At 57.9% G+C, this 56014-nt stretch carries 56 protein-coding genes and 1 tRNA gene (2 of these 57 only partly in view); 33 read left to right on the top strand and 24 right to left on the bottom strand.

Annotated elements, in window-relative coordinates:
- The 3 genes from coaBC to ABJD00_RS16900 all read right to left on the bottom strand — a co-directional run.
- Positions 1–1044 carry the 5' portion of a bifunctional phosphopantothenoylcysteine decarboxylase/phosphopantothenate--cysteine ligase CoaBC gene (gene coaBC, locus ABJD00_RS16910; RefSeq protein ID WP_413832796.1) on the bottom strand. It extends 150 nt beyond the left edge of the window, so the window shows 1044 of its 1194 coding nt (coding positions 1–1044); its start codon is at positions 1042–1044; its stop codon lies off the left edge, out of view.
- A 91-nt stretch (positions 1045–1135) separates the two neighbouring features.
- Positions 1136–1909, bottom strand: coding sequence for a ChaN family lipoprotein (locus tag ABJD00_RS16905; protein ID WP_413853642.1), 774 nt, complete (start codon positions 1907–1909; stop codon positions 1136–1138).
- A complete protein-coding gene (locus ABJD00_RS16900; RefSeq protein WP_413832792.1) occupies positions 1906–2784 on the bottom strand; it encodes an RNA polymerase factor sigma-32 in 879 nt (292 codons plus the stop codon). The genes ABJD00_RS16905 and ABJD00_RS16900 overlap by 4 nt, the downstream gene beginning before the upstream one ends.
- Positions 2785–2875: 91 nt before the next feature.
- Here ABJD00_RS16900 and cobU point away from each other — a divergent pair, with 91 nt between their 5' ends.
- Genes cobU through ABJD00_RS16885 form a run of 3 tightly spaced genes read left to right on the top strand, consistent with a single transcriptional unit; the run spans position 2876 to position 4707 of the window.
- Positions 2876–3397 (top strand): bifunctional adenosylcobinamide kinase/adenosylcobinamide-phosphate guanylyltransferase, encoded by a 522-nt coding sequence (cobU, locus tag ABJD00_RS16895; protein ID WP_413832790.1) that lies wholly within the window; start codon positions 2876–2878, stop codon positions 3395–3397.
- A complete protein-coding gene (locus ABJD00_RS16890; RefSeq protein ID WP_413832788.1) occupies positions 3394–3966 on the top strand; it encodes a histidine phosphatase family protein in 573 nt (190 codons plus the stop codon). The genes cobU and ABJD00_RS16890 overlap by 4 nt, the downstream gene beginning before the upstream one ends.
- A 60-nt stretch (positions 3967–4026) precedes the next feature.
- On the top strand, positions 4027–4707 hold the full coding sequence (locus ABJD00_RS16885) for a glutathione S-transferase (protein WP_413832786.1): 681 nt from the start codon (positions 4027–4029) through the stop codon (positions 4705–4707).
- On the opposite strand, the gene ABJD00_RS16880 is transcribed toward ABJD00_RS16885, so the two are convergent.
- Positions 4708–5040 carry a DUF1992 domain-containing protein gene (locus tag ABJD00_RS16880; protein ID WP_413832784.1) on the bottom strand — a complete coding sequence of 111 codons (333 nt, stop codon included), beginning with the start codon at positions 5038–5040 and terminating at the stop codon, positions 4708–4710. It abuts the gene before it with no gap.
- 104 nt (positions 5041–5144) lie between these two features.
- Between ABJD00_RS16880 and ABJD00_RS16875 the strand changes: the two genes are divergently transcribed.
- Entirely contained in the window at positions 5145–6656 is a 1512-nt protein-coding gene (locus ABJD00_RS16875; RefSeq protein WP_413832782.1) for a YifB family Mg chelatase-like AAA ATPase, read from the top strand.
- Here ABJD00_RS16875 and ABJD00_RS16870 read toward each other — a convergent pair.
- The 4 genes from ABJD00_RS16870 to rsmI form a co-directional block, all read right to left on the bottom strand.
- Positions 6626–7543 (bottom strand): alpha/beta hydrolase, encoded by a 918-nt coding sequence (locus ABJD00_RS16870; RefSeq protein WP_413832780.1) that lies wholly within the window; start codon positions 7541–7543, stop codon positions 6626–6628. The genes ABJD00_RS16875 and ABJD00_RS16870 overlap by 31 nt on opposite strands.
- Positions 7540–8475, bottom strand: a complete 936-nt coding sequence (gene gshB, locus ABJD00_RS16865; protein ID WP_108838168.1) for a glutathione synthase — start codon at positions 8473–8475, stop codon at positions 7540–7542. Before gshB ends, ABJD00_RS16870 begins: the two co-directional genes overlap by 4 nt.
- 109 nt (positions 8476–8584) lie before the next feature.
- The gene (locus tag ABJD00_RS16860) at positions 8585–9007 is read right to left on the bottom strand and encodes a YraN family protein (protein WP_413832778.1); all 423 of its coding nucleotides are present in this window, start codon (positions 9005–9007) and stop codon (positions 8585–8587) included.
- 24 nt (positions 9008–9031) lie between these two features.
- Positions 9032–9889: a 16S rRNA (cytidine(1402)-2'-O)-methyltransferase gene (rsmI, locus tag ABJD00_RS16855; RefSeq protein ID WP_413832776.1), complete on the bottom strand. Its 858-nt coding sequence runs from the start codon at positions 9887–9889 to the stop codon at positions 9032–9034.
- Positions 9890–9982: 93 nt separating this feature from the next.
- On the opposite strand from rsmI, the gene ABJD00_RS16850 reads away from it, so the two are divergent.
- The 8 genes from ABJD00_RS16850 to ABJD00_RS16815 all read left to right on the top strand — a co-directional run bounded on the left by ABJD00_RS16850 (position 9983) and on the right by ABJD00_RS16815 (position 17766).
- Positions 9983–11155 carry a penicillin-binding protein activator gene (locus ABJD00_RS16850; RefSeq protein WP_413832774.1) on the top strand — a complete coding sequence of 391 codons (1173 nt, stop codon included), beginning with the start codon at positions 9983–9985 and terminating at the stop codon, positions 11153–11155.
- Positions 11055–13934 (top strand): [protein-PII] uridylyltransferase, encoded by a 2880-nt coding sequence (locus ABJD00_RS16845; protein WP_413832772.1) that lies wholly within the window; start codon positions 11055–11057, stop codon positions 13932–13934. The genes ABJD00_RS16850 and ABJD00_RS16845 overlap by 101 nt, the downstream gene beginning before the upstream one ends.
- Positions 13935–14099: 165 nt before the next feature.
- Positions 14100–14354, top strand: coding sequence for a nitrate/nitrite transporter NrtS (gene nrtS, locus ABJD00_RS16840; RefSeq protein ID WP_413832770.1), 255 nt, complete (start codon positions 14100–14102; stop codon positions 14352–14354).
- A 100-nt stretch (positions 14355–14454) separates the two neighbouring features.
- The gene (pcaC, locus tag ABJD00_RS16835; protein WP_413832768.1) at positions 14455–14841 is read left to right on the top strand and encodes a 4-carboxymuconolactone decarboxylase; all 387 of its coding nucleotides are present in this window, start codon (positions 14455–14457) and stop codon (positions 14839–14841) included.
- Positions 14838–15560, top strand: a complete 723-nt coding sequence (gene pcaH / locus ABJD00_RS16830) for a protocatechuate 3,4-dioxygenase subunit beta (RefSeq protein WP_413832766.1) — start codon at positions 14838–14840, stop codon at positions 15558–15560. The genes pcaC and pcaH overlap by 4 nt, the downstream gene beginning before the upstream one ends.
- A 2-nt stretch (positions 15561–15562) precedes the next feature.
- Positions 15563–16162 carry a protocatechuate 3,4-dioxygenase subunit alpha gene (gene pcaG / locus ABJD00_RS16825; RefSeq protein ID WP_413832764.1) on the top strand — a complete coding sequence of 200 codons (600 nt, stop codon included), beginning with the start codon at positions 15563–15565 and terminating at the stop codon, positions 16160–16162.
- Positions 16163–16171: 9 nt separating this feature from the next.
- A complete protein-coding gene (locus tag ABJD00_RS16820) occupies positions 16172–17011 on the top strand; it encodes a 3-keto-5-aminohexanoate cleavage protein (RefSeq protein ID WP_413832762.1) in 840 nt (279 codons plus the stop codon).
- Between the two features lie 98 nt (positions 17012–17109).
- A complete protein-coding gene (locus tag ABJD00_RS16815; RefSeq protein ID WP_413832760.1) occupies positions 17110–17766 on the top strand; it encodes a class I SAM-dependent methyltransferase in 657 nt (218 codons plus the stop codon).
- Positions 17767–18006: 240 nt separating this feature from the next.
- Here ABJD00_RS16815 and ABJD00_RS16810 read toward each other — a convergent pair whose 3' ends face one another.
- Together ABJD00_RS16810 and clpB are read right to left on the bottom strand one after the other, a co-directional pair.
- Positions 18007–19128 carry a serine/threonine protein kinase gene (locus ABJD00_RS16810; RefSeq protein WP_413832758.1) on the bottom strand — a complete coding sequence of 374 codons (1122 nt, stop codon included), beginning with the start codon at positions 19126–19128 and terminating at the stop codon, positions 18007–18009.
- 307 nt (positions 19129–19435) lie between these two features.
- Positions 19436–22051 carry an ATP-dependent chaperone ClpB gene (gene clpB, locus ABJD00_RS16805; protein ID WP_413832756.1) on the bottom strand — a complete coding sequence of 872 codons (2616 nt, stop codon included), beginning with the start codon at positions 22049–22051 and terminating at the stop codon, positions 19436–19438.
- Between the two features lie 445 nt (positions 22052–22496).
- On the opposite strand from clpB, the gene ABJD00_RS16800 reads away from it, so the two are divergent.
- Together ABJD00_RS16800 and pyrF are read left to right on the top strand one after the other, a co-directional pair.
- Positions 22497–22787 (top strand): hypothetical protein, encoded by a 291-nt coding sequence (locus ABJD00_RS16800; protein ID WP_413832754.1) that lies wholly within the window; start codon positions 22497–22499, stop codon positions 22785–22787.
- 143 nt (positions 22788–22930) lie between these two features.
- Positions 22931–23647: an orotidine-5'-phosphate decarboxylase gene (pyrF, locus tag ABJD00_RS16795; RefSeq protein ID WP_413832752.1), complete on the top strand. Its 717-nt coding sequence runs from the start codon at positions 22931–22933 to the stop codon at positions 23645–23647.
- Positions 23648–23894: 247 nt separating this feature from the next.
- Here pyrF and ABJD00_RS16790 read toward each other — a convergent pair whose 3' ends face one another.
- The gene (locus tag ABJD00_RS16790) at positions 23895–24332 is read right to left on the bottom strand and encodes an NUDIX hydrolase (protein WP_413832750.1); all 438 of its coding nucleotides are present in this window, start codon (positions 24330–24332) and stop codon (positions 23895–23897) included.
- A gap of 55 nt (positions 24333–24387) precedes the next feature.
- Between ABJD00_RS16790 and ABJD00_RS16785 the strand changes: the two genes are divergently transcribed.
- The gene (locus ABJD00_RS16785; RefSeq protein WP_413832748.1) at positions 24388–25641 is read left to right on the top strand and encodes a DNA polymerase IV; all 1254 of its coding nucleotides are present in this window, start codon (positions 24388–24390) and stop codon (positions 25639–25641) included.
- Between the two features lie 3 nt (positions 25642–25644).
- Here ABJD00_RS16785 and ABJD00_RS16780 read toward each other — a convergent pair whose 3' ends face one another.
- Positions 25645–26505, bottom strand: a complete 861-nt coding sequence (locus ABJD00_RS16780) for an N-formylglutamate amidohydrolase (protein WP_413832746.1) — start codon at positions 26503–26505, stop codon at positions 25645–25647.
- Between the two features lie 150 nt (positions 26506–26655).
- Between ABJD00_RS16780 and ABJD00_RS16775 the strand changes: the two genes are divergently transcribed.
- From ABJD00_RS16775 to ABJD00_RS16755, 5 genes are all read left to right on the top strand, one after another.
- Positions 26656–26730: transfer RNA gene (locus ABJD00_RS16775), tRNA-Val, on the top strand.
- Between the two features lie 109 nt (positions 26731–26839).
- The gene (ykgO, locus tag ABJD00_RS16770) at positions 26840–26965 is read left to right on the top strand and encodes a type B 50S ribosomal protein L36 (protein WP_005850168.1); all 126 of its coding nucleotides are present in this window, start codon (positions 26840–26842) and stop codon (positions 26963–26965) included.
- Positions 26966–27255: 290 nt separating this feature from the next.
- Complete coding sequence (locus tag ABJD00_RS16765; protein ID WP_413832744.1) at positions 27256–27651, top strand: DUF805 domain-containing protein; 396 nt, start codon at positions 27256–27258, stop codon at positions 27649–27651.
- Positions 27652–28840: 1189 nt separating this feature from the next.
- Positions 28841–29719, top strand: coding sequence for a glutathione-dependent disulfide-bond oxidoreductase (yghU, locus tag ABJD00_RS16760; RefSeq protein WP_413832742.1), 879 nt, complete (start codon positions 28841–28843; stop codon positions 29717–29719).
- A gap of 100 nt (positions 29720–29819) precedes the next feature.
- Positions 29820–30302 (top strand): hypothetical protein, encoded by a 483-nt coding sequence (locus ABJD00_RS16755; RefSeq protein WP_413832740.1) that lies wholly within the window; start codon positions 29820–29822, stop codon positions 30300–30302.
- 18 nt (positions 30303–30320) lie between these two features.
- Here the strand turns inward: ABJD00_RS16755 and ABJD00_RS16750 are convergent, their stop codons facing one another.
- From ABJD00_RS16750 to ABJD00_RS16730, 5 genes are all read right to left on the bottom strand, one after another.
- Positions 30321–31952 (bottom strand): ABC transporter permease, encoded by a 1632-nt coding sequence (locus ABJD00_RS16750; RefSeq protein WP_413832991.1) that lies wholly within the window; start codon positions 31950–31952, stop codon positions 30321–30323.
- Positions 31953–32096: 144 nt separating this feature from the next.
- Positions 32097–33302 (bottom strand): phenylacetate--CoA ligase family protein, encoded by a 1206-nt coding sequence (locus tag ABJD00_RS16745; RefSeq protein WP_413832738.1) that lies wholly within the window; start codon positions 33300–33302, stop codon positions 32097–32099.
- A 55-nt stretch (positions 33303–33357) separates the two neighbouring features.
- The gene (locus ABJD00_RS16740; protein WP_413832736.1) at positions 33358–34182 is read right to left on the bottom strand and encodes an ABC transporter ATP-binding protein; all 825 of its coding nucleotides are present in this window, start codon (positions 34180–34182) and stop codon (positions 33358–33360) included.
- 69 nt (positions 34183–34251) lie between these two features.
- Positions 34252–35535, bottom strand: a complete 1284-nt coding sequence (locus ABJD00_RS16735; protein ID WP_413832734.1) for an ABC transporter substrate-binding protein — start codon at positions 35533–35535, stop codon at positions 34252–34254.
- A 95-nt stretch (positions 35536–35630) separates the two neighbouring features.
- Positions 35631–36707 (bottom strand): branched-chain amino acid ABC transporter permease, encoded by a 1077-nt coding sequence (locus ABJD00_RS16730; RefSeq protein WP_413832732.1) that lies wholly within the window; start codon positions 36705–36707, stop codon positions 35631–35633.
- Positions 36708–36832: 125 nt separating this feature from the next.
- Between ABJD00_RS16730 and ABJD00_RS16725 the strand changes: the two genes are divergently transcribed.
- Positions 36833–37156 carry a hypothetical protein gene (locus ABJD00_RS16725; RefSeq protein ID WP_413832730.1) on the top strand — a complete coding sequence of 108 codons (324 nt, stop codon included), beginning with the start codon at positions 36833–36835 and terminating at the stop codon, positions 37154–37156.
- Here the strand turns inward: ABJD00_RS16725 and ABJD00_RS16720 are convergent, their stop codons facing one another.
- The 3 genes from ABJD00_RS16720 to ABJD00_RS16710 form a co-directional block, all read right to left on the bottom strand.
- Entirely contained in the window at positions 37157–38188 is a 1032-nt protein-coding gene (locus ABJD00_RS16720) for a branched-chain amino acid ABC transporter permease (protein WP_413832728.1), read from the bottom strand. It abuts the gene before it with no gap.
- A 115-nt stretch (positions 38189–38303) separates the two neighbouring features.
- The gene (locus ABJD00_RS16715; protein WP_413853640.1) at positions 38304–38891 is read right to left on the bottom strand and encodes a hypothetical protein; all 588 of its coding nucleotides are present in this window, start codon (positions 38889–38891) and stop codon (positions 38304–38306) included.
- Positions 38892–38983: 92 nt separating this feature from the next.
- A complete protein-coding gene (locus ABJD00_RS16710; protein ID WP_413832724.1) occupies positions 38984–39802 on the bottom strand; it encodes an ABC transporter ATP-binding protein in 819 nt (272 codons plus the stop codon).
- Positions 39803–39899: 97 nt separating this feature from the next.
- Between ABJD00_RS16710 and ABJD00_RS16705 the strand changes: the two genes are divergently transcribed.
- Positions 39900–40055 carry a hypothetical protein gene (locus tag ABJD00_RS16705; protein WP_413832722.1) on the top strand — a complete coding sequence of 52 codons (156 nt, stop codon included), beginning with the start codon at positions 39900–39902 and terminating at the stop codon, positions 40053–40055.
- Between the two features lie 11 nt (positions 40056–40066).
- Here the strand turns inward: ABJD00_RS16705 and ABJD00_RS16700 are convergent, their stop codons facing one another.
- Entirely contained in the window at positions 40067–42025 is a 1959-nt protein-coding gene (locus ABJD00_RS16700; protein WP_413832989.1) for an AMP-binding protein, read from the bottom strand.
- Between the two features lie 164 nt (positions 42026–42189).
- Here ABJD00_RS16700 and ABJD00_RS16695 point away from each other — a divergent pair, with 164 nt between their 5' ends.
- Positions 42190–43407 (top strand): PAS-domain containing protein, encoded by a 1218-nt coding sequence (locus ABJD00_RS16695; protein ID WP_413832720.1) that lies wholly within the window; start codon positions 42190–42192, stop codon positions 43405–43407.
- 3 nt (positions 43408–43410) lie between these two features.
- Here ABJD00_RS16695 and fdhF read toward each other — a convergent pair whose 3' ends face one another.
- Positions 43411–46173 carry a formate dehydrogenase subunit alpha gene (gene fdhF / locus ABJD00_RS16690; protein WP_413832718.1) on the bottom strand — a complete coding sequence of 921 codons (2763 nt, stop codon included), beginning with the start codon at positions 46171–46173 and terminating at the stop codon, positions 43411–43413.
- A gap of 217 nt (positions 46174–46390) precedes the next feature.
- On the opposite strand from fdhF, the gene ABJD00_RS16685 reads away from it, so the two are divergent.
- Genes ABJD00_RS16685 through ABJD00_RS16675 form a run of 3 tightly spaced genes read left to right on the top strand, consistent with a single transcriptional unit; the run spans position 46391 to position 48718 of the window.
- Entirely contained in the window at positions 46391–47044 is a 654-nt protein-coding gene (locus tag ABJD00_RS16685) for a histidine phosphatase family protein (protein WP_413832716.1), read from the top strand.
- 10 nt (positions 47045–47054) lie between these two features.
- Positions 47055–47666, top strand: coding sequence for a glutathione S-transferase family protein (locus ABJD00_RS16680; RefSeq protein WP_413832714.1), 612 nt, complete (start codon positions 47055–47057; stop codon positions 47664–47666).
- Positions 47663–48718 carry a saccharopine dehydrogenase gene (locus ABJD00_RS16675; RefSeq protein ID WP_413832712.1) on the top strand — a complete coding sequence of 352 codons (1056 nt, stop codon included), beginning with the start codon at positions 47663–47665 and terminating at the stop codon, positions 48716–48718. The genes ABJD00_RS16680 and ABJD00_RS16675 overlap by 4 nt, the downstream gene beginning before the upstream one ends.
- Before the next feature lie 53 nt (positions 48719–48771).
- On the opposite strand, the gene ABJD00_RS16670 is transcribed toward ABJD00_RS16675, so the two are convergent.
- Positions 48772–49428, bottom strand: coding sequence for a ChrR family anti-sigma-E factor (locus ABJD00_RS16670; RefSeq protein WP_413832710.1), 657 nt, complete (start codon positions 49426–49428; stop codon positions 48772–48774).
- Between the two features lie 8 nt (positions 49429–49436).
- Positions 49437–49961 (bottom strand): sigma-70 family RNA polymerase sigma factor, encoded by a 525-nt coding sequence (locus tag ABJD00_RS16665; protein WP_413832987.1) that lies wholly within the window; start codon positions 49959–49961, stop codon positions 49437–49439.
- 232 nt (positions 49962–50193) lie between these two features.
- Between ABJD00_RS16665 and ABJD00_RS16660 the strand changes: the two genes are divergently transcribed.
- From ABJD00_RS16660 to ABJD00_RS16630, 7 genes are all read left to right on the top strand, one after another.
- Entirely contained in the window at positions 50194–51492 is a 1299-nt protein-coding gene (locus ABJD00_RS16660) for an NAD(P)/FAD-dependent oxidoreductase (RefSeq protein WP_413832708.1), read from the top strand.
- The gene (locus ABJD00_RS16655) at positions 51493–52251 is read left to right on the top strand and encodes a DUF1365 domain-containing protein (protein ID WP_413832706.1); all 759 of its coding nucleotides are present in this window, start codon (positions 51493–51495) and stop codon (positions 52249–52251) included.
- Positions 52248–53483: an MFS transporter gene (locus ABJD00_RS16650; RefSeq protein ID WP_413832704.1), complete on the top strand. Its 1236-nt coding sequence runs from the start codon at positions 52248–52250 to the stop codon at positions 53481–53483. The genes ABJD00_RS16655 and ABJD00_RS16650 overlap by 4 nt, the downstream gene beginning before the upstream one ends.
- Position 53484: 1 nt before the next feature.
- Positions 53485–54066: a DUF3833 domain-containing protein gene (locus tag ABJD00_RS16645; RefSeq protein ID WP_413832702.1), complete on the top strand. Its 582-nt coding sequence runs from the start codon at positions 53485–53487 to the stop codon at positions 54064–54066.
- Positions 54063–54800 carry an SDR family NAD(P)-dependent oxidoreductase gene (locus ABJD00_RS16640; RefSeq protein ID WP_413832700.1) on the top strand — a complete coding sequence of 246 codons (738 nt, stop codon included), beginning with the start codon at positions 54063–54065 and terminating at the stop codon, positions 54798–54800. Before ABJD00_RS16645 ends, ABJD00_RS16640 begins: the two co-directional genes overlap by 4 nt.
- 94 nt (positions 54801–54894) lie before the next feature.
- Positions 54895–55773 (top strand): phytanoyl-CoA dioxygenase family protein, encoded by an 879-nt coding sequence (locus tag ABJD00_RS16635; RefSeq protein WP_413832698.1) that lies wholly within the window; start codon positions 54895–54897, stop codon positions 55771–55773.
- On the top strand, positions 55773–56014 hold the beginning of the coding sequence (locus tag ABJD00_RS16630) for an HD domain-containing protein (protein ID WP_413832985.1). 373 nt of this gene lie beyond the right edge of the window; 242 of the gene's 615 nt are visible here — the first part of the coding sequence; the start codon lies at positions 55773–55775; its stop codon lies off the right edge, out of view. The genes ABJD00_RS16635 and ABJD00_RS16630 overlap by 1 nt, the downstream gene beginning before the upstream one ends.

Below are 56014 nucleotides of genomic sequence, written 5' to 3'. Positions count from 1 at the left end.
GGCTACGATCCAGTCGCACTCTTTTCTCGCCCGTTTTGCCGTGGCGTGAGCTACAACGTCATCAGTTTCAGCAGCAAAACCAACAACAAGGCCCGGTCGTCCTTGGTCCATTTGTGCGACCTCAGCCAGAATGTCGGGGTTCTCAGTGAACTGTAATTTGGGCATGTCGCCCGCGACCTTTTTGAGCTTCTGCGCGCTGGCACCCTCCACCCGCCAATCGGCAACAGCGGCGGCAAAGACAGCCGCATCAACAGGCAGGGCAGCGTTCACCGCGCCTTTCATTTCCTGCGCTGTTTGCACGGCCACTACTTCGACACCAATAGGCGGGGGCACGACAGCCGGACCTGTCACAAAGACCACATGCGCCCCCAAATCCGCCAGTGCCTGACCCAAAGCGGCTCCTTGAGCCCCTGAAGACCGGTTGGCAATGTAGCGGACTGGATCAATCGGCTCATGCGTTGGCCCCGACGTCACCAACACGCGCTTGCCCGAAAGCGGGCGGAGTCCAAAATACGCCTCGACAGCCGCTACAATTTCCATCGGTTCGGACATCCGCCCGGGCCCGTGTTCTCCACACGCCATGTCACCTTTATTCGGTCCCACGACACTTACGCCGTCGCTCTTTATCTGCGCCAGATTGCGTTGAGTGGCAGGGTGATCCCACATGCGCACATTCATCGCCGGGGCCACCATCACGGAGGTGTCCGTGGCTAAAAGCAGGGTCGAAGCCAAATCATCCGCCCGCCCGTGCGCCATCTTGGCCATGATGTCTGCAGTGGCCGGAGCCACAAGGATCAGATCGGCAGATCGAGACAGCTGAATGTGCCCCATCTCAGCCTCATCTGTCAGATTGAATAGATCGCGATACACCTTTTCACCGGCCAGAGCCGACACCGACAGCGGTGTCACAAACTGTTCCGCCGCGCGGGTCAGCACTGGGGTGACAGCGGCACCCCGTTCGCGCAGACGGCGGATGAGGTCGAGCCCTTTATAGGCCGCGATGCCTCCAGTCAGGATCAGCAATATGCGTTTGTCTTGCAGCATGGGCTGTCACTCCGGCGGGGTTTAAACGTGGGTGACCATAGGCCGAGGCTGCGCCAAGAGCCAGCCCGGGTATAAGCAGGTCAGTTCAGGTTTATGACTTGAAGGCTAAGCACGGATCCTCACGCTCGATGCTGTCCGTATATTCGACAACATCGAAGGTGCCAGTAGGGGCAACGCCAGCTTCGCCCTGACCAAGGGCGGTGATGGACACTTCCGGAGCGGAGCGTTTGAGGTAGACCGGCATTCCCCAATCAGTGCGTGCATGTCCGTTGCCTGTGATCACGATCACGGGCCCGCCCGTCAGCTCAAATACCTTGAGGGCAATCTTGGCCAATTGCGCGTCGCGCAGACGCTGGATGTCGACCATCGCGGGCAGGATGTCTTCGGGTAAAGCGTCGCAATGAGCAGTCATTTGCAGAGCTTCGCGCGCCTCTTGCTCTGTGGACTCCAACGGAGTGGTCAATCCGTAGGCCTCAGCGCCGCTCCCAAACGCGGACGCCAGCCCATCCGTCATCGCCTGACGCGCCGCTGTGCGAGGCACCGCTGCGCCAAACACCTGCGCATCAGGGGCTGCGGCAAAAATCGGGTGGTACATTTCGAAATCTGGCCAACCGGAAATATCCCACTCAAAGGCTGCCGCCAGAGTGGCCACGTCCGCACCCGGGATATAGGCCAGTGCCTGCGTTTCGGTCAGCATCTCGAACACGAGGGCTGCGGGCTCCACCTCGGCCACGATCTCAGCCTGTCTCGCGTGGTGATGCGGGTTGTCATGGGCCTCGCCCAAAACGACAATATCCGCAGAAAAAGGGCCCGCCAAAACCGGCAGGCCCCATGATATCAACAGGAGGGTAACAAGGCTTCTCATACGAGGAAGTGGTGGACCTCACGGCTTTGATTCTCAAGCGCTTTGCGCATCTTGCCAAATGCGGCGGCCTCGAGCTGACGCACCCGTTCCTTGGACAAGTTCAACTCATCACCAAGGCTTTCCAAAGTGCGGGGCTGATCGCGCAACTTGCGTTCGCGGACGATAAACCGCTCGCGTTCATTGAGCGAGTTGAGCGCTGACAAAAGCCACTCGCGCAGCTGTTCTGTGTCGTGGCGATGTTCCACAGTCTCTTCAGCTTGGGCGCTTTCATCGACGAGTGCATCAATCCACTCGCGCCCCTCATCTTCCACGGATTGGGTCGCGTTCAGAGAATAGTCGGACCCGGACAAGCGCCCTTCCATCATCTCAACGTCGTGCAGTGGCACCCCAATCTCGGTCGAGATCATCTGACGCATCTGATGCTTGTCGAGCACTTCACCCGCCGCCGCACTTTCACGCTCAAGGCGGGCTTGCACCCGACGCATGTTGAAGAACAGAGATTTTTGCGAAGATGTTGACCCAGTGCGCACCATCGACCAGTTGCGCATCACATAGTCTTGGATAGACGCCTTGATCCACCAGACAGCGTATGTGGAAAAACGAACCCCACGGTCAGGATCAAACTTGTCAGCCGCTTTCATCAGCCCCAGACCTGCTTCCTGAATCAGGTCGTTCATGGGCGCACCATAGCGTTTAAACTTGGACGCCATGGAAATGGCGAGGCGCATGTAGGCTGTAATCAGGCGATGCAGTGCGGCCTCGTCCCGGTCATCCCGCCAGGCGTATGCAAGGCGCAATTCGGTCTCGGCATCCAGTAATTCGGCTTTCATTGCCGTCCGCGACAGAGAAAACTCTCGGGCGTTATCCAATGGCATTCATTCATCCCCCTGTGGATGTTATGCTTGTTTTGCGCACTTGAGATGTTTACGGACGGAACCGCGCATTGGTTCACTCACGAGGTCAAAAATGTTGCCTTCCCTGACCTTCGTCCTTGGCGGTGCAGCCTCTGGAAAATCCCGAACGGCTGAAAACATATTGGTTAACAGCGGGTTAAAACTTGTGTACCTCGCCACAGCACGGATTTGGGATTCCGAGATTCAGGACAAAGTTGATCTGCATCGCGCCCGCCGTGGGCCGGAATGGACCACCATCAATGCGCCTGTTGATCTGGGAACACCTTTGGATCAGACCACTCCGGATCAGGCAATCCTATTGGATTGTGCGACCATGTGGCTGACAAACATCATGTTGGATGAACACGATCTGGAGGCGGAACAGGGTGCGCTGCTCGCAGCACTCGCCCGATGCCGCGCGCCGGTTGTGATCGTGTCAAACGAAGTGGGTCAGGGGATTGTGCCTGAAAACGTACTGGCCCGGCGATTCCGCGAGGCGCAAGGACGGCTTAACATCTCGCTGGCGCAACAGGCCGATCACGTCCTGCACGTGGTGGCGGGCCTGCCGCGCAGCCTCAAGGACACCCGTACATGACCACTTGGCACTGGGTGCGCCATGGCCCGACCCATCAAAAGACCTTTACCGGCTGGCGCGACGTGCCCGCCGACCTGTCTGATCATGCCGCACTGGACCGGCTCAATGCACACTTGCCCGATGACGCCCTCGTAATCTCTTCCGACCTGACCCGCTGTGTCGACACCGCCGACGCCATCCAAGGCCTCCGCACTCGCCTGCCCCACGATCCATCCTTACGTGAATTCCACTTTGGCACATGGGACGGGGTCGGCTTTGACACCGCGTCGGACTGGCACCCGGATCTGTCCCGCGCCTATTGGGAAGAGCCCGGACATCACACGCCCCCGGGAGGAGAAAGCTGGAACATCTCCGCCGCGCGCGTGGCTGCCGTCGTGAGCCGGATAAATGCTAAACACCCGGACTCACATATCATCGCAGTTGCTCATTTCGGGGTGATACTAACGCAGGTACAGGCCGTTTTGGGCGTTTCAGCGACCGCGGTACTCGCCCACAAGATCGATAACCTGTCGGTCACAACACTTCACCCGAGCTCAGGCCAAGCGACGCATATCAATCACCTTCCGTGATGGCAGGGGCCACAAATCTGCGTTGGCTTTTTGGCCGTCGCCTCGCCTAGCGTGCCTTTTATGACATATGACCTCTATATCGGCGATCGTACTTTCTCGAGCTGGTCCTTGCGCGGCTGGCTGATGATGGAAAAATTCAACCTCCCTTACCGTTCACATCTTGTCGGTCTCTATGGTGGAACCATGGCAGCGGAGATGGCACATCTGAGCCCCGTGCGGCTTGTTCCGGCGATGAAGCGTCCGGATGGGACGGTTGTCGGAGAAAGCCTCGCCATGGCTGAAACACTCGCCGAGGATAACCCAGATGCTGGCATGTGGCCGGCAGACAGTGCGGCACGGGCCACGGCGCGGATGCTGTGCGCCGAAATGGTCGGCGGTTTCAGCGCGCTGCGCGGCGAATGCGCGATGCAGTTGCAACACGTCAACGTTGGCTACGTCCCGTCCAAGGCAGTGCTGCGCGACATTGCCCGCGTCGAAACTCTGTGGGCGCATGCCCGAAAATTCAAAACGGAAGGTCCATGGCTGTTCGGTGCTTATAGCATCGCGGATGCGTTCTATGCGCCGGTCTGCGCCCGCATTGTTGGCTATGACCTCCCAGTCAGTGACGCCTCGCGTGCATATTGCGAAACGACTATCCAAGACCCTGCGTTCAAGGCATGGCGAACCGAAGGCCTCAAGGTCATCTATGACCCGTTCCCGTACGACATGGGCCTGCCAACAGCGGAATGGCCCGTCGCCTAGTCAGCCAAGGAATCTCTGACGGGATTCACGTGCGATGTTGTAGCGCAATTCGAGGCGGGCGAATTCGGCCATCGCTTTCTTTCGCTCTTCCGGATCAGTCAGTGAGGCCAAAAGCGCCTTGTGCGCATCCAACTCTTTCTTGATCTGGATTTCTTCGGGAACCACACCCGCCTGCGCCATCATACGAAACCCCACGGCTTCACCGACATCGACAAAGGTCTCCTCGGGACGTTCGGGCAGGGGCTGCCCCTCACCCTGCAATCCCTCCAGCTGGCCACGCAAACGGGCCTTCTGGATCTGACGTTCAATCAATTTCTGCAGGCTGGCGAGCATGCAATATGCTACCAGCTTGGTTGCAGAACGTCCAACTTCCCAGTGTTAACCAATCATAAACCACCCGCCGCTAGCCATTAACCATATCTGGTGAAGGTGAGATCATGGTGACACGGGCCTATACAGTGGCGTTTCAGGGGGTCGAAGCGCGCGAAGTCGAAGTGCAATGCGCTATGACACCCGGATTGCCGGGGTTCTCTATTGTCGGGCTACCGGACAAGGCCGTGTCAGAAGCACGCGAACGGGTGCGGGCCGCACTCACGGCGATGTCCATTGCCCTGCCCTCCAAGCGGATCACGATCAACCTGTCCCCTGCCGATCTGCCCAAGGAAGGGTCGCACTTTGATCTGCCCATCGCACTCGCCCTCCTTGCCGGCCTGGGCATCCTGCCTGCAGATGCGATCGAGGGGACCGTCGCCTTGGGCGAGTTATCCCTTGATGGCAACCTGATCCCGGTCTTGGGGGCACTGCCAGCAGCGATGGCAGCCGCCGAACAGGATCGCGGTCTGCTTTGTCCAGCCGGGTCCGGATCTGAGGCGGCGTGGGTCGATGCAACTCGCGTCACTGCGGCCAAGACGCTGGGCGACGTCGTGCGCCACTACACCGGCCAAGTCCCCCTTGAACCCGCCAAGGCCGGACAAATCGCCAGCGACGCGGGCCTGCCTGATCTGGCGGACGTGAAAGGACAGGAACGGGCCAAACGTGCGCTCGAAGTGGCTGCCGCCGGACGGCACCACCTGTTGATGGTCGGCACACCCGGCTCGGGGAAGTCGATGCTGGCAGCGCGGCTGCCCGGTATCTTGCCGCCACTGTCGGCGATGGAGGCTCTGGAAACGTCCATGATCCACTCGCTCGCCGGGCTGCTCGATGCAGGTGGAATTTCGATGGACCGTCCGTTCCGCGAACCCCACCACACCGCGTCGATGGCAGCGATCATCGGCGGCGGTCGCGGGGCCAAACCGGGCGAGGTTTCTCTGGCCCACAACGGCGTGCTGTTCATGGACGAATTCCCCGAGTTCCCACGCACCGTGCTGGAAACCCTGCGCCAACCGATTGAGACGGGCGAGGTCATGATCGCGCGGGCCAACAACCATGTGAAATATCCCTGCCGGTTCATGCTGGTGGCGGCCGCGAACCCTTGCAAATGCGGCTACCTTTCTGAACCGACGCGGGCCTGTGGTCGGGCGCCGCTGTGTGGGGACGATTACATGGGGCGCATCTCAGGCCCGCTGATGGACCGGTTCGATCTGTGCGTGGATGTGCCGCCGGTCAGCTTCAGCGATCTTGATCTGCCCAGCAACGGGGACAGCTCGGCAGCAGTGGCCGCACGGGTGGAAGAGGCGCGCGAGCTGCAACAGACCCGGTTTACGGATACGTCATATCGCTGCAACGCAGACCTCAGTGGCGCAGCACTGGACGAATTGGCGGCGCCAGATGCCGAAGGGCGTACGTTGTTAGCGCGCGTAGCTGACAGGTTTGGGCTTTCTGCACGCGGATATCACCGGGTATTGCGCGTGGCACGGACCATCGCCGACCTCGACAGCAGCGGTGACGTGCGCAAACCCCATGTGGCCGAAGCGGTCAGCTATCGCGTCGGAGCGCTCGTCTCAGTCTGAGTTGTGATCCAAGCGGCCAGCTGATCAAGCGTTGCATTGGCCTCAGGTATTAGGTTGTGAAATATGGGCCATACATGGGGCAAGTCCTGCTCAACGGTCAGGTCAACTTTGACGCGTTGGGCCTTTAACCGTTCGGCCAAACGCACGGAGTCATCCAACAGGATTTCCGTGTCGCCCACTGTCAACCACACCGGTGGCGCGCCCGTGAAATCTGCAAACAACGGGCTTGCGCGTGGATCTTCTGCGGCATGGCCATTTAGGTAATTCTGAGCAGCCTTTTTCAGACGCGAGGTGGGCAAAATCACGTCCCGCGCCGCGTTGGCCCGAATGCTGTCTCCGGAAGAAGACAGGTCAAGCAGCGGAGACAGGGCAAACACACCTGCAGGTAGCGGATCGCCTCCAGCGCAGAGATCAGCAAGCAACGCAAAGGCCAGATTGCCGCCCGCGCTGTCACCTCCGACAATCAGTTCAGCGGGATTAACCCCAGTGGCCAAAAGTGCGCGATAGGCGGCGAGGCAATGATCAGGTGCCGCGGGAAACGGTTGCTCGGGCGCCAAAGGGTAACGCGGCAACACAGCCCGCGCGCCCACTCGCTTGGCAAGACTCGACAGCATTGCCGCATGCGTCGACGGACTGCCAAACACATGCGCTCCGCCATGAATGTAAAACAGCGTGCGCCCGAAATTGGTCTCACGCGGCGTAATATGAAGCGCAGGTGCGCCTGCCAGATCGTGCCAAGCGCGGTTCACCCCAAGAGGGGAATGAAAGAAGAGCCGGGACTTGATTTCCAGAATGCGGCGCAGCGCCGCCGGGTTGCTGGCCCGTGTCAGAAACGGTTTTTCGGTCAGACGCAGATAGGGGTTGAGAATGCGCGAACGCAGACTCACACGAATTTGCTCTCAATGGCGACCCAAATCTTTTCGGCGATGTTCACACCGTCAAAACGCTCAAGTTCTTGAATGCCAGTGGGCGAGGTAACGTTGATTTCGGTCAGATAATCGCCAATCACATCAATACCGACAAAGACCTGACCCCGTTCCTTGAGCAACGGGCCGATACGCGCGCAGATTTCCAGATCCCGTTCACTCAAACCAATCTTCTCCGGACGGCCACCCACATGCATGTTCGACCGGGTTTCTCCTGCCGCAGGTACACGATTGATGGCTCCGACAGGCACTCCATCGACCAAAATCACCCGCTTGTCACCATTGCTAACATCGGGAAGGAACTTCTGAACGATCAGCGGTTCCCGGCTGAAACCGGTGAACAGCTCGTGCAGCGACGATAAATTGCGGTCATTGGCATCCAGACGGAACACACCAGCACCCCCATTGCCATAAAGAGGCTTGAGGATCACATCCCCGTGCTCCGCCTTAAACGCCTTTATGGTGTCGAGATCGCGGGCAATGGTGGTCGGCGGCGTGAGATCAGGAAAGTCGAGGACGAGCAGCTTTTCCGGGAAATTACGCACCCAGAAAGGATCGTTCACAACCAACGCATCCCCCTTCAAACGATCCAGCAGGTGGGTCGAGGTAATGTAGTGCATGTCAAAGGGCGGGTCCTGGCGCAGCCAGACAACATCAAAGTCGGCCAGATCAACCTCTCGCATCTCGGACAGTTGCGCATGATCACCCTGCACCCGCTGCACGGTGAAATCCTGACCACGAGCCGTTATCCGGCCAGTCTGGTACGCAAGTTGGTCCGGAGAATAGAAGAACAACTCATGCCCGCGGGCCTGAGCCTCTTCGGCCAGCCGAAAACTGCTGTCCGCATTGATATCCACGTCCCCAATCGGGTCCATTTGAAAGGCAATCTTCATGGCACATCTCCGGCATGTTGCGCGCCTTTGATGGCGCAGCCAGACGAGAGGCGCAATGAAAATGGACTGTGCGCAGACGCACGCAGATCACCCATCGGGTGCTATCAAATCAGACCCAACCGCAAAAAGCGTTCTCAAGCACGCAAACCTGTCCATGTTGATCCATCAAGGCAACATCAAACCGGATGTCTGTCAAACTGCCTTTCTGGCGCGTGCCAACATACTCTTCGGCGGTTGCGAACAGGCGGCGGACTTGCCGTCGTGTGATATGAGACATGGCTGTTTCAATGCTATCGCTCGCCTTAACCTCGACCATGACGACGCCGTCACCATCGGCAAAGATCAGATCAATCTCACCTCGCTTGCCGCGCCAGCGCTTCTCCAGCAGGACATAGGCTCGCGCACGGTATGCGGCAGCCACACGATCTTCTGCAGCCAGCCCCGCCAGATAGGAAATGCGTCCACGGCTTTCGCGTGCCGACACAACAGCATCGCTGGCCTCAAAGCCACTCGGTACAGGCAGGTATGCCATTGCGTCATCCTCTGATCGAGCACATCAGTCGCGCGAAATGGACAGGGCGCGCTGATAAACTTGCCGTTTGGGTACATCCAATGTCTCGGCCACAAACGCCGCCGCATCCTTAACGGACATATCCTTCAGTGCCGACTTTAACGCCGATTCGATGTCTATTTCCCTAACATCCACCCGATCCGCACGCCCCACTAGGACGACGATCTCGCCTTTCACACTGGCCGAGGCATAGTATTCCGCCAGTTCTGCCAACGTACCGTCCCGTTTTTCCTCGAATTTCTTGGTCAGTTCGCGACACACCACACATGCGCGGTCGGCGCCCAAAACGTCCGCTGCGTCAGCCAGCATAGCACCCAGACGTTTGGGTGATTCATACATCACCAGCGTGGCCTTAACCCCCGCCAATTCCGCGAATGCCGCCTTTCTCCCACTCCGACTAGCAGGCAAAAACCCTGCAAAATGAAAGGCATCTGTGGGCAGCCCCCCTACAACAAGTGCAGTGAGCACTGCCGACGGTCCCGGCGCGCAGGTGACCGATACCCCAGCAGCACGCGCCGCGCGCGCCAGTTCAAAACCCGGATCAGCAATCAACGGCATACCCGCTTCGGAGGCATAGGCCACGCTTTCACCGACCGCGGCCCGCGCCACCAGTCGTCCCACGACCCCCTCTTTGGAATGCTCATGCAGCGCTTCAACCCTGCGCCCGGCCAAAGGAACGCCGTGGATATCCATCAGTTTCCTCAAAGACCGCGTGTCTTCGGCAACCAGCACATCGGCACTCGCCAAGACATCCAGCGCCCTGAGCGTGATGTCGCGCGCCGTTCCGATGGGAACGCCGACAAACCACACTCCGCCGCTCAGAACGACCTTATTATGATTCAAAGCTGGACCCGCCTCTGTGTACGTTTATGATCTGCCTTAAACGGGACGGAGCAGGACGCGCACCGCCCGCGACAGCTGGGAGAGAGAGTTTTTATGTTTGCGTTTTTAAAGTCTTTGCGCAAGGCCGCACGCCGAGCCATCATTCCTGTGGCCGCTCTTGGTCTGGCGGCCTGTGACACTGCCCCAATCGGCAGCGGCCCGGCCATTGATACATCCAAGCCAGTGCCGGTCGCCCTGCTTGTGCCGCGCGGATCCGGACAGTCCAGCGATGATCTACTGGCACAGAACCTTGAAAACGCGGCCCGCCTTGCGATGCGCGACCTCAATGGCGTCGAAATCGATCTGCGAGTCTACAGTACTGCTGGAAACGCCCAAACCGCAGCTACCCAAGCGGCAGCGGCCATCAACGACGGTGCGCAAATCATCCTTGGCCCGCTCTATGCTGAAGCGGCTAATGCTGCTGGCGTAGCCGCAGCCGCCGAAGGGGTCAACGTACTGGCCTTTTCCAACAATACGACAATCGCTGGCGGCAACGTCTTTGTGTTGGGATCAACCTTTGGCAACACGGCAGACAGGCTGGTCAGCTACGCCACAAGCCAGGGACGCCGCAATATGGTGGTGGTGCACGCCGAAGACGTGGCCGGCCAACTTGGTCGTGACGCCATTACCCAGTCCATCGCGCGCAACGGCGCTTCGCTCGCCGGCACTGTAGGGTATCCGCTGTCCCAACAAGGCCTTATCGCCGCCGTACCGCAGATCAAAGCGACGGTGGACAATGCAGGGGCAGACTCAGTGTTCCTGACGGCGACACCTTCTGCTGGGCTCCCCCTTCTGACACAACTGCTGCCCGAAGCAGGTGTCGCTCCAACAACAACCCAGTTTATCGGCCTTTCCCGCTGGGACAGTCCATCGCAAACGCTGGACTTGCCCGGGGTACAGGGGGGCTGGTTTGCCCTGCCCGATCCAAACCGAAGTGCTGCGTTTAACAACCAGTACCTGACGGCTTATGGCAGCGCACCACACCCGCTGGCCGGCCTCGCGTTCGATGGCATTGCAGCGATCGGAGCACTGGCCAGTCGGGGCGACTCGAACGCCTTGTCGCGGTCATCGTTGACTCAAGGATCAGGCTTCCAGGGGGCTTCAGGCATCTTCCGGCTGCGTGGGGATGGCACCAGCGAACGTGGGCTCGCTATCGCCACTGTGCGAGAAAACCGGGTCGCTATCATCAGCCCGGCACCAACCAGCTTCGGCGGGGCTGGGTTCTGATCACACGGTGAGCGTTCCTGCCCTTAAAATTCAGCAAAAAGTCCTGCCAGAGCTGATCTGCGACCCATCAGACGTGTTTGATGTCGCCGCATTTGATGCACTGTTGGACAAGGCGATTGCGGACAACGACAGAACTGCCCGCACGGCGTTGCTTGAGCACCTGAAAGCTGCGCAAGTGGACGGTCGGGCCCGCATCGCAGAAGCTTTTCGCCAACATCCGTTCCGCTCTCGCCCCACCACACGGGCCTATTCTTACCTCACCGACTGCCTTGTCGGGGCGGCCTTTCGCACGGCGCAACACCTGTTGCATCCCAACCCCACTCCGACCAAGGGCGAACGGATTGCAGTGCTGGCGGTGGGGGGCTATGGGCGCGGTGAAATGGCACCGTTTTCTGACGTCGATCTGCTGTTCCTGACGCCCTACAAAATCACGCCATGGGCCGAAAGCGTGATCGAGGCTACACTCTACCTGCTCTGGGATCTCAAACTGAAAGTGGGGCATTCCAGCCGAACCGTGCGGGATTGCATCCGGCTGGGTGGCGAAGATTTCACCATCCGCACTGCCATGCTGGAAAACAGGTTCCTACTGGGTGATCCTGACCTTGCGACAGAACTGGACAACCGGCTACGAGCAGACCTTTTTGAAGGCACCGAGCGGGATTTCATCCGTGCCAAACTGGCCGAACGCGAAACGCGCCACCGCAAGCAAGGGCAACGTTATGTGGTCGAACCCAATGTTAAAGAGGGCAAGGGGGGCTTGCGCGATCTGCAATCACTGTTCTGGATCGGCAAGTATATCTACAAGGTTCAGGATGCCGCCGAACTTGTCCCTTTAGGATTGTTCACGCGAGACGAATTCCACGACTTCGTGAAGGCCGAAGACTTCTTGTGGGCCACACGGTGCCACATGCACTTGCTGACCGGACGGCCTACGGAACAATTGACCTTTGACATGCAGGCCGCTGTTGCGGAAGCCATGGGATACGAGGACAAGTCAGGGCGGCGCGGTGTTGAGATTTTTATGCAGGCCTTCTTTCGGCAGGCCACCGTGGTGGGCGACCTAACCCGGATCTTCCTGACTGAACTCGAGGCGATCCACCTCAAAGACGAACCGTTGCTCGACCGTCTGTTCAAACGGCGGCGGCGGGTTAAACCCGGCTACGAAGTGATCCACAACCGGTTAGCCATCGCAGACGACGCCGCCTTTCTGAAGGACAAACTGAACCTGCTGCGCCTCTTCGAGGAGGGGCTGCGTACGGGCATGCTGATACACCCGGATGCCATGCGGCTCATCAAATCCAACCTTGATCTGATTGACGAGGAAATGCGGCGCACACCCGAGGCGCAGCGGATTTTTCTCGATCTGATGCTGAAACACGGCAACCCGGAACGGGCCTTACGACGTATGAACGAACTGGGGGTGCTGGCCGCCTTCATCCCCGAATTCGAACATGTCGTGGCAATGATGCAGTTCAATATGTACCACTCCTACACGGTCGACGAACACATCATCCAGTGCATCGCGCAGCTGGCCATGATCGAAAAAGGGGAACTGGTCGAAGATCTGCCTGTCGCCTCCTCGATCCTGAAACGGGGCGTCAGCCGGCGAGTGCTGTACGTTGCGCTGCTGCTACATGACATCGCCAAGGGAAAACCGGAAGACCACGCCATTCTCGGGGCACAGATGGCGCGCAAGATTGGGCCACGGCTGGGGCTGAAACAGGATGAGGTGGACACGGTCGAATGGCTGATCCGATACCACCTCCTGATGTCGGACATGGCACAGAAACGCGACATCGCCGACCCTCGCACCGTGCGCGATTTTGCCAAAGCCGTGCAGACGGTTAAGCGGCTCGACCTGCTATGTGTGCTCACGGTTTGTGACATCCGCGGCGTCGGACCCGACGTCTGGAACAACTGGAAAGCCGTTCTGATCCGCGCGCTTTACCGGCAGACCAAGCGCGCGCTTGAAGATGGGATGGAGGCGCTCACTCGAGAGGGTCGGGGTGCAGAGGCTAAACGTGCCCTACGCGACGCGCTGTCAGACTGGCCACGCAAAGACCTGCAAATCGAAACCGCGCGCCACTACGAACCATACTGGCAGGGGCTGCACGTCACTGCCCACGTGGCTTTTGCAAACATGCTGCGCAAAGCGGACGGGTCCAAGGTTCTGATCGACCTGCATCCAGACGAAGACCGCGACGCGACACGCATCTGTTTTATCATGCCAGACCACCACGGCATTTTTGCCCGCCTCACCGGAGCGCTGGCACTGGTCGGCGCCAATATTGTCGACGCGCGCAGCTATACGACTAAGGACGGATTTGTGGCCGATGCGTTCTGGGTGCAGGACTCGGACGGCAATGCCTTTGACCCTTCCCGCCTGCCACGTCTGCGCAAAATGATCGAACGAACCCTTGCAGGTGAAGTGGTGACACGAGACGCCATCAAAGACCGCGACAAAATTAAAAAGCGGGAAAAAGCGTTCCGCGTACCCACTCACATCACCTTCGACAACGACGGGTCCGACATCTACACGATCATCGAGGTCGACACGCGCGACCGCCCCGGCCTGCTGCACGACCTGACGCGGACGCTGGCGGCGAGCAATGTCTATATCGCCAACGCGGTCATCGCGACCTACGGTGAACAGGTCGTGGACACCTTTTATGTCAAAGACATGTTTGGACTGAAATACTTCTCGGAAAACAAGCAGGCGAGCCTTGAGAAAAAGCTGCGCACCGCGATCAGCGAAGGCAGCGCACGGGCCGAAGGCTGACCGCCAACCTTTTGACGGTTTCACCGGCAAAGCGCTCATGCGCAACTATTGTCTGTTGTCTGCTGGCGAACTGGACAAGTAGCAGTAGCCCAAAAACTGCACCACAGGATTTAAAGCCCCAGAGGCAACTGGTAAGGATACAGCCACAGCCAAGGATCTCAATGCATGCCCGATCAGAACTCCAGCTTTTTTCACATTGCCACCCAACGCAGCGTGGTGTTGCGCGCAGCGCGTATTGCAACCGTTGTGGGGCTCATCCTAGCCGTTATCAATCATGGGGATACATTGGTTTCTGGAGAAGCGACCCTTTCAACGTGGTTCAAAATCGTGCTGACCTTTCTCGTCCCGTTCGGTGTATCGACGTTTTCGTCTGTGTTGGCCGTACGTGAGCGTATGCAAATGGTTGAACCGATGAAATGAGAGCGTTGGCTATAACCCCGGTTTACCAGAACATAAAAATACTCAAGGTAACGGCATTCTGATATCTCTGATGCCAATCATCTCCAGCAAGGCACCCGCCATGGACAACAGTAAATTCGACACCGGAATGAAAACGCGGCGCGCCGTTCTGGGAGACGCTCATGTGGATCGGGCCGAGGCGTCCAAAACCGACTTTGACACTCCGTTCCAAACTCTGATCACCGAAGGCGCATGGGGCACCGTGTGGTCCTCTGACGCGATCAGCCTGCGTGAACGTTCCATGATCACACTCGCCCTTCTGGCAGCCACCAAGAACTTTGACGAAATCCCAATGCATATCCGCGCCACAGCCCAGACCGGAGCAACCAAGCAGGACGTCATCGAAGCGTTTCAGCATGTCGCGATCTATGCCGGCGTTCCGGCGGCAAACCACGCCATCAAACTTGCCAAACAAACCTACGCAGAGATGGAGGCAAACCCGGAATGACGCGCAAGGACCTAATACAGCGTGACCGCGAATGGCATCCGCCGGCCTACGCCCACGATTACAAATCCAGTGTGACGCGCTCACCGCGCTATGCGCTCCTGTCCCTCGACAACTCCGAAAGCGAACTCAGCGGCCCCAGCTTTGGCCACTCCGACATTGACCCGCTCGATAACAATCTGATCCGCAACTACGCCAAGGACGGAGACGCCATTGGCGAACGCATCATCGTTCATGGCCGTGTACTGGACGAAAACGCGCGCCCTTTGCCCAACACGCTTGTTGAGATCTGGCAAGCCAATGCAGGCGGGCGTTATCGGCACAAGAAAGACACCTACCTTGCCCCAATTGACCCAAACTTCGGTGGATGCGGGCGGACCCTGACGGACGAAAACGGGCGCTATGCCTTTCATACGGTCAAGCCCGGCGCCTACCCGTGGCGCAACTGGGTCAACAACTGGCGGCCAGCGCATATCCACTTTTCGGTCTTCGGCACCGCCTTTGCGCAGCGCCTGATCACACAGATGTATTTTGAAGGCGACCCGCTGATCGCGAAATGTCCCATCGTCAAATCTATTCCGGACCAGCGCGCCATCGACCAATTGGTCGCGGCCCTTGATCTCAACGAAACGGTGCCGCTGGACAGCATCGCCTACAAGTTCGACATCGTGTTGCGCGGCCATCGCTCAACCTTTTTCGAAAACCGTCCTGAGGGGAACTGAGAATGGTCCAATCGTTGAATTACCTCAAAGAGACCGCCTCTCAAACCGCTGGGCCTTACGTCCATATTGGATTGGCCCCGGGTGCCGCAGGCTTTGACATCTACGCCAATGAACTGGGGCGCGACATTACCGGCCCCAACGCCAAGGGCGACCGGATCACAGTGACAGGCACGGTCAGCGATGGCACGGGCGCCCCAGTCAAGGATGTGCTGATCGAGGTCTGGCAAGCCAACGCTGACGGCGTTTACCCCGGCGAAGGCCACGTCGAAGACGGTTTTCGCGGCTTTGGCCGCGCGATCCCCGATTTCGACAGCGGCGTGTTTACGTTTGAGACGATCAAACCCGGCGCAGTGGCCGCGAGCAATGGCAAGCCCATGGCCCCACACATTAACCTCTGGCTTGTGGCGCGGGGGATCAATGTCGGGCTGAATACGCGGATGTATTTCGGGGATGAGACTGAGGCAAACGCCGCCGATCCAGTGCTGGGCCTGATCGAGCAGGTCCACCGCCGCGACACCCTGATCGCACGCCCGGATGGGTCCACCTATCACTTCGACATCTGCCTTCAGGGCGATGCCGAAACCGTCTTCTTCGATATATGAGCGTAACCTATGACCAAACCTTGCATTATCTGCGTCGCCATTACCGGATCCGTGCCGACCAAGAAAGACAACCCCGCCTTACCGGTCACGGTCACCGAACAGGTCGAGAGCACCCATGAGGCCTTTGAGGCAGGCGCAAGCATAGCCCACTGCCATGTGCGCGATGATGAAGGCAAACCAACTTCTGATCCTGACCGGTTTGTCCTGCTCAAAGAGGGCCTGGAAAAACACTGCCCGGGCATGATCATCCAACTCTCCACAGGCGGACGCTCGGGCGCAGGTCTTGAGCGGGGCGGCATGCTGCCCCTGCGCCCTGACATGGCCTCGATCTCTGTGGGGTCCACCAACTTTCCTACCCGCGTTTACGAAAACTCGCCGGACCTCGTGGACTGGCTGGCTGGCGAGATGCGCAAGTACGACGTCAAACCCGAGGTCGAAGCCTTTGACCTCAGCCACATCTTTCAGTCCAAAAAGATGGCCGATGCAGGCGACATCATCGGCACACCCTACGTCCAATTTGTGATGGGTGTGAAAAACTCCATGCCCGCCGACCGCGACGTGTTTAATTTTTACGTCAAGACCGTACACCGCCTGTTCGGGACTGACGCACCGTGGTGCGCAGCAGGCATCGGTCGGTCGCAGCTAGAGCTCAACGAGTGGGCGATCGCCGCAGGCGGGCACGCGCGCACCGGGCTCGAAGACAATGTGCGGATGGACCGGGAGACACTCGCACCGTCGAACGCAGCACTCGTAGCGCGGGCCGTCGAAATCTGTAAAAAACACGACCGCCCCGTCGCCACTTCCGCGCAAGCGCGCGAGATTTTGGGGTTAAGGCCAGTGGCAGCCTGACCCCAACCCGTCGCGACGCTTGCGGCGCCCGACAGGAAATTCTGGCAATAGGCTAGATACTCAATTAGCCACGAATACAGGATAAAAAGGTGGGTATTATGGAACGGTTCGCCGACAGTCACGACAGCTTATACATCACCGAAGTCGCCGAGCAGGCCAACGAACTGGCAGCATCCATCCCCCAACTCCTCGAAAAGATCACGCTGCTGCAAGCAGCTGTGAACGACTTTGCCAAACTCAATCTGGAAGAAGGAACGATACCCAAAGAGTCCTTCGGATACATTCCGCTCGACCTTGGCGAGTTCTTCGCAAAAATCTTCGCGCTTGAACAGGCACTGACACTCGACGTGGACTACCGGCACCCCGAACTGCGCCACCGTCCCTGTACGTTCCTCGAGGTCGGCTGCGGGGGAGGACGGCTGGTGCACTTGCTCAGTTGCACCGACCGGTTCAACTTCGACAAGATCCACGGGTTCGATATCTCAGAGCCAATGATTCAGTCCGGTACGGCTCGGTACGGGCTGGGAAACAACCTGTTCGTGGAAGACTGCCTGACCTTCGACTACTCTGGCTATGACGTGGTTTTTTTCTATCGGCCCCTTCAAGACGATGATGCCGAAACCGCGTTCGAGAACCGGCTGATTGAAACACTGAAACCCGGCGCATTCATTGTCGGGGCCGGGCAGGAATCGCTGGATGACAACCGCAAAGTAGTGGCCAAGGACGAACAACACTCGATCTTCAAGCGGCTGTGATGATGAGCGCATGGCGCTTAAGAAAAGCGGCCTTACAGAGATCGGTGGCCATGCGCCGCCTATTCCCAAACACGTGTTGCGTTCCCAACCCAAAGGCTAGGACAGCGATCGCACACAATGCTCTGCAGCAAGGTCCGCTCGTCGGGACGAAGCTACGGTTCGGCATTTGCAGTGCGGGATCTGCTATCGGCCGTATGTGTCTTGCGCACCATTGGCCCGGCGAAGGACCGGACAGATCGCTTATGCTGGCGTCGGCATTTTGGGGAAGTAGTCTTCGCAATCGCCTTCACGGTTCACGTCTGCAGTGCAGCAATGCAAACCACCGCCAAAAGCGTATGCGTCGCGCAATTCGACCTCGACGACTTCCATGCCTAGCTTATCCATCTGCTCAGCCTGATAGACCTCGGATTTTTCAACACAGACTGTTTTCGGGTCAAGAACCAACACGTTCATCGAAAGCCAAGTGGACGAATAGCAGAGCGGAGGTGGTGCATTGTGCGCAGGTTGGGCCGCATCGACGATTTCCCAATCGTTATCCGCGTACATTTTGCGCTGTGCCTCAGGCAAGCGGCGCTGAGGGTTGTTCAGGATCAAGCCGGGGCGCAAAGGTGTAAAGGTCGCATCAATGTGGATCGGGTAAGGATCACCTGGAAAGTTCACTGTATGCACACGGTGATCAGGGAAGTGACGACGCAACCATTCGATGCCTTTTTCATTGGTCGTAAAGCCATGCTGGACGACTAAGTCACGCCCAAATCGCAGCACGTCTGCCGCATCAAATAGCGGCTCTTCTTCAGTCGTGACAAAGAATTTCTCTTCGGCCCACTTAAGGCGTTGCTCAACGCCGATCTTATCGCTCAGGTAGTCAGGGTGGTAATCGGCATCCGTAAGGCGCGGTTTAGGTGCGCTTTCATGGCGGAAGTTGGGATCTTCGTCGAAATACCGCTGCATCAGCGGGCGATAGTTCAGATACTCAAACCAACGACAGCGATACGACATCGTCGCCTCAAGCATCTCGGACCCGACCGTCAACAATACGTCGCGGGGTGGCATGCACCCAAATTGACTGTCGGTTTTGAAATCTGGCGTCTCGGCGGGCAGCGCGTGGTTGATTGAGGTCGGACGATCAACACGAATGCCACGACCTTCCAGCATCGTGGCGAAATTGTCCAAAAGCTCGTTGGCGCGATCAATCGTCTCTTGTGGTCTGCGGCCCCATTGCCCACGCATGTCACTGTCTTCAGGAACTTTTGCCTCAAGTGCTGGTTCGTTTGGCGGGATATGGCAGTCATCCGCACGGCCCACGATCACGTGTTTCAGTGGGTCCCATTCGTTCCAACTATTGACGACAGTTTTCTGCATTTTACACCTCAGACATAATGCTGTCGTCGTAGTGCCAATGTTAAAGGTTCACAAGTCTCTGGATAGAGCTGGAACTCTCTAGGTTAGATCTGCACCTCACTGCGAGGTTCGAGCAACGTCGATTAAGAGCGCTTGTTCGCTAAGACTTGCAGAACGATCCGGTATAGTTCACCGCCAAGATATTCAGCACTCACAAAGAACCCCAAGCACTAACAGTTCCTAGTCCCGCCAGGGTAGCCAAGTGATTTCTATTAGTGTGGGGACATCCCGAACTGGGATGCCCCCACACCATCAGAGGTTCGTCACATCAATGGACGACGGCATCGTCAGGCCGGGGCCGATTCGTTCCCGAAACCCGGTCTCCGATGATCAGACCATCGGCTCCGGCAGACACTTCGATCGTCTCACCGTCCTTAATGTCCCCGGCCAGCAACATCTCTGCCAGCGGGTTTTGTAGGGCCGATTGGATTACCCGTTTCAAGGGCCGTGCCCCGAACACAGGATCATACCCTTCGTCCGCCAGCCATTTCCGCGCGCCATCGTCCAGTGACAGTTCGATCTTGCGCGCCGCCAGACGTTGGAGAAGGCGACCCATTTGGATGGTCACGATACCGTCCATATCCTCACGGGCCAGCCGATCAAAGATGATCGTCTCGTCCAGTCGGTTGAGGAACTCTGGCCGGAAGTGTGCACTCACCGCGTCCATCACATCCCGCCGCGCGTCCGAGGCGTCTGCCCCATCTGGCAGCTGGCTAAGGCTCTGCGCACCAAGGTTGGACGTCAGGATGATAAGCGTCTGCTTGAAATCCACGGTCCGCCCCTGTCCGTCGGTCAGCACCCCATCGTCGAGCACCTGCAATAGCACGTTGAACACGTCTGGATGCGCCTTCTCGACCTCGTCGAAAAGCACCACTTGATAAGGCCGCCGACGTACCGCTTCGGTCAATACACCGCCCTCATCATAGCCGACATATCCGGGAGGTGCCCCGATCAGCCGCGCAACCGCGTGCTTCTCCATGAACTCCGACATGTCGATGCGCACCATCGCGTTGTCATCGTCGAACAGGAACTCAGCCACCGCTTTGGTCAGCTCGGTTTTACCCACGCCAGTTGGGCCAAGGAACAGGAACGATCCCAAAGGACGATTCTCGTCGTTCAACCCCGCACGCGCCCGGCGAACCGCGTTGGCCACGGCACGCACGGCACTGTTTTGCCCGATGACGCGGGCGTGCAGTTGGTCTTCCATCCGCAGGAGCTTTTCGCGCTCACCTTCCAGCATTTTGGCAACCGGAATGCCGGTCCAGCGCTCGACGACAGAGGCGATTTGCTCAGGCCGTACAGCCTCAGCCACCATTGCGTCGCTCTCGGCGCCTTCGGCCTCGCCCAGCTTGCGCTCAAGCTCGGGGATCACACCGTAGGACAGCTCACCCGCCTTGCCGAGGTTGCCCTCGCGTTTGGCGATGTCGAGCGCAGCACGCGCCTGATCCAATTGCTCTTTCAGATCACGAGCACCGGCCAGCTTGTCCCGCTCACCCTGCCACTGCGCAGTCATCTCGGAACTGCGCTGGGACAGGTCAGCTAGATCTTTTTCGAGTGTCTCGAGCCGATCTTTGGACGCGGTATCATCCTCTAGGCGCAACGCCTCGACTTCGATCTGCATTTGCAGGATTTGACGGTCGAGCGCGTCCAGCTCTTCGGGTTTGCTGTCCACCTCCATCCGCAAACGGCTTGCCGCCTCGTCCATCAGATCGATGGCTTTGTCAGGCAAGAAGCGGTCGGTGATATAGCGGTGGCTCAGTGTCGCTGCAGTCACCAATGCGCTGTCCGAAATCCGCACACCGTGGTGCAGTTCGTACTTTTCCTTGATGCCGCGCAGAATGCTTACCGTGTCCTCTACTGTTGGTTCTTCCACCAGCACGGGCTGGAACCGACGGGCAAGGGCTGCGTCCTTTTCGACGTATTTGCGGTACTCGTTCAAGGTGGTCGCACCGACACAGTGCAATTCACCCCGCGCCAGCGCAGGTTTGATCAGGTTGGCCGCGTCCATCGCTCCCTCAGAGGCACCTGCCCCAACCAGAGTATGCATCTCGTCAATGAACAGGATCACTTCACCCGCAGCTTCGGTGACTTCTGTCAGAACAGCCTTGAGACGCTCTTCGAACTCGCCGCGATACTTTGCGCCCGCGATCAACGCGCCCATGTCGAGCGCCAGCAAGCGCTTGTTGCGCAAGGATTCAGGCACGTCGCCATTAACGATGCGCAGCGCGAGGCCTTCGGTAATCGCGGTTTTACCCACGCCCGGTTCACCGATCAGCACCGGGTTGTTCTTGGTCCTGCGGGACAGCACCTGCATGGCACGGCGAATTTCTTCGTCACGCCCGATGATCGGGTCAATCTTGCCCGCCTCGGCCCGTTCTGTCAGGTCCATCGCGTATTTTTTAAGGGCGTCATAGCCATCCTCGGCGCTCGCGGTATCCGCTGTTCGCCCCTTGCGGATGTCATTGATGGCAGAGTTCAGAGACTGCGGGTTTACCTTGCCGGCTTCCAACGCCTCTTTGGCGCCAGACTTCACCATGCCAAGCGCCATCAGCACCCGTTCGACGGGCACAAAACTGTCACCTGCCTTTTTGGCAAGCCCTTCGGCCTCGGCCAGCACTTTGCCCGTCGCCTGATCAAGATAGACCTGCGCCGCATCCCCACTAACTTTGGGCAGTTTTGCCAAAAGTTGATCAACGTGGGTCAGTACGCGGGCAGGATCACCTCCGGCGCGCGTGATCAGGTTGGCCGCGAGGCCCTGATCGTCATCCATCAGTGCTTTGAGTAGATGTTCGGGAGTCAGCCTCTGGTGGCTGTCTCGTGTCGCAATTGTCTGCGCAGCCTGCACGAACCCGCGCGACCGCTCCGTGAACTTGCTCAAGTCCATGGTCATTCTCCTTTTACAGCGCCCACTTTTTCGCGCCCTCAGATAGGCACGCGAAGGTGTAGGCCTTACGAGTAAAAGATGGGTGTGCAGGTACCAGTTCGCAAGACCCTCAGAACCTCAATCCAACCAAAAAAGGAGTAGTTATTGTCGCCATGTCCGGGGAATTGGGCAGCAGCCTCTTTCAACTAACCCACAGCCTTTTTTTACATCGGATCAAAGTACTATGGCGATTTTCCGCCGAATTTACCGGGTGTTCAGACACATTGGACGTATACGTAGAATCTAGAATTTTTCATTATTAACTGATACTTATATCGCAATCGAATTCAACTTCACAGAGACCGCACGAGGTTGTGACGCCACGTCCGCCGAACTCCCTCTTTTTTTCCAAACGGCAGCGTCCACATACTTATCCACAAGAGCAGAGACATAAAAAGGTGTCAAAATGTATACCATCCCACTGCAATTCAGCGATGTAATCTACAACGCAGCAAACCAGACGTTTGAAGCATTGGTGACCGTGCATGACCGGTCTGGAGCACGCCGCTATGCCTGCGCAATCTCAGCACCGATCGAAATGGAATTCGAGGAAGCTGCCAAAGGTTTGTCAACGCAAGCGATGCGCCGACACGGTCGCAGCGACTTTGGATCGATCCTCAAATTCTCGCGAATGCATTCAAATGGCCAAGGGCCGCAGGCAGATGTCATCTCGCAAGACCACCCACAAGCAGCCTAAGCACTCCGCTTTACCTCGGTTGAACTTAAGGAAGCAGCTTCAGAACGCCCGAATGCGTCCTCATGCATTTGGGCGTTTTCGTTGATGGATTTTGCCCATGTCCTGCCGTATGACCCCGTGACAGCACATTGAGGGGCATAGACATGGCAGATGACAGACTAATCGTGGCGATGGACGTGCCAAATGCGGTGGTGGGGCTCGAATTGGCGACAAATCTTGGGGACAGCGTCAGTTTCTACAAAATCGGCCTTGGGATGCTTACGGGTGGCGGCCTCGCGCTGGCCAACGAACTAAAGCAGGAACACGGCAAGCGTATCTTTCTGGATATGAAACTGTTCGACATCGGCGCCACGGTTGAAGCGGCGGTGCGGGGCCTCGCCCAATTCGATCTCGACTTTCTCACCGTTCATGGTGATCCGCATGTGGTGCGCGCCGCCAAAGAAGGGGCGGCCGGCTCCTCCCTCAAAATCCTGGCCGTAACCATCCTGACCTCGCTGGATCGCGACGATCTGGACAGCTGCCTGATCCAGCCGGGTGAAATCAGCGATCTGGTGCCCGAACGGGCCGCACGCGCATTCGAAGCGGGTGCCGACGGCGTCATCGCCTCACCACACGAAGCGGTAGCGATCCGAGCCCTGCCTGAGTCGGAAGATCGGCTGATCGTGACCCCCGGAGTGCGCCCTGCAGGAGCCGATACAGGGGACCAGAAACGCATCGCGACCCCCGAAAATGCCATCGCGAATGGGGTTGACCACATCGTAGTGGGCCGTCCGATCTGGCGCGCACCAGATCCGAAAAAGGCCGCTCAGGACATTCTCAACGAGATTGTCAGCCCCCAGGCCCTTAGTCCAAATCGCTGACAAACAACGCATTTTTCCAGTTATCCACGACTTATCCATAGGTTGTATCGCGCTGAATTTTTCATCAACTGATTGTGCCTTAGGCGCAACAGGGCACTCTATATCGCAAGGTATGGATTTCATGACTGTGCCAAAACCCGTCCCGGTGGTAAGTTGCCGTTAGGTGATACTCCCCGACGAACCATTTCTTCCTGAAGTTCGTCACCTCCCCCCGCTCGCGTTGCGGGGGGTTCTTTTGAGGGGGACCCTATTTGCTCCGCTCAATCCCGATAGATGCGACACCAGCCAGATAATCACCCAATCGCGGCTTGAACTGTGGGACCACCATGTCGTGCCCCAAAAAGCCATCGACAGACATCAGCGCCCATCTTTGCCCCTCGTCTCCCAACACGATCTGCTCGCGAGTTGTAGCCGGCACATGAGCGGCAAAGAACCACGAGATGTCGCCACTGGTCGTGCCGTAATCGCGGCCCCAAGTGACAAGGGCGGGATCAATCACAAGGCTCAGCTCTTCATGGGTTTCACGAAGCACGCATTGCAAAGGCGTCTCACCGGGTTCGATGCCACCGCCGGGCAGGTCCCAGTACCCCGCCCACATCAGCCCCGGCCTATCATCCCGTTGCAAAGTCGCCAGTTGATCCCCGACAAACAGTGCAAGTTTTGCCCCAATCACCCGTCCCGCCATGTTCAAATCCGTTGCCACTCGCTAATGTGCCTAACACGAGCCACAAAGCCTGCCCATGTCCAGCCTCTGCCGCGAATGCCTGACTGAATTCGAAACCGGAACGCGCTGCCCGTCCTGTGGCAGCCCGCGCGTTGTGGCGCATCCCGAACTGTTCGACCTCACCATCGCGCACATGGATTGCGACGCTTTTTATGCTTCGGTCGAAAAACGGGATGACCCGAGCCTTGAGGGCAAGCCGGTCATCATTGGCGGTGGGCGGCGCGGGGTGGTGTCCACAGCCTGCTACGTTGCGCGTATCCGCGGTGTGCGTTCGGCCATGCCGATGTTTCAGGCCCTGAAACTCTGCCCTGATGCGGTGATCATCAAACCCAGGATGGAGGCTTATGTCGACGCCTCGCGCGCGATCCGCGCGATGATGGAGGAACTGACCCCCGCCATCGAGCCTTTGTCGCTGGACGAGGCGTTCATGGATCTGTCCGGTACTACTCGCCTACACGGCGCCCCGCCTGCGGTGATGCTGGCCCGGCTGATCAAGCGGATGCGCACCGAATTGGGGCTGACGGGCTCCATTGGCCTCAGCCACAATAAATTCCTCGCTAAGGTCGCGTCTGATCTGGAAAAACCCCACGGGTTCTCGGTGATCGGCAAGGGCGACACCAACGCCTTCCTGCGGGACAAGCCAGTGCGCCTGATCTGGGGGATTGGCCCGGCGGCTCAAGCCTCTCTGGAGAAAGCGGGAATACGCACCTTTTCCGATCTCCTGAGGTGGGAACAAACCGATTTGGTCGCGCGATTTGGATCGATGGGAGACCGATTGTGGCATCTGGCACGCGGGCAGGACAAGCGACGCGTGTCGCGGAATGCACCCATGAAGTCGATCAGCAACGAAACCACCTTTGGCGAAGATACGAACGATCCCGATATCCTTGACGGGCACCTGTGGCGAATGGCCGAAAAGGTCTCGGACCGAGCCAAGGCCAAAGGGCTGGCGGGGCGGGTCGTCACACTCAAACTCAAGCGTCGCGATCATTCATCGCTCACACGACGGCTGTCGCTGCGGGATCCTGCGCAACTGGCCGACACCGTCTACCGGGTTGCGCGGGGGCTGTTCGATCAGGTTGGGGACGAGGGCCCCTATCGGCTATTGGGTTGCGGGCTCAGTGATCTGTGCAGTGCTGATCAGGCGGATGCCTCAGGCGATTTGCTGGACCCCGATGCCCGGAAGCGAGGTAAGGCTGAACGGGCCGCAGATGCGATCCGCGATCGCTTTGGGCATGACGCAATCATGAAAGGGCGGGCGCTGCGCTAGGCTCTATTCAGCGGCCAGAGGCACCCGCGTCTGCCCGATCGCTGCGATCTCTGCGATCACTGACTGCAAACGGGCCTGAACTTGCGCGAACCCGGAATTGGGAGCAATCCGTCGCTCATCCATGTAAAGGGCACGATCAATCTCAACTTGAATGGCGTGCTGGTTGCGCGATGGACGGCCGTATGCCTGAGTGATGTAGGCGCCCGCAAATGGTGCATTGCGCACAACTGTAAAGCCGGCCGCAGCAAAGGCCGTTTCGACCCGCTCCATCACTTCGCTGCTCGCCGCGGCCCCGAAACGATCGCCCAGAACAACGTTGGGGCGGGCCATGCCGCCTCGTGCAATACCATCCATCGCCTCATGCGGCATCGAGTGGCAGTCAATCAGAATCGCCTGACCGTGATACTGATGCGCGCCGTCCAGCAACGTTTGCAACATGTGATGATAGGGGCGCCAATAAAGATCAATGCGCCGCTCGGCTTCGGTACGATCCAGTTTGCCGCGATAAATCGCGCGCCCATTCGCCACCACACGGGGAATCACACCAAGGCCACTGGCAATACGAGGGTTGTGACCCTGCCGACGGACACCTTCGATCAGGGCCGGGTCCAGTTCGTCAGCACTGCGGTTGAGGTCGATGTAAGCACGCGGCGCACCGGCCTTGAGCAACGGCGCACCCGCACCCGGGGCTGACGCGAACAATTGATCCACGAATGCATCCTCAGAGGACCGTACCGTCTTTTCATCCAGAACCGTCTTGCGCAGAAAGGTCCAAGGATAGTCGCGCCCGGAATGGGGCGAGGCAAACACCACGCAGCTCGTGCGTCTTTCAGGGTGTTCAACGTCATAGGCGACTTTTGGCATGGATCCTCCTCTTGACCGGTAACATAGACCATGAACCGTGAAAGCCAAAAGCCCTTGATCCCGCCATCGACTCCTTTTATAGCCCCCCTACCCGGCGCGGACTTCCGCGCCCGCTTTTATTGTGGGCCGCAAAAATGTGCAGGGTAACGTGCGGGATTAGCTCAGCGGTAGAGCACTTCGTTGACATCGAAGGGGTCACAAGTTCGATCCTTGTATCTCGCACCACCGCATTCCGCTGACGGGCCGAGGCCCCGACGCAAATTAAACCGGCACCTGATGTGCCAAAACGCAACCCGGCGCTGCTTCGCGCCATGAAACATGAGGAAGAAGCGCCATGAAGGTTCGCAACTCGCTCCGTTCGCTCAAAAACCGGCACCGTGATTGCCGCGTTGTGCGTCGCAAAGGCCGCGTATACGTCATCAACAAGACGCAACGTCGGTTCAAAGCGCGCCAAGGCTAAGGCCCAAGCAACAGACTTTTGAAAAAGCCGTCCCGGTTCGGGGCGGCTTTTTTATTTGCAGATTTGCAATCAATCCAAAGATTTCAATCGACCTTTTTTTGCGGGATAACCCACCTTTGGATCCGCCAACTTCGCTCGTAATCAAGCGTGTTTGGGTGGCGCCAAAGAGGATGAATTGACGCGTGATCCCTAATTTACGACAGTAAGGAGCGCCTGAACGAGTATTCTTTGACAGTTTTTTGCGAGCGCGGCGCGCGCAAATTCAATTTTGACTACAAGCAGGAAAAACCATGAACTCAATGATCAAAGCGGCCCGCACGGTTCTTTCAAAATACGTCACGTTCAGCGGTCGAGCATCCCGATCAGAATTCTGGTGGTGGATCCTAGCCGTGTTCATCGTCCTTTTCATCTGTCAGATAATTGACGGTGCCCTGATCTTGCCCCTGCTTGGGTTTGAAGCGTTTCAACAAGAAGGCGGCACTCCACTGTCATTTATTGTCTCGCTGCTTGTGATCCTTCCAAACATCGCCGTTGCAATACGGCGCCTGCACGACACCGGTCGTGTCGGTTGGTGGTTACTGATTGGACTCGTGCCGATCATCGGAGCGCTTGTCCTTATATACTTCTACATCCAACCAAGCGAAGAAGAGGCCAACCAGTTCGGCCCGCCGCAGCCCTTCGGTTAAACGGCGAGGGCCGCCTGCAAGTCTAGCGAAAACCTGAGCAAGCGATTGCCCAGCCGCAGTGTCGGATTGCTAAATAGCGAGTCGGTCTATGGGCCTGAAAAACCGGCAGACTGAGTCAGCTGAGGAAGCGACATACAAGCGCTGGAAAGATTGGAGCGAGATCTCGTAGCTTTCGGGATCGTATTGAACACAGACGACTGGCAGGACATCGACAGGCATGCCGCGGACGTGTCAGTCCCTGCAGGTCACAAAATCCAGAACCAGGCAAAGGTTGCCGAGTTATGGATCTTCCTGTTCAGCGGCATTGCAGCCTCCGAACAAACGTGGAGGGATGGCACTACGACAATTGCCCGTTTTCTCGAACCAGGTCACATCTGCGCCAAAACCTCGGGCCCGACAGAGACCCGATGCCAGTTCCTGATTGAGTATAACGGCAACGTTCTTCTGCAGCTGTAAAAGAAGGATATCGCGCGGTTCCTAGGCAATACACCTCAAGGGTTTTCCCGTTTGCTGCGGAAACAAAAAACGACCAAGGATTAACCAAGGTTCATCGCCGGTCGAACGGTTTCCCTTAATTTGCAGGCATATATCGATTAGATTTAAACGATGGGAACTGTCGTCATGGCTTACCCGAAAATGCTGACAAAGCGGGACTTTGACTGGACACTAAAGCCCGTCTCGTCTTGTTTTTCGATGTCTGGCTCCGGCACAACGTCTTCGAAGTCGGCACATTCGAGAACTTTCTCCCCGCGCTATTTACGCAGAGGAACACGCCAGAAAGCCTTGAGTACCGGCCTGACATGGATCCCAATCTGATCTCACCCAAAACCCAACAAGGTTTTGACAAATCATTCTATGAACGCCTTGTTAGAGACTACTCACATGGCAAATACCCATACGATGTTCAGCAATATGACAACCCTTCGATCCTTTGACACGCGGTCGTTCACCACAAGACATCAAGCGGTCCGCCTCCACCGCATTCGATGTCTGGCTTTCCAGGCGACGCAAAACTGATCAGATACCTTCGCCACACCATCGCTCTACAAAATGATCCGCATGCGTTTCCACCCTACTGCCACAACCGGCAGCACAGAGGTATCTGCCCGGATGCACAGGCCCATCCCTTGCACGTCCGCGCGATTGGCATAGGTTTCACAACAACCGCAAAATTCAAAAGGCAGAACCGATGAGCGATCCAACCTACACGCCCCCCGCAAAATGGACATGGGACAAAGCATCAGGCGGCACATTCGCCTCGACCAACCGTCCCATCGCAGGTGCGATGAAGGACAAGGAACTGCCCGTCGGCAAACACCCGTTCCAGCTTTATTCGCTCGCCACGCCAAACGGGGTCAAAGTTACTCTGTTGTTCGAGGAATTGCTGGCCGCAGGCGTGAGTGATGCAGAATACGATGCGTGGCTGATCAAGATTGGAGATGCGGATCAGTTTGACTCCGGCTTTGTTGAGGCAAACCCAAACTCCAAAATCCCAGCCCTTATGGATCACAGCGGCGACACGCCGCTGCGGGTGTTTGAATCCGGTTCCATCCTGATCCATCTGGCCGAAAAGTTCGGAATGTTCCTGCCTGCCTCCGGCCCCGCACGCACCGAGGTCATGAACTGGCTGATGTGGCAAATGGGGTCTGCCCCGTTTCTTGGCGGCGGGTTCGGGCACTTCTATGCTTACGCGCCAGAGAAGTATGAATATCCAATCAACCGCTACGCAATGGAAACTAAACGGCAACTGGACGTCTTGGACCGTGAACTGGCGACCCGGCCCTATATCGCGGGCGACGAGTACACCATCGCGGATATGGCGATCTGGCCATGGTACGGACAACTGTGCTTGGGGCGGCTCTATTCAGCGGCGGAGTTCCTCGACGTAGAGAGCTATACCAACGTGATGGCATGGGCGGAAAAGATCGACGCGCGCCCGGCAACATTGCGTGGACGCATGGTAAACCGCGTGTTTGGAGAGCCTGAATTGCAATTGCATGAACGCCATGATGCGTCAGATTTCGACACGCAAACGCAGGACAAGATCGGCACAGCAGAAACCGACTAGGCGCGCTACAGGTACGCCAATCGCAAGGCGGAGTTACCCTCCGCCTTCCCCTTTTCAGATTCCGCGCTAAGTGCAGGGCGAACCTGAAACGGAAATCATCATGCGCCTGCCCCTTTACATCGCTGCCTTGTGTGTTGCGACACCCGCCCTGTCTGCAGACCTCATCGTCAGTTTTCGCGACGGTGCGCCCAAAGACAGGTTTACGCTGACTTACGATGGGTCTTGCGCATCTCAAGCAACGCAGGTCGACATCGACCTAGGCACAGCACCTGCAGGGCTCATTTTTGATATTACTGGCGCTGGCGCAGGGGTCGAAGTGTTTCAACCGCTGGAATGGGTCGTCGGATCCGCCCGCACTACGGCCGTGACCGACGGCGACACGGTCGTCAGCCTCGAGCTCGAACCGCTCGCACCCGGTGAAACGCTGGCCTTTACCGTCGACATCGACGACACGACAAGTTCGCGCCAGATCACAGTGAACGGGTCTGAAATGGTTGGTGCCACGTTGCGTGCAGATGGACAGGAAGCTCTGTTTGACGCCACTGGCACCGCACGGGTCGCACTGGCCAAATGCCAGTCCTAAGACGCATTTCAACGAGCCTCAGCGGCGGCCAACCTGACGGCAGATCAGGATGACCGGCAACAGGCCGACAGCCACGATCACAAGGCTCGGGACGGCCGCACCGTCCAACCGTTCGTCCGAAGCAAGTCGATAGGCCTGCACCGCCAACGTGTCGTAGTTGAAGGGGCGCATGATCAGCGTCGCCGGCAGCTCTTTCATCACATCCACAAAGACGATCAGCAAAGCGGTCAGCAAGCTTGGTGTAAGGATGGGCAAATGGATGCGGCGCAAGGTGGCAAAGGGCCCCTTGCCCAGCGACCGGCTGGCTGCATCCATATTGGCATGAACCCGCGCTTGCCCACCCTCATAGGCGCCAAGGGCGGCGGCAAGAAACCGGACCATGTAAGCAAAGACCAAAAGCCAGATGGAACCCGTGATCAAAAGCCCGGTCGAGATATCAAAAGTGGCGCGCATCCATGCATCCAGCGCGTTGTCAAATGCGGCAAAGGGAACCAACAGTCCCACCGCAATGACGCCGCCTGGCACCGCATAGCCCAGCCGCGCAATATAGCTTGTAGCTCCGGACGTGCGCCCGGGCTGAGTCCGTTGGAAAAACCCAAGTATAACCGCTGCCGTCAGCGTCAGCGCCGCAGCGAGGGCAGCAAGCGTAAGGGAATTGCCAATGAAGGCCAGATAACGCGGGCTGAGCAAATCCTGCCCAGAGCCAACGCCAAGCGAGATCAGCGCAATCACCGGAATGATTGCGCCAAACAGAACCGGTAGACCGCACAGGATCATCGCCGCACTCACCTGCCAGCCGGTCAGATCAATCGGTGGATGCTCTTTCTGGCCACGGCTCGGGTCATGATATTTAGCTTGCCCACGTTGCTTACGCTCAAGCATGGCCAGAAGCAGAGCGAAGGACAAAAGGCACAACGCTAGCTGCGCCGCGCCCGCCCGATCGGCGAACGAAAACCAGCTAGTGTAAATACCAGTCGCAAAGGTCTGCACCCCAAAATAGGCGACCGTGCCAAAATCCGCGATCGTCTCCATCACCGCCAGCAGTACACCGGCAGCAATCGCGGGGCGGGCCAGCGGCAAGCTCACGCGCCAAAACGCCACCCATGGGCGCGAACCAAGAGCCCGGGCTGCCATAAAAGTCGACCCGCTTTGCTGCAGGAAAGAGGCCCGCGCCAGCAGGTAAACATACGGATAAAGTACAAGGACAAGCATGACTGCTGCCCCGCCAAGGCTGCGGATCTCAGGAAACCAGTAGTCCCGCGGGCCCCAGCCCATTACGCCGCGCAAAGTGGACTGCACGATACCGGGATGGTCCAGAACATGGGTATAGCCGTAAGCCAGCACATAGGCGGGAAAGGCGAGCGGGATGACCAACGCGATCTCGAACATGCGCACGCCGGGAAAACGGGTCATGGTCACAAGCCATGCTGCACCTACACCGACAGCAAAGGTCCCAATCGATACCAGCACCACCAAAAGGCCCGTGTTTGCTGCGTACCGGCCCAGCACACTGCCTGCCAGATGCACAACCGTCTCGGTGCCCCCGGTCAGCGCCGCGATTGCGACGGCAAGCATCGGCAAAAGGCAGATGACGGCGATCCCAAATGCCGTCCAAGACAGCAGCCGCGGCGTGGTTCGCAAGCGTGGAATTGTGGAGGTGACTGACACGTATAGGGCGCCCTTGGGTCGTACCCGCCGTTTATCTTACGTTTTCGCTCGGGTTTCCAGCCCTCTGCAACGCGACCTTATTGATCCGTTCAACCGTCATACTCAAACAGCCGCTATTTCCTCGGGTCAGTCGTATGTGCGCTGATCCTCGATCACCAATCCGTCTTTGGGCAGGCTGTCTGGCGCGTGGAGCTCCACTGTGCCTTTGAGTTTCAGAGTGTCTGCAACGCTGCCGGCATATGCCTCGGCGCGGTCAGAGGTTGTTTCCAACTGCACCAGCATCGTGTCCTGTTGCCCGTCCCGACCTGCGATCACACGGGCGCGGGTCACCTCGGGGTGCTTGGCCACAAGGGCTGCGACCTGTTCGGGACGCACGAACATGCCTTTGATCTTGGTCGTCTGATCGGCGCGCCCCATCCATCCCTTGATGCGCACATTGGTACGTCCACAGGGGCTTTGGCCTGACAGAACAGCGCTCATATCCCCTGTCGCAAAGCGGATCAGCGGATAGTCGGGATTGAGCGATGTGACGATCACCTCACCCACTTCTCCTTCCGGCACCGGATCGCCGGTGCCCGGGGTGACGATTTCGACGATCACACCTTCGTCCACAACCATGCCTTCCAGGGCTGGCGTTTCATAGGCGATATTACCAAGGTCGGCCGTCGCATAGGACTGCATGCAGATGATGCCGCGATCTGCGTATTCCTGACGTAAGGACGGGAACAACGCCCCGCCACCCACGGCAGCTTTGGAGAATTTGAGGGTCACGCCCATCTCGTCTGCCTTGTCGAGGATCACTTTCAGATAGTCCGGCGTCCCCGCATAGGCCGTCGTGCCAATGTCTCGGGCGGCAGTCACCTGCAATTCAGTCTGACCAGTCCCTGCCGGAAGAACGGCAGCGCCGACAGCCCGGGCGCCAGATTCAAAAATCATACCCGCAGGCGTCAGGTGATACCCGAAACAGTTCTGAACGATGTCATCCGCGCCAAATCCAACCGCATGCAAAAAGCGGCCCATGCGCCACCAGTCATGACTGATCCCACCGGGTTCATAGATGGGACCCGGGGATTGGAACACATGCGCGAGATTAGACACGGGTATGCCGCCGAACGGAGGCTTCTCGGCCTGCCACTTGGCGAGTTCAGATTTGCGCAGAATGGGTAGAGTGCGAAGATCATCCAGCGTCTTGAGATTGCCTACGTCAGGAAGGCAACTGTCCGCAGCTGCTGCGACGCGCGCAATCTGTTCGTTGACAGCTGCCAACTGTTGCACAGCACGGGCATCCACAGAGCGGGTTTCTAAATCGTCAAAGTAAGTCGTGTCAGGCATCGCAAGACCCGCTCCTCTTTAAATACAGTAAGGCAAACGTGGCATCCGCCGCCGATCAACTCAGCCAGCGTTTGCGGCGGCGATAACTGCGCACATCGCGGAAGGATTTGCGGCCCTCATCAGACATCCCCAGATAGAATTCCTTCACATCCGGGTTCTCACGCAACTCGGCCGCAGGGCCGTCCATCACAACGCGACCGGATTCCAAAATGTAGCCGTAATGCGCAAACCGCAGCGCCACGTTGGTGTTCTGTTCAGCAAGGAGGAACGTCACGCCCTCACTCTCATTGATCGACTTCACAATCGTGAAAATCTGTTCAACCAACTGCGGAGCCAACCCCATCGAAGGTTCATCCAGAAGGATCGTTTCAGGGCGGGACATTAGCGCGCGGCCAATGGCCGTCATCTGTTGCTCACCACCCGAGGTATAGCCAGCCTGCGACTTGCGTCGTTCACGCAGACGCGGAAAGTAGTTGTAGACCATTTCAAGGTCAGCCGAGATCGCGCCCTTGCCATCGGTGCGGGTATAGGCGCCGGTCATCAGGTTTTCCTCGACGGTGAGGTGCTCGAAACAGTGGCGCCCCTCCATCACCTGCACGACGCCGCGTTTAACCAGATCGGCAGGGTCGGCATGGGCGGTATTTTGACCATGATAATGGATCGTGCCCTTGGTGACTTCGCCCCGCTCGCTTGCCAGCAGGCCAGAGATGGCCTTGAGCGTCGTGGTCTTGCCCGCGCCATTGCCACCCAGCAAAGCGGTGATGCCGCCCTTGGGCACCTTCAGGCTGACGCCTTTCAGCACGAGGATCACGTGATTGTAGATCACCTCAATATTGCTGACCTCTAGAACGGTCTCTGTCTTGGCCTCGGCGTCCAGCATGGATCACACCCGTTTGTTCTGAAATTCAAATTCCCGGCGGCAACACAGGCCGCCGCCGGGAAACGTCACTTACCCGCAGTTGGGCTCGATATTGCTTTCGCTGGCATAGGCCGCGCTGTCTTCTTCGATTAGTGGCCCGATGATGTCACCATCCGTCGGCTTGAACTCGGAAATCAGCGACCATTTGCCCGCAGAGGCATCCCACTGTGTGACACCAACCAAAGCGTTACCGCCGTGGTTTTCACAGCTCACAGAGAACTCAGGTCCGAAGTTCGGCAGACCCAGCTCAGCCATTTTAGCCTCCGTGATCTCAAGAGCTTCCATCCCGTCCCGCATCATCGCCGGAGTAATGTCAGCCGTGCCGTGGATGCCTTGAGCGGTCTTGGCCGCTTCGGCAGCCAGCATAGCCGCATACATGCCGCGGTTATAGAGAACGGTACCGATCTGATCTCCGGATCCGGCTGACAGTCCCTTATCGGTGACATAGGTCTTGATCTCGTCAAAGATCGGGAAGTCACTTCCCACACCGTGGAACGTCAGCGCCTTGTATCCGTTGGCTGCATCGCCAGCAGGCAGAACGTCGTTTTCAGACCCGGACCACCAGATGCCGATGAAGTTTTCCATCGGATAGCGGATGTTGGCCGCCTCCTGGATCGCCACCTGGTTCATCACACCCCAGCCCCACATCAGGACATTGTCGGGACGTTCGCGGCGAATTTGCAGCCACTGAGACTTTTGCTCCTGGCCGGGATGGTCCACGGCCACTTCCATCAACTCAAAACCATGCTTTTCAGCCAGACCTTGAAGTGTCCGGATCGGCTCCTTGCCATAGGCGGAGTTGTGGTAGACGAGCGCAATCTTTTTGCCCGAGATGTCACCACCGTTCGTTTCCAGAAGGTAGTTGATCGCGCCAGAGGCGCCGTCCCAGTAGTTCGCAGGGTAGTTAAAGACATGGCTGAACACGTTGCCGTTCTTTGCAGACGTCCGGCCATAGCCCATCGAGTGGACGGGGATGTTATCTGCAGTCGCTTTGGGAATCAGCTGATAAGTGATGCCTGTCGACAGCGGTTGATAGACAAGCGCGCCTTCGCCCTTTGTGGACTCATAGCACTCCACACCTTTTTCGGTGTTGTAGCCGGTTTCGCATTCCAAGATCCGCGCCGGAACACCACCGATACCACCATCGCGCTCGTTCAGCAGGGTAAAATAATCGGCGTACCCATCCGCAAACGGAATACCACCCGCCGCGTAAGGGCCTGTGCGATAGCTAAGGGATGGGAACACAAGGTCCGCCATCACAGGGCTTGCAGCCATCATGGCTGCTGTTGCCCAGGTTGCGATCTTCATCTTCATCGGTTTTTCCTCCCGTTGGTTTTATCCGATATGCGGCCCGTTCTGGACCATTCCGTAAGGCGGAGTTTTCCCCGCCATTGTTGGTGATCGCCCGCCTAGTGCGGGAACGGCCACAATCTCAATTTCTCCTTGGCCACACGCCAAAGCTGCGCGATCCCGTGGGGTTCAAGGATCAAAAACATGATGATCAACCCACCCACAATCACAAGCTGGAAATGCGCCACGATATCCGTAGGCCAACCCATCATGTCCACTCCGACAAGCTTTAACAGCACTGGCAAGACCACCAGAAAAGCGGCCCCGGCAAAGGCGCCAAAGATACTGCCAAGGCCCCCAATAATGATCATGAACAGCACCAGAAACGACTTCTGAATGCCAAACACCTCGCCCACTTCTACGGCGCCAAGGTAAACGGCAAAGAACAGCGCACCCGAAATCCCGACAAAGAAGGAACTGATAGCAAAAGCCGTCAGTTTGGCCTTCAGCGGGTTCACACCGATGATCTCGGCCGCGATATCCATGTCGCGGATCGCCATCCACTGACGGCCCACAGAACCGCGCGTCAGGTTGCGCGCCATCACCGCCGCTCCGATGGTAAAGACCAGACAGAACAAATAGGTCGCCCAGGCCTCGGTGTTTGGCCCGGTCACTTCGATCCCGAACACGGTACGTTCAGGTGCGTTGATCTGACCGGATGCAGAATAGTTGTAAAACCACGCCACCTTGTTGAAGAGCCAAACAAGAAAGAATTGGGCGGCAAGCGTAGCCACAGCCAGATAGAAACCCTTGATGCGCAGGCTTGGGAGGCCAAAAGCCGTACCGACCAGTGCGGTGATCCCACCCGCGATAATTACGTGGAAAAAGATGTTCACATCCGGAAAGGCGGTCATCAGTTTGTAACAGGCATAGGCCCCAACAGCCATGAACCCGCCGGTCCCAAGGCTCACCTGCCCGCAATAGCCCGTCAGGATGTTCAGCCCGATGGCCGCGATCGCGTAGATCAAAAACGGCAGAAAGATCGAATTGACCAGATAATCGTTCATAACGAACGGCAGCACCAGAACTGCAATCGCCAGCACTGCATAATAACGATACCGGTCAAACCTGATTGGGAACGTCTGGCTATCCTGCGGATATGTCGTCGAAAAATCGCCTGCCTCACGATAGAGCATTTCTGTCCCCCTTCATGCGCGCCGTTATGCGCACGCCTTTAACTATGAATTCAAGTTGTGCGCGTTCGCCACATTTCACCCCATTCCCCATGGCACGTTTGGCCCGGGAAAATGGAGTGGGAACCATGACTGCCATACTTGACGACATGCGTCGTCTGGAGGCCGCGCATGCACGCGGCGATCTGAGCGCAATTGATCTTGCCGCTGCCAAGGCGGACTTGCTCGAGTCCGTTCCGGACGCAGACGAACCAGTGCACGCGGTCGAGCATGCACCCTCGCGCGTTACCCGGGTCACGATCTGGCCGATGCTTTTGCTTTGCGTTCTGGTGGTGAACATCTGTGCCGGGGTAACCCTGATGCTGACGGGTGACCTCATGCTGTCGTCGACGCTCGCCATCACGGTGCTTGCCGCGATCACGGTTATGCTGTTCCGGCAACTCGATAGTTGATCATACGCGTTCAATGATCTTCTCCCCGAACAAGCCCTGCGGGCGGAACACAAGGAAGATCAGCGCAAGAACATAGGCAAACCAGTTTTCGGTCGCGTTCATGGTAAAGCCAAACAAGGCCCCGGCAAGGTCGCCTGAAGACATGAAGAACTCAAACAGCTTTTCGCCCACGCCGATGATCAACCCGCCCACAATGGCGCCGGGGATCGAGGTAAACCCACCCAGCATCAGCACCGGCAAAGCCTTGAGCGCGATCAGCGACAGCGAAAACTGAACGCCTGACTTCGCACCCCACATGATGCCAGCCACGAGGGCGACAAAGCCGGCCACCGACCACACCAAAATCCAGATGTAGTTGAGAGACACACCTACTGACAAAGCGGCCTGGTGATCGTCGGCCACAGCACGCATCGCGCGGCCCTGTTTCGTGTATTGGCTAAACGCCACCAATACGGCCACCAGCAGGATCGCAATAATTGTCGCGGTGATATCCAGATTGTCGATGAAAAATCCGTAGCCAAAGATATTGAACGTCGCCTCATCAATGGCAAGGTTGATGCCTTGGGGCAGACAGGTGGTATCGGTCAGACACACATCCAGCTTCTTGATCTCGGACCCCCACATAAGGTCCGCGACCCCTTCCAGCAGGTAAGCAAGGCCAATGGTCGCCATAAACAGAATGATGGGCTCCTGTCCCACCAGATGTTTGAAGATGAACCGCTGCACCGCCCAGGCGAGTCCGATCATCACCACCACTGTAAAGATGATCGCGATGATCGAATGAATCTCCCACCCAAAATAGTGGATTTTGGTCCCAAAGACCGCGTTGATCAGATGGTAAAACGGCACCTGCCCCGTCTGAATACCGACCAAAGTCATCGCCGCAAACAGGGCCATAACCCCTTGGGCAAAGTTGAAGATGCCGCTCGCCTTGAAGATCAGTACGAACCCAAGAGCAACAAGGGCATACATCACCCCGGCCATCAGGCCGTTGAGGAAGACTTCCATGGCGTAGATCAGTTGGTCAGGCATTAACGGCACTCCTCAGGCCACTTTTCACATAACGCAGCGGACTGCGGCAGTTTGGTCGCGGTTAGAACGGCGATATTGGTCTCGTCTAACGTAAAGGCGGCAGCGGGAACGTGCATCATTTCAACGCCACTCCCATCAGATCAGCCGTATGATCGCGCAACGGCTGATAGCTCACGCGCAGACGCGTCAGCCCCTCAAAGGTCAGGTTCCAGTTCAAAGTAATCTCGGTCACGCGCCCATCTCGACGAGACGCCGCCAAAAAGGCCGCCGCGTAGGCGCGCGCCATTGTCATGCGGCTGACCGGCTCAAATCCGGTTGTCGACACAAACTGCGCACCCGCCCCTTCACGCCACTCATTGTAGGCCAGCAGAAGCTCCGAATAGCTCAGCCCGCTAGAAATGATCTCGCAGGCGGGTTCATCATACATGAACACAACCAATGTGCGGTTCAGATCGGTTTCCTGATAGCCCAGCGCGTAGGTGTTCAGCGTGCTTTCAAAATAGCGGCGAAACGTGCGCGGGATTGGCATGATGTCGCGCGGTGACAGACTCGCAGGATCTTCCAGATAGGGCAAACACTGCGTCTCAATCACATTGCATAGGTCGGCCATGCCGGGTTGGGTTGGATCGCAAATGGCCGGTTCTTCGGCCATGACCGGACCCGCCCAAAGGGCCGCACATATGGCAAGCGCTCTAAAGCGCACCGGCAGTCTCCGCGTGGCCAATGCACCACATCGGTGCACGCGCGGCGCACACTCTGTGCACACCCTGTGCACAGCCGTTTTGGCCCAAATATTCAGTCATGGGCGACCCCGAGATAGGCATCGATCACCGCCTGATTGCCGCGCACTTCGTCCGGCGTGCCATCACCGATCTTCTTACCGTAATCCATCACGACAACCCGATCGCTGAGGTCCATCACCACGCCCATATCGTGCTCAATCAGGGCGATCGTGGTTCCAAATTCGTCATTCACATCGAGGATAAAGCGACTCATGTCCTCCTTTTCTTCGACGTTCATGCCCGCCATGGGCTCGTCCAGTAGCAGCAGCGACGGCTCGGCCGCCAACGCGCGGGCCAGTTCGACCCGTTTTTTCAAACCGTAAGGCAGACGGGAGACCGGTGTTTTGCGAATGGCCTGAATTTCGAGAAAATCTATAATCTTTTCAGCCACTTCACGGTTGGCCGTTTCTTCAGCCTCAGCCTTCCCCTTCCAGAGACTTTGCGCAAAAAGGCCTGTCTTCATGTGGGTCAAACGGCCCGTCATCACGTTGTCCAGAACACTCATCCCTTCGAACAGCGCGATGTTCTGAAACGTGCGGGCAATGCCTTGGCGCGCCACTTCAAACGGCTTCATCGCAGGGCGCGGTGCACCTTTGTAAAAAACCTGTCCTTCTTGTGGAATGTAAAAGCCCGAGATGACATTAAGCATCGATGATTTGCCCGCGCCGTTCGGGCCAATGATCGCGCGAATTTCACCCTCACGAATGTCGAACGATATATCCTTGATCGCTTCAACCCCGCCAAATCGCAGGGTTATATTCTTCATCTCCATCACCACGCCGCCGATTTTCCGACCATCTGCGGTGGTGTAGCCTTCGGTCTGATCAAGCATTAACCGTCTCCATCGTCCGACCTCTCAGCCAGGTATTAACCATTTTCTGCGCAAGCTTTTCCCACGCCAATTCGGTGGCCCAAAGGTGCTTTAGAAAATGGAACGTCGCTACTTGCTGAACCTTGCCTACGACTGCCACCAAAAGGGGCTGAGCGCGCGGGCAACCCGCAAAATCATGCGCAAGAGCATCGGGGCATTCACCAACAACCACCGCTTGCGATGTGCGGAGCGGCATGCGTTTGACAGTCACTAAAAGGCCTCCCATCACTCTGCCGCCATCTTTTGTGGCACAGCTGAGGTTTGCGCAGGCTGGATCAGCAACGTCGCGGAAATCGATCCCTTGCGCCCGTCCTCATAAGTGACCTCCGTGGTGGTCGAGACTTGCTCGGACCCGTCGTAAAGGGCCGCAATGATATCGCCGTACTTCTCTTCGATAATCCGGCGGCGCACTTTCAGAGTGCGGGTCAGTTCCCCATCATCGGCATCCAACTGTTTGTGCAGCACGACAAAGCGATGCACCTGACAGCTCGACAACATCTCGTCCTGGGCCACGGACGCATTCACTTCTTCCACATGTCCTTTGATGGTCGTCAGAACCTGTGGATGCTGAGCAAGTTCCTGATAGGACGCGTAGCCAATGTTGTTGCGCTCGGCCCAGTTCCCAACGGCTGTCAGATCAATATTGATGAATGCCGTGCATTCATCCCTGCCATTGCCGAAGACAACCGCCTCTAGAATGTTCGGGAAGAACTTTAGCTTGTTTTCAACGTATTTTGGCGCAAACAACGCACCCGACGCCATTTGTCCCACGTCCTTGGCCCGGTCGATGATGCGCAAGTGCCCGGTGTCTTCCTCGATGAACCCCGCATCGCCCGTTGCGACCCAACCCTCCGGATCTTTGGTGTCGGCCGTGCTTTCGGGGTTCTTATAATACTCTACAAACACGCCCGGTGAGCGGTAAAACACCTCTCCATTCTCGGCAATCTTCAACTCCACGCCGGGGCATTTCACACCCACTGTGTCGCTGCGCACCTCGCCATCAGGCTGGGCAGTGATAAACACTGTGGCCTCTGTCTGACCGTAAAGCTGTTTGAGGTTGATGCCCAAAGACCGATAGAAATCAAAGATTTCCGGGCCGATAGCTTCACCAGCCGTATACCCCACTCGCACCCGGCTAAAGCCCAGCGTATTCTTCAATGGGCCAAAGACCAGCAACTCGCCGAGGCGGTATTTCAGCCGATTCCCAAAGCTCACATCTTTGCCGTCCAGTATCGCCGGACCCACCTTGCGCGCGTGCGCCATGAAATAATGGAACATACGCTGCTTGAGGGCGCTTGCATCCTCCATCCGGATCATCACCCCGGTCAGCTGGTTCTCAAAAACCCGAGGTGGAGCAAAGTAGTAGGTCGGCCCAATCTCGCGCAGGTCCACATGCATGGTCTCCGCACTTTCAGGGCAGTTGGTACAAAACCCGGTCCAAAGCGCCTGACCAACGGAAAAGATGAAATCCCCAACCCAGGCCATCGGCAGATAGGCGAGAATGTCATCACTCTGGCGCAGCCCATCAAAGTCGGACGACGACTTCGAAGTCTCGATCACGTTCCGGTTGCTCAGCACCACGCCCTTGGGTTTGCCAGTGGTTCCAGAGGTGTAGAGCATCACACAGGTGCTGTCATAGTCCAGCTTGGCAATGCGCCGCGCCATCTCGGGCGCCAGTTCATCCCGCTTGGCGCGGCCGGCATCCTGTACATGAGAATATTGGTGCAGCTTGGAATGGTCGTATTTCCGCAAGCCGCGGGGATCGAGATAGATCATTTGCTCGAAGTTCGGCAGCTCGGCCTGCACTTCGATCACCTTGTCCACCTGCTCCTGATCGCCAACGATCACAAAGCGCGCGCCGCAATGCGAGAGTGTATAGGCCATCTCTTCGGCGGCAGCGTCTTGATACAGCGGTACAGGAATCGCGCCGCACATCTGCGCCGCCATCATCGACCAATAGAGCGTGGGCCGATTGCGCCCAATCACAGCAATAAAGTCGCCCTCGGCGACGCCAAGGTCGATCAGCCCCAGTGCCAGCGCTTCAATTTCTTCACGGGTTTCGGCCCAGGTCCAGCTTTGCCAGATGCCGAACTCTTTCTCTCGGTACGCAGGCGCATTGGTAAACTGCGTTGCGTTGCGGTTAAGCAATGCAGGAATGGAGTCCATTCCCGTCGAATTGGCCATTTCGGCAGTCACGTGCTTTCCTCCCTGGTTGCCGGTATCCGGCTTATTTTGGCGGGCGACGCGAATCCCGCAAACAAATCGTCGCGGGAACATATGGACGTGTCAAATCTTTCTTAATACATTCTGAAATGTAGCATAATGTTACAACCTCGAAAGACTGTCTAATGCAATCGCCAGAAACCCTGCACCGGTCGCGCGATACCTCTGTCCTTTTGCGCTCTGGGCTAAATATGATCCAGCAGGCGCTGTCGATCTACAGCGAAGATCTGCGCCTCATCGTCGCGAACCAGCGGTTCCGCGCCATGTTCGGATTGCCATCGCATCTGTGCGAACCGGGCGCCGCTTTCTCCGAGACCATTCGCTATCTGGTGGACTCAGGTGAATACGGCGATGTCGGCGACAAGGAAGACTTCATCACGGCGCGCGTGACACAGGCCCTGACCTTCGAGCAGCACTATGTCGAACGCAAACGGGCCAATGGGCGGTGGCTTTCGGTCGAAGGTGGCCCCTTGCGGCAGGGCGGTTGGATCGCCGTATATACCGACATAACTGAAATCAAACAGCACGAAGACATGTTGCGGGCACGGACTGATGAACTGTCGGGCCGATTGCTCGACCGCTCTGAAGAGCTCGCCCGCGCCAACCGCGCCCTGGAAGCGACCATCAACCGCCTGCATGAAACCCAACAGCATCTCGAAGCGGCCGAGGCCCGCGTCCGCCTTGCCGCAGAAACCACACCAGCCCACATCGCCCGGCTGGACCTGCAGGAACGCTACACCTACACCAACCGGCAATTGCCGGTGCGCCCCGTGAACGGAGCGGACAATATCGTGGGCCATACAGCCCACTCTGTGCTTGGGCCGGAGGTCTACGCCGAAATCTCGCCCGCCCTGCGTTCCGCGTTCGGGGGCAAACCGAAAGTGGTCGAATTTACAGTGCCGCAAGATGGCCGCCACATCCGGGCCGCTTTCACACCTGACACCAATTCCGCAGGGGCCGTGACCGGTGCCTATGTTCTTTCGGTAGATACCACTCTGTCTCAAGCCAGCGATCCATCGCCCCGCCGCGCTGCACAGTTTGGACTCTGGACAGTCCAGTTCGACCGGTTGGACCTGATGGCCCAAGGCTCTGACACCCCAGTCCCTTTGTCTGTGTCCGAGGCGGCGTTGCTGCGCGTTTTCCTGACTTCGGCAAACAGGCTCATATCCCGGGCCGAAATATTTTCTGCCCCCGGCCTTCACCCGACGTCAGCGCGCGCGCTCGATGTGCGCATTTCGCGCCTGCGCGGTAAATTGGGCGACGACCCAAAGGCACCAAAACACATCCGCACCATCTATGGTGCGGGTTATATTTTTGTCGGTGATGTCAGCTGGCTGGCGTGACGCCTATTCTGCGACCATCGCCTGAACCGCTTCGACCCGCACCGCAGAGAATTTAAACTCCGGGATCTTGCCGTAGGGGTCCACAGCCGGGTTGGTCAGGATGTTGGCTGCCGCCTCAACAAAGGCGAATGGCAGGAACACCATGTCCGGAGAAACTGCTCGATCCTCGCGCGCCATGATCTCGATTGACCCGCGTTTCGTAGTCAACCGCACGACACCACCTGCAGATACCCCCAGCTTGCGCAGGGTCGAGGGATGCAGGGAGCAGTTGGCCTCAGGCTCCACCGCATCCAGCACCGTGGCCCGCCGCGTCATCGACCCGGTGTGCCAATGTTCCAGCTGCCGACCCGTCGTCAGGATCATTGGATAGTCGGCGTCCGGCACGTCATCGGGCGGGATCACAGCCGCCGGAGTAAACCGCGCGCGCCCCTCGGGGCGCGGAAACCCGTCGCCAAACACAATGGCTTGTCCGGGGTCTTCCGGTGACAGGGATGGGTAGGTGACAGCGTTCTGTATCTCCAACCGATCCCACGTGATGTTGGCCAGCGACTTCATGTTCAGCTTCATTTCGGCAAACACATCCGCCGGGTTTTCATAGGTCCAGCCGAGTCCCAGCCGGTTGGCCAACTCAACCTCGATCCACCAATCCTCACGCGCATCGCCAGGGGGGGGCAGTGCGGGGCGCCCCATTTGCACCTGACGGTTTGTGTTGGTGACGGTGCCGGACTTTTCCGCAAAGGCGGAGGCAGGTAGAATCACATCGGCATAGTTCGCCGTCTCGGTGATAAAGATATCCTGCACCACCAGATGATCCAGCTTTGCCAAAGCGTCGCGTGCGTGTTCAACATCCGGGTCCGACATGGCCGGGTTTTCGCCCAACACGTACATGGCCTTGATGTTGCCAGCATGCACGTCATCCATGATTTCGGTCACCGTCAGACCCTTCTCATTGGAGAAGTCGCCCGAGTTCCAGACATCGGTAAAGGCTGAACGCACACCATCGTCAGTTACGGGTTGATAATCCGGCAGGAACATTGGAATGAGGCCAGCGTCCGATGCCCCTTGCACGTTGTTCTGACCACGCAACGGGTGCAGACCCGCACCGGGCCGTCCGACCTGTCCGCACATTAGCGCCAGTGAAATCAGGCAGCGCGAATTATCGGTCCCGTGGATGTGCTGAGACACGCCCATCCCCCAGAAAATCATCGCTGACTTGGCACCGGCAAAGGTCCGCGCCACGTCGCGCAGCACCTCAGCTTCGATGCCGCAGATCTCAGCCATCTTCTCGGGGGCAAAGCCCGCCAGATGGGCCTTTTCGGCCTCCCAATTCTCGGTATAGGCGTCGATGTATTGCTGGTCGTAAAGGCCCTCTTCCACGATCGTGTGCATGATCGCGTTTAGCATCGATACATCCGCGCCGGGGCGGAATTGCAGCATATGGGATGAAAAGCGTTTGAGCGCCTGCCCGCGCGGATCCATCACGATCAGCGTGCCACCGCGCTTGGTGAACTGCTTGAAATAAGTGGCCGCGACAGGGTGGTTTTCGATCGGGTTGCAACCAATTGCGATAGCCACATCCGCGTTTTCAATCTCGTTAAAGGTCGCTGTTACAGCCCCCGAACCGACGTTTTCCATCAAAGCCGCCACAGAACTTGCATGGCACAAACGGGTGCAGTGATCGACGTTGTTATGGCCAAATCCCTGCCGGATCATCTTTTGAAAAAGATAGGCCTCTTCATTGGTGCACTTGGCCGACCCAAAACCCGCCACTTCCCGCCCGCGCCCCTTGAGGCCGTTCGCCGCGAAATCCAGCGCCTCGTCCCATGTCGCTTCACGGAACACTTCCTGCCAGTTGCCGGGGTCCACGTTCAACCCTTTGGCTGGCGCATCGTCACGTCGGATCAGTGGTTTGATCAGGCGGTGATCATGGTGAATATAGTCAAAACCAAAGCGCCCTTTGACGCAAAGCCGACCTTCATTTGCAGGGCCATTGATACCCTCAACATATTTGACCTTGTTGTCCTTCACCTTCAGCGAGATCTGACAGCCGACACCACAGAATGGGCAGATACTTTCAACTTCACTGTCAAAATCCGCGCTGTCCCCGACTTGAGTATCGTCCACAACTGAGGACGGCATCAAAGCGCCAGTCGGACAGGCCTGTACACATTCGCCGCACGCCACACAGGTGCTGTCGCCCATCGGATCGGCCAGATCGAATGTCGGATAGGTGTCATGCCCGCGTCCAGCCATGCCGATCACATCGTTGACCTGCACCTCACGGCAGGCCCGTACGCACAAACCGCATTGGATGCAGGCATCAAGGTTGACCGACATCGCGACGTGACTGTCGTCGAGAAGAGGAATCCTCCCATCTTCTAATTTGGGGAAGCGGCTTTCCGAGACACCGTTGGCCTCAGCCATATCCCAAAGATGGGCGGATTTGTCGTGGGCTTCGTCCCGGGCAGGCTGGTCGGCGACCAGCATCTCCACCACCATCTTGCGAGCCGTTTTGGCCCGGGTCGAATTGGTGGTGACCACCATGCCTTCATTGGGTTCACGGATACAGGACGCGGCCAGCACACGCTCGCCCTCGATCTCCACCATGCAGGCACGGCAGTTGCCATCGGGGCGGTATCCCGGCGCAGGTTTGTGGCACAGATGCGGGATCACAAGGCCGCGCCCGTTGGCAACCTCCCAGATGGTCATGCCCGCTTCGGCCTCAACCTCGGCTCCGTCCAGCGTAAATGTCACCTTGTCCGTCATCGCGCGCAACTCCCTCGCCCTCGCAGCACTCTAAACCAGCCCAAACATCAAGAGGACTCCCATTCCCGACACCAAAGCCTGCTTTCGCGTCTCTGGTGTTTCCGATCCACTTCACCGCGCCTCTTCTTCGTTTCAAAAAATGTCTCCCGGAGGGTCCAGCACTTTCCACTGCCCGAGTGCTGCCCTAGAAGAAACCAAACATCAGCCAAAGGCGCCCATGTCCCACATCACCCTTATCCGGCACGGTCAGGCCAACAGCCAAGCCAAAGACGAAGCCAGTTATGACCAGCTCAGCCCACTTGGGCATCAACAGGCTGCGTGGCTGGGCGAACATCTGCGTGCCACGCACCAGCATCACCTGCGTCTTTTCACCGGTACACTGCGCCGCCACCGCGAAACGGCGGCCGGGATGGCGACGGGGTTGGAAGCGGTTGAAGACGCGCGCCTGAACGAGCTTGAATACTTCACCCTCGCCACAGCGCTGCGGGACGAACATGGCGTTCCATTGCCCGATGGGCCCGGCGACTTCACAGCTCATTTGCCGCAAGTCTTTGCCGCTTGGCAGGATGATCGCCTGACAGGTGCGCCGGAAACATTCGCAAGCTTTGAAGACCGCGTTCAGGGCGCGCTGCGCGAGATTTCGGCTGGAGATGGACCGGCGTTGGTGGTCACGTCTGGCGGGTTGATTTCGATGGCGATGCGTCAGCATCTGGGCCTCAGCATCGAAGGCATGGCCAATATCGCTCTCGCCATTATGAACACCTCGATCCACCGCCTGCACCCAATCGGTGGCACCTGGGCACCGGTCATGTTCAACGCCATCCCGCATCTGGAAACGCCAGATCGTCACCACGCCCAAACCCACGTTTGAAAGGCAGTCCATGAAACTCTATTTCGCCACAGGCACGATTTCCATTGCCGTTGCCGTTGCTCTGAACGAAGCGGGAGTGTCCTACGACACCCACCAGCTTAATTTCGCTGCCGGCGAGCAGCGCGGTGATGGCTACGCCACTATCAACCCCAAAGGCCGCGTGCCTGCATTAGAAGTAGGCGACACCATTCTGACGGAGACGGGTGCAATCCTTGAGTATGTGGCCACGCTTGCCCCCGACCTGATGCCCACTGACCCAGTGGCAGCGGCGCAGGCGCGCGGCATCATGTACTATCTGGCCTCGACGATGCATGTGGCTCATGCCCACGGGAGACGCGCCAATCGTTGGGCGGATGAAAAGGCAAGTTGGGCCGACATGGCAGCCAAAGTGCCCCAGACCATGACCGAATGTACCGCGTTTGTTGAGGCAGAGTGCCTGACCGGACCGTTCATATTCGGCGACACGGTTTGTGTTGCAGATGCTTACCTGTTCGTCGTGTGCAGTTGGCTCACTGCAGACGGCGTTGATCTTACTCCCTTCCCGAAAGTGCGTGCTTTTCTGGCCGCCATGGAAGAACGACCCAGCGTTCAGGCTGTGCGCGCAAATGGGACGCTGCCATGACCCATCTATGGGTGCGCGCCGAGCAGCGGGACAATGAAACCCGCGTGGGAGTGACCCCAGAGGGCGTTTCCAAGCTGATCGCCGCCGGGATCACAGTGACAGTCGAGGACAGCCCCACCCGCTGCATTTCCACGGACAAGTACGCATCTCGGGGTGCCGAGATCGCACCAGCACATAGTTGGCCAGAAGCGCCAGAGGATGCCATCATCTTTGGGCTTAAGGAACTGCCAGAAGATGGCACACCTTTGCCTCACCGTCACATCATGTTCGGCCATGCGTTCAAAGGCCAACCTGCCGGACAACGACTGCTCCGGCGGTTTGGTGCAGGAGGCGGGACACTTTTTGATCTTGAGTATTTGGTAGACACTAACAGTCGTCGCGTTGCGGCCTTTGGCTATTGGGCCGGCTATGCCGGAGCGGCGGTGGCTCTGAAATGCTGGGTTGCCCAGCAGAACGCGCAGATCGCTGGCCCCGTTGCGCCCTATTCCAGTTCAAACCACCTGCTTGCCGACCTGCAATCCGATCTGGTCTCGACCGGGCCCCACAGGCCAACGGCTCTGATCATAGGCGCGTTAGGTCGGGTCGGAACAGGGGCCGCGGATTTGTGCACAGTAATGGGTGTACCCACCACCCGGTGGGACATGGCAGAAACTGCTCACGGCGGCCCATTCCCTGAAATTCTGGCGCACGACATCTTTTTCAATTGTATCCTCGCACGTCCCGGCACGCCGGTATTCGTTCCGTCAGATGCGTTGCACAAGCCCCGTCGCCTCAGCGTCATTGGAGACATTGCTTGCGATCCGGACAGCGATTTTTCCCCAATCAAGGTGTATGACCGAACCACAACATGGGATGCACCAGCCCTGCGCGTACATGACACGCCAGTTCTGGACGTCACGGCCATCGACAATCTGCCATCGATGCTGCCTGTCGAATCCTCGGAAGACTACGCCGATCAGTTGCTGGACAGTCTGCTAACATTGGGGGATCTGGACGCTGGCGTTTGGGGCCGGGCGAGAGCCACCTTTGAACAGGCAATGGCCAATACATGAAAAAGGCGGAGATAACCCCCGCCTTTATATCTATCGCGAAATATCTGAACTGATCAAATGCGCGCTAACCGCTGCGCAATCTTCGGGATCAGGCCCTGAAACTGCAGCGGCGCGTCTGTTACGGCCAGACAAATGCAGTCTTCGTGAATATCGGCAACGGGTGTGTGGTGCGTGTCACTGTCCGCCAATTCCACATCGCCACGTGCGAAATAGTCGTCTTCATCTTGAAACGCGCCCTGCAACACCATTGTCATCTCGTTGCCCTGATGCCCGTGATCAGGCATTGCAGCACCCGCCGGGATGAAAAGCAGTCGCGCAGACGCCTCGCGGGACGTTGGCAAAATAGCTTGCTTTACGCCAAGGCCAATAGCGCGCCATTTGACGCTATCCAGATCACCACCCACGTAGTCCTGCAAAGGACCGGGCAGGATAGATCCAGCCGCACGCTTCACAGGCGTCCCTTCTACCGGACCGCCCGCAATCAAGGCCATGGTTGCGGCAAAACTGCCAGGCGCTAACTCCACGTCAGTTGGCACGGCTCGTGCAAGCACTTCGCCGCCCACGGCGTCATAGCTTTCAACCTCTGCCCGGCATGCGTCACAAAGGGACACATGTGTGGCAACCATCAGGTTGAAGGCCTCAGGCAGAGTGCCTGCCGCATACGCCATCAGGATATCGTCTGTTAGGTGGTGTTTAATGTTGTGTTCCATCGCATCAATCACTTCATTGCGTGGCGCAGCCGTTCCAGCGCCAATCGTATCCGACTTTTGATCGTGCCAAGTGGCAGACCGGTTTTCTGGGCGATTTCACTGTGGGACATGTCCCCGAAATACGCCTGCTCTATCAATTCCCGCTGGGCGGTGGGCAATTCTGCAATTGCTTGACCCAACAGTTCGCTTTCTTGCTGCAAGGCCATCACATCGGCCTGATCAGGTTCTTCTTCGGGTCCCCAAGCCAGTTCTTCAGGCTCAGGACGGCGCTGCTTTCGCAGTACGTCAATCTTTCGGTTCCGCGCGATTGTGAAGATCCAGGTCGCCACCGAAGCCCGCGCGGGGTCAAACATGTGCGCTTTGTGCCAACAGGTCGCCAAGACTTCCTGCGCGCATTCTTCGGCCAGCGATGCGTCGGACCCCGATTTTACCAGGAACCCTTTGACCCGCGGGGCAAAGTGTTCGAACAGTTCGGCAAAGGCCGCCTGATCCTGATTATCTCGGATGCGAACCATGTGGCTTACCCACAACATCCGCTTTCCGTCACTGTCATTCATCTTTGCAGGTCCTGTCACCGCCTCTGAGACCATTCCCATGGGCGGATGTGCATATTGTTGCATTGTTTCTAGACCTACGTACATGAATGATCTACGGCCCCTCGTCGCATTTGGATCAAAAAATAAATCTCTGGCATTTGTACATCCGTTTCGGGCACTGAACCGTACACTGTACAACGACTAAGACACACAGGGACGCCCGCCACTTATGCCTTTTGAACATTCTGCCGCTATCCGCAAACGTATCGCAGTGATCGGAGGTGGCATTTCGGGGATGGGCGCCGCCCATATGCTCGCCGCCGATCACACGGTTACCCTGTTTGAATCTGAACATCGCCTTGGCGGTCATGCGCGCACGATCTTGGCCGGCAAGAACGGCGATCAGCCTGTAGACACAGGCTTTCTCGTGTTCAACTACGCCAACTATCCGCACATGGCTGCGCTGTTCGATGAACTGAGCGTGCCCGTAGTGAAATCCAACATGAGCTTTGGTGCCTCTATTGACGGAGGTCGCCTAGAATATGGGTTGGCCAGCATTGATGCATTGTTTGCGCAACGCGCGAACGCCTTCAATCCCCGCTTTCTCGGTATGGTGCGGGATATCGTGCGCTTTAACCGTAACGCCTTGCGTGTGGCGAACGAAGATCGGACGCGCACGGTTGCGCAGTTCTTGGAAGTTTTAGGTACGGGCCACTGGTTCCGAGATTACTATCTGCTCCCACTCAGCGGTGCGATCTGGTCCACGCCAACTGAAAAGATCATGGATTTCCCGGCCCATGCGATGATCCAATTTTTTGAGAACCACGCTTTGCTTAATACGACGGGCCAACATCAGTGGTATACTGTCAACGGAGGCTCTGTCGAATATGTCCGCCGGCTTGAGTCTGCGATGCGCGCTAACGGGGTCGACATCCGTTTGGGGGCACCTATTCAGTCGGTGCGCCGCACCGGCGCGAGTGCTCATGTCAAAGCTTGGGGCGGAGAGTGGGAAGACTTTGACGACGTCGTCTTTGCGACCCATTCTGATGATAGTCTGTCGCTGCTGGAAGACCCATCCGCCGCCGAAAGCGCCGCGCTGGGCGCTGTAAAGTATCAGCCCAACGATATTGTTCTGCATTGCGACGAAAGCATCATGCCCAAACGCCGTCAGACATGGTCTAGCTGGGTCTATACTGAGGACCGGGACGTGCAGAGCGATCGGATTGACCTCACCTACTGGATCAATTCGCTACAACCAATCCCGATGAACGACCCACACTTTGTCACGCTGAACACCAAGCGCGAGATCAGGGAGGAGTTGATCTACGACCAGACTGTTTTGCGTCACCCGGTTTACGATCTGGCAGCGCTTGCCGCTCAGGACACTGTGCGCGCGATGAACGGCAGTAATAACACGTGGTTCTGTGGCGCGTGGATGCGTCACGGCTTCCACGAAGACGGGTTGGCCAGCGCAGTGGACGTTGTGCGGGCAATCAATCGTACCCCAAGCCTGCAGGTGGCCGCATAAATGACCTCAACGGTCGATCATATTTCCGGCGTCACCTACCACGGGCGCAAAGGGGCGATCACAAACGCCTTTCGGTATTCGGTGGATTACATGCTGCTGGACGCGGAGGCCTCTGTCGCCACCCCTTCCTTGTTTGCACGCAATGGGCGCAACCTGATGGCGCTGGATGACGTCGACCACGGTGGACCACCCAAGGATGGCCGTGGAGCCGCGTGGGTTCGCGATGTCTTGCAAGCCCATCAGGTGACCGGCGTTGCGCGAATTGAGCTGCTTGCCCAGCCCAAGGTGCTGGGGCACGTATTTAACCCGGTCAGCTTTTGGTTATGCCGCCGGGAGGATGAGGCGCTGATCGCGGTGATTGCGGAAGTCACCAATACATTCGGAGACCGTCACAGCTATCTTGTGCATCACTCCGACCAGCGCCCCATTGCGCCGGAAGATCGGTTGCAGGCGAATAAGATCCTGCATGTTTCTCCGTTCCAGCCTGTCGAGGGCGGATACGAATTTCGCTTTGACATCCGGGACGACCGCATCGGCGTTTGGATCGACTATTCTCGCGGCCAAGGTGGGCTGATCGCCACGCTCACCGGCAAGCGCGCGGCTCTGACCAATGGGTCGATCCTAAGAGCGGCTCTGCGCCGCCCACTTGGTGCGCGTCGGGTACTTGCTTTGATCCACTGGCAAGCCCTGAAACTCTGGATCAAACGGGCAGTCTATCGTGCCCGCCCACTGCCTCCGTCAGATGAGGTGTCGCGGTGAGCAACACACAACCCCATAATCTGTCGGCCTACGCAGTGTTCGCTGCGTTGCTCGCTTCGGCGGGCCTGCCAATCTATATCCACGCGCCAAAATACTACGTGGATGAATACGGCGTGTCGCTGGCCGCGTTGGGGGCGGTGTTGTTTGGCCTGCGCCTGCTTGACGTGGTGCAAGACCCGCTGTTTGGACGCTTGAGCGAGGCGCTGCGCAGCTTTCGGGGTCTGGGCGTGCTGATCGGGTGTACCGTCATGGCGCTGTCTATGTTGGGCCTGTTCGCGGTGCCTCCTCTGTTGCCACCTCTGATCTGGTTTGCACTCATGCTGACGGGCGTCTTCTCTGCTTTCAGCTTCCTCACCATCAACTTTTACGCCCAAGGTGTAGTCAAGGCCGACCGCCTGCCTGGCAACGGCCATTTGTCACTCGCACGCTGGCGGGAAACCGGCGCATTGCTTGGCGTGTGCGTGGCCGCAATTGCGCCAGTTATGCTAGGCGGGTTCATGGGCGTGCCTTTTGCCGGGTTTGCAGTCGGTTTTTGCGTCCTTGCGCTCGCCGCCGTCGTTATGATGCGTGGCGAATGGGTGAACGACGGCCTGCCACCGTCTGTAGGTTTTCGTGCCGTGTTGAACGACACACTGGCCCGTCGCCTACTACTGATCGCACTGATCAACGCAGCACCGGTTGCAGTGAGCTCGACGCTATTCCTGTTTTTCGTCGAAAGTCGCCTTTTGGCACCGGGGTTCGAAGGACCGCTCTTGCTCCTCTTCTTCCTCAGCGCTGCTGCCGCTGCACCCGTCTGGGGCAAGCTGGCTGAGCGCTACGGCACCAAGCCTGTGTTGCTTTGCGCCATGGTTCTGGCCATCGCAGCCTTTGGCGGGGCGATGACCCTTGGGCCGGGCCACTGGCCAGCCTTTGCAGTCATATGCGTGCTGTCTGGAGCGACACTGGGGGCAGACCTCACGCTTCTTCCGGCGGTGTTTGCTTCGCGTATGGCGCGCATCAGCCCATCGGCCGCTGAAGGCTTTGGGCTGTGGTCCTTTGTTTCGAAATTCACGCTGGCCTTTGCCGCTGTGACCCTGCTTCCGCTGCTTGAGAATGCAGGGTTTGACAGTGCGGCGGCCAGCAACACGCCCGAGGCGCTTGCGCTTCTCACACTACTTTATGCGGCTGTGCCTTGTGGCCTCAAATTGGTCGCCATTGTGCTGCTCGCGACCACAAATCTGAAGGAAACGTGACATGGACGGACTGATCTATGCGCTGATAGGCGCAGGCGTAATCCTCGCACTTAACTGGGCTTGGACGCGCTATGCCGGGTTTCTCGCCCAAGCGCCCGAAGACTACGCCGCAGACGGTACAGTGTTCGACATCCGCACCCACCTCAACGGGCCGATCATCTGCGAAGGGGTGATTTACGGACCAACGGGTCGGGTTTCATCGCGCTTCGTTGGTGAATTCGACTGCCATTGGGAAGGCAACCGTGGTGTGATGAACGAACACTTCAGCTATGACGACGGGTCCGAGCAAACCCGCGCATGGGATCTGACTCTGGGCAATGACGGACGCATCAAGGCGCTGGCCAATGATGTTGTGGGCGAAGGTACAGGCCAGCAGGCAGGCAACGCCGTCCAGTTGAAATACCGTTTCAAACTGCCCGAAAAGTCGGGCGGACACGTGCTGGACACGGTTGACTGGATGTATCTGGCCCCCAATGGAACCATCGTGAACCGTTCTCAGTTCCGCAAATACGGGATCAAGGTCGCTGAACTGGTCGCAACGATGCGCCCGGCCCCCGCCGCAGAAATGAAAGAAGCAGCATGAGTGACATCGACTTGCATGGTAAACGGTACTGGCTGGTCGGCGGTGGCGACGGATTGGGCAAGGCGCTTGCGCAACACATGAGCCGCGCCGGTATAGAAGTGGTCGTCTCTTCGCGCAGCGAAGACAAGCTTGCCGCTTTAGTCGAGGAACTGCCGGGCAAGGCCTCTTATCAGACCGTGGACATCGCAGATGATGCGAGCGTCAAAGCCGCAGCCGAAGCCGTCGGCGAAATCGATGGCGTCGTGCTACTCGCAGGCGTCTACTGGCCGTTTTCCGCACGGGAATGGAACGCAGAACAGGCCACGACGATGGCCGACATCAATTTTACCGGATTCATGCGCGTTCTGGGGCAGGTTGTCCCAAAATTTGTCGAACGGGGTGCAGGCCACATTGTGATCACCTCTTCGCTTTCCGGGTTTCGTGGCTTGCCGGGGTCTATCGGTTACACGGCGTCCAAGGCGGGCACCATGTCACTGGCCGAATGCATGCACGCCGATCTGCGCAAAACGGGCGTAAGGGTGCAGGTCGCAAACCCCGGCTACATCCGCACGCAGTTGACCGACAAAAACGATTTCAACATGCCCTTCATCATGGAGCCCGAAGATGCGGCACGTGAAATGTTCGAATTGATGCTAACGGATCGTTTCAAGAAAAGCTTTCCCAGGGCGTTCTCATTGCTGTTCCGGGGAGGGCAATTCCTACCAGACTGGGCCTACTTCCGCCTGTTTTCCTGATCAGAATCGGCACGGCATTTGTCGTGTGCGGAACAGAATCCACGTACGTGCTCAGCAACGCTAGCCTCATCGAATGTCTGGCGAGAGGCACAAAATGTTGGACACTGTATCACTTGAGAATGGGCGTCTGAGCGACGCTCAGGTGGCGCAATACTGGCAAGATGGGTTTCTGTTTCCCCTGCCCGCGATCAGCGTTCAAGCAGCTTTGGCCGCGCGCGCCGAACTGGAACTTCTGGAGTCGTCATGGCGCTCCGCCGACTTGCCCAATCCGCTGAACACCTACAAACGGATCAATTCACACGTCGTCATGCCAGTGGCCGCGCGGGTGGCGCTGGATCGGGGTGTTTTGGATGTGATCGAAGGTATTCTCGGCCCGGATATACTCATTTATTCAACCGAGTTCTTCATTAAGGAACCCAACACCCGCCAGATCGTCTCAATGCATCAGGACCTGACATATTGGGGGCTTGGAGCCATCGACGGGCTGGTCACCGCCTGGATCGCGTTATCGCCGGCGACACCTGCTTCGGGCTGCATGAACTTTGTCGCTGCCAGCCATAAAAACGCGATCCTTGGTCATGAAGACACCTTCGATCCTGACAACCTGCTCAGCCGAGGCCAGGAAGTGAAGGTCGACGTTCCTGACGAAGATAAGACCGCCATCGAAATCCATCCCGGACAGATGAGCCTGCACCACGGGCTAACGATCCATGGCTCAGGGCCCAACACCACCGATGACAGGCGTATCGCCTGCGTTGTCCGCTACATCCGCCCTGACATGGCGCAACAGGTGGGGGAGAAGGGGTACGCTATGCTCGCGCGCGGCACCGATCATTTTGGTCATTTCGAACACGTGCCTGTGCCGGAACACCCGTTTACACCTGACGCGCTGGCCCTCTACGATAAGATCAGGCGGATGCAGGCGCAGATCATGATGAAAGGCGCCAAAGGCGAGACGGAGATGTACACGTGATGGATCAGGTCAAATTCACGGCGATGAAGGATGGCGATCGCGAAGACTATGCCTTTCTCACCGAACATGAGGTGGAGTTCACAAAAGGCACCGCAGATCGTCTGCTTACAGCGCTTGAAACGCTGGATGAGGGATTGTCAGGTTATCAGATCACCCGGCTTGGGCATTCTCTGCAATCGGCCACGCGCGCATGGCGCGATGGGGCAGACACGGACTGGGTGGTGGCCACGTTGCTGCACGA

Origin of the sequence: Tateyamaria sp. (assembly GCF_039945315.1) — a bacterium.
GTDB lineage: Bacteria > Pseudomonadota > Alphaproteobacteria > Rhodobacterales > Rhodobacteraceae > Tateyamaria.
Note: the sequence above shows the minus strand (reverse complement) of the source record. Positions and strands in the feature narration are given on the sequence as shown.

What these genes read in the sequence shown, in the direction of transcription:
- ABJD00_RS16890 (WP_413832788.1), top strand. Translation starts at nt 3,394, where the DNA reads ATGACCACTTGGCACTGGGTGCGCCATGGCCCGACCCATCAAAAGACC.
- clpB (WP_413832756.1), bottom strand. Translation starts at nt 22,051, where the DNA reads ATGGACTTGAGCAAGTTCACGGAGCGGTCGCGCGGGTTCGTGCAGGCT.
- ABJD00_RS16740 (WP_413832736.1), bottom strand. Translation starts at nt 34,182, where the DNA reads ATGCTGGACGCCGAGGCCAAGACAGAGACCGTTCTAGAGGTCAGCAAT.
- ABJD00_RS16785 (WP_413832748.1), top strand. Translation starts at nt 24,388, where the DNA reads ATGTCCAGCCTCTGCCGCGAATGCCTGACTGAATTCGAAACCGGAACG.
- ABJD00_RS16660 (WP_413832708.1), top strand. Translation starts at nt 50,194, where the DNA reads ATGCCTTTTGAACATTCTGCCGCTATCCGCAAACGTATCGCAGTGATC.
- ABJD00_RS16875 (WP_413832782.1), top strand. Translation starts at nt 5,145, where the DNA reads ATGGTGACACGGGCCTATACAGTGGCGTTTCAGGGGGTCGAAGCGCGC.
- fdhF (WP_413832718.1), bottom strand. Translation starts at nt 46,173, where the DNA reads ATGACGGACAAGGTGACATTTACGCTGGACGGAGCCGAGGTTGAGGCC.
- ABJD00_RS16850 (WP_413832774.1), top strand. Translation starts at nt 9,983, where the DNA reads ATGTTTGCGTTTTTAAAGTCTTTGCGCAAGGCCGCACGCCGAGCCATC.
- ABJD00_RS16885 (WP_413832786.1), top strand. Translation starts at nt 4,027, where the DNA reads ATGACATATGACCTCTATATCGGCGATCGTACTTTCTCGAGCTGGTCC.
- ABJD00_RS16710 (WP_413832724.1), bottom strand. Translation starts at nt 39,802, where the DNA reads ATGCTTGATCAGACCGAAGGCTACACCACCGCAGATGGTCGGAAAATC.
- ABJD00_RS16900 (WP_413832792.1), bottom strand. Translation starts at nt 2,784, where the DNA reads ATGCCATTGGATAACGCCCGAGAGTTTTCTCTGTCGCGGACGGCAATG.
- ABJD00_RS16810 (WP_413832758.1), bottom strand. Translation starts at nt 19,128, where the DNA reads ATGCAGAAAACTGTCGTCAATAGTTGGAACGAATGGGACCCACTGAAA.
- ABJD00_RS16640 (WP_413832700.1), top strand. Translation starts at nt 54,063, where the DNA reads ATGAGTGACATCGACTTGCATGGTAAACGGTACTGGCTGGTCGGCGGT.
- ABJD00_RS16665 (WP_413832987.1), bottom strand. Translation starts at nt 49,961, where the DNA reads ATGTTGTGGGTAAGCCACATGGTTCGCATCCGAGATAATCAGGATCAG.
- ABJD00_RS16685 (WP_413832716.1), top strand. Translation starts at nt 46,391, where the DNA reads ATGTCCCACATCACCCTTATCCGGCACGGTCAGGCCAACAGCCAAGCC.
- ABJD00_RS16765 (WP_413832744.1), top strand. Translation starts at nt 27,256, where the DNA reads ATGAACTCAATGATCAAAGCGGCCCGCACGGTTCTTTCAAAATACGTC.
- ABJD00_RS16700 (WP_413832989.1), bottom strand. Translation starts at nt 42,025, where the DNA reads ATGGCCAATTCGACGGGAATGGACTCCATTCCTGCATTGCTTAACCGC.
- ABJD00_RS16790 (WP_413832750.1), bottom strand. Translation starts at nt 24,332, where the DNA reads ATGGCGGGACGGGTGATTGGGGCAAAACTTGCACTGTTTGTCGGGGAT.
- ABJD00_RS16705 (WP_413832722.1), top strand. Translation starts at nt 39,900, where the DNA reads ATGGAACGTCGCTACTTGCTGAACCTTGCCTACGACTGCCACCAAAAG.
- pcaC (WP_413832768.1), top strand. Translation starts at nt 14,455, where the DNA reads ATGGACAACAGTAAATTCGACACCGGAATGAAAACGCGGCGCGCCGTT.
- ABJD00_RS16675 (WP_413832712.1), top strand. Translation starts at nt 47,663, where the DNA reads ATGACCCATCTATGGGTGCGCGCCGAGCAGCGGGACAATGAAACCCGC.
- gshB (WP_108838168.1), bottom strand. Translation starts at nt 8,475, where the DNA reads ATGAAGATTGCCTTTCAAATGGACCCGATTGGGGACGTGGATATCAAT.
- ABJD00_RS16745 (WP_413832738.1), bottom strand. Translation starts at nt 33,302, where the DNA reads ATGCCTGACACGACTTACTTTGACGATTTAGAAACCCGCTCTGTGGAT.
- ABJD00_RS16815 (WP_413832760.1), top strand. Translation starts at nt 17,110, where the DNA reads ATGGAACGGTTCGCCGACAGTCACGACAGCTTATACATCACCGAAGTC.
- ABJD00_RS16655 (WP_413832706.1), top strand. Translation starts at nt 51,493, where the DNA reads ATGACCTCAACGGTCGATCATATTTCCGGCGTCACCTACCACGGGCGC.
- ABJD00_RS16730 (WP_413832732.1), bottom strand. Translation starts at nt 36,707, where the DNA reads ATGCTCTATCGTGAGGCAGGCGATTTTTCGACGACATATCCGCAGGAT.
- cobU (WP_413832790.1), top strand. Translation starts at nt 2,876, where the DNA reads ATGTTGCCTTCCCTGACCTTCGTCCTTGGCGGTGCAGCCTCTGGAAAA.
- pyrF (WP_413832752.1), top strand. Translation starts at nt 22,931, where the DNA reads ATGGCAGATGACAGACTAATCGTGGCGATGGACGTGCCAAATGCGGTG.
- ABJD00_RS16905 (WP_413853642.1), bottom strand. Translation starts at nt 1,909, where the DNA reads ATGAGAAGCCTTGTTACCCTCCTGTTGATATCATGGGGCCTGCCGGTT.
- ABJD00_RS16720 (WP_413832728.1), bottom strand. Translation starts at nt 38,188, where the DNA reads ATGCCTGACCAACTGATCTACGCCATGGAAGTCTTCCTCAACGGCCTG.
- ABJD00_RS16755 (WP_413832740.1), top strand. Translation starts at nt 29,820, where the DNA reads ATGCGCCTGCCCCTTTACATCGCTGCCTTGTGTGTTGCGACACCCGCC.
- pcaG (WP_413832764.1), top strand. Translation starts at nt 15,563, where the DNA reads ATGGTCCAATCGTTGAATTACCTCAAAGAGACCGCCTCTCAAACCGCT.
- ABJD00_RS16680 (WP_413832714.1), top strand. Translation starts at nt 47,055, where the DNA reads ATGAAACTCTATTTCGCCACAGGCACGATTTCCATTGCCGTTGCCGTT.
- ABJD00_RS16645 (WP_413832702.1), top strand. Translation starts at nt 53,485, where the DNA reads ATGGACGGACTGATCTATGCGCTGATAGGCGCAGGCGTAATCCTCGCA.
- ABJD00_RS16695 (WP_413832720.1), top strand. Translation starts at nt 42,190, where the DNA reads ATGCAATCGCCAGAAACCCTGCACCGGTCGCGCGATACCTCTGTCCTT.
- yghU (WP_413832742.1), top strand. Translation starts at nt 28,841, where the DNA reads ATGAGCGATCCAACCTACACGCCCCCCGCAAAATGGACATGGGACAAA.
- ABJD00_RS16635 (WP_413832698.1), top strand. Translation starts at nt 54,895, where the DNA reads ATGTTGGACACTGTATCACTTGAGAATGGGCGTCTGAGCGACGCTCAG.
- ABJD00_RS16845 (WP_413832772.1), top strand. Translation starts at nt 11,055, where the DNA reads ATGGCACCAGCGAACGTGGGCTCGCTATCGCCACTGTGCGAGAAAACC.
- ABJD00_RS16670 (WP_413832710.1), bottom strand. Translation starts at nt 49,428, where the DNA reads ATGGAACACAACATTAAACACCACCTAACAGACGATATCCTGATGGCG.
- pcaH (WP_413832766.1), top strand. Translation starts at nt 14,838, where the DNA reads ATGACGCGCAAGGACCTAATACAGCGTGACCGCGAATGGCATCCGCCG.
- ABJD00_RS16735 (WP_413832734.1), bottom strand. Translation starts at nt 35,535, where the DNA reads ATGAAGATGAAGATCGCAACCTGGGCAACAGCAGCCATGATGGCTGCA.
- ABJD00_RS16780 (WP_413832746.1), bottom strand. Translation starts at nt 26,505, where the DNA reads ATGCCAAAAGTCGCCTATGACGTTGAACACCCTGAAAGACGCACGAGC.
- nrtS (WP_413832770.1), top strand. Translation starts at nt 14,100, where the DNA reads ATGCCCGATCAGAACTCCAGCTTTTTTCACATTGCCACCCAACGCAGC.
- ABJD00_RS16820 (WP_413832762.1), top strand. Translation starts at nt 16,172, where the DNA reads ATGACCAAACCTTGCATTATCTGCGTCGCCATTACCGGATCCGTGCCG.
- ABJD00_RS16880 (WP_413832784.1), bottom strand. Translation starts at nt 5,040, where the DNA reads ATGCTCGCCAGCCTGCAGAAATTGATTGAACGTCAGATCCAGAAGGCC.
- ABJD00_RS16725 (WP_413832730.1), top strand. Translation starts at nt 36,833, where the DNA reads ATGACTGCCATACTTGACGACATGCGTCGTCTGGAGGCCGCGCATGCA.
- ABJD00_RS16860 (WP_413832778.1), bottom strand. Translation starts at nt 9,007, where the DNA reads ATGGCATACCTGCCTGTACCGAGTGGCTTTGAGGCCAGCGATGCTGTT.
- ABJD00_RS16800 (WP_413832754.1), top strand. Translation starts at nt 22,497, where the DNA reads ATGTATACCATCCCACTGCAATTCAGCGATGTAATCTACAACGCAGCA.
- ykgO (WP_005850168.1), top strand. Translation starts at nt 26,840, where the DNA reads ATGAAGGTTCGCAACTCGCTCCGTTCGCTCAAAAACCGGCACCGTGAT.